Below are 57671 nucleotides of genomic sequence, written 5' to 3' on the forward strand. Positions count from 1 at the left end.
CGGGCGGCGCGAAGCGTCGCTCCTCCCTGAGGAGGTTGGCCAGGCTTTCGTTACTCACGACATCTCCTTTTGGAACGAGGGTGTGTCTTGGACGGGGCGGGCGTGGAAGGCCTCATCGCGCCCCGGTAGCAGTGAGGGGGCGGCCCCGTGCCGTCACGGCCGGGGTGGCGGCGACGAAGACCGGGAACAGGGCGCGGATCAGGGTTCTGCCCGGCGTGGCACCAAGAGCCGCGAGGGCCGGGAGGCCCGACGCGGGCCGCGGTTCAGGTGCTCCTGGTGCGCGGGGACTTCCAGGCGACGTCGACGCTCAGCGGGGGCGCGCCGCCCGGCAGCACCGGCGTGCAGGTGGGCCGCGGGCTGGTGGAGGCGCAGGCTGCCCGGCCGAACGGCACGCATCGGGAGTCGGCCGACCTGACCGCCAGCACGTACAGCAGGCTCAGGCTGAGCAGCAGCGCGCACGACAGCAGCACGATGATCACCGTGCTCGGCGGGACCGACCGGCGCGGTGCGAGCGGCGGCGGCGGCGGGGACGGTACGGCCGACGTGGCCCGGGACTGGCGGACCTCGGCCTGCGAGGGCCCATCGGTAGGCATTTCTCTCCCAACATGGAACTGCGAAGGCTCACTGCGCCCGCCCTCCTGGGCGTGCGGCGGCACCACTCGGCGCTCGACGCGATGCCCGCCGGGGACTCCCCCGTCACGGGCACACGTCCGCCGGGGCTCCGGCCGCCGCGGGGACACCTCACGTGGCCGTCGACGAGCGAAGTGCGCGCCCTCATCCGAACACCGGCGCACGCGGGCGGGACACCCCGCACCCACCGAAAGATCCACATCGTTCGGTGGGGTGCCGACAGCGCTCGACGTCCCAGGTGAGTACGGTGAATGCGCTGCAGGGCCGACGTCCGAACGGGGCGACCCCCCAACCGGACGGACGGTCGCCATCCGTCCGTCCGGCCCTGCAACGGCAGACCGGAAGAGGAGCGGCGTGGTACCCACACTTCTTGGCCGTGCGCGCGAGCGGGACACTCTGTACGAACTACTGGAGCGTCCCGGCGGGGCGAGCGTCCTGCTGCGCGGAGGGTTCGGCAGCGGCAAGTCGGGACTCCTCGCGGACCTCGGCGAACGAGCCCGCGCCGCCGGATTCGCCGTGTTCAGCGCGTGCTACGAGCCGGCCGCGAGCCACCGCCCGCAGGCCGCCCCGTCGCCCGCGGTGTGCTCACTGGTACCAGAGGGTGGCGGGGAACGGGCCGTGGCGTTCGTGCGCTGGCTGGCCTCGGGGGACGCGGCACCGCCCGCGGACGGCATGCTCAGCGGTGCCCGGTCCGCACCGATGCAACGGGTGCTGGTGCTGGCCGACGACCTGCAGTGGGCCGATGCGGTGTCCCTGCGCGGGCTGCGGAGCATCGCGCGGGCCGTGGGTGCTCATCCGGTGACGGTCGTCTGCGCGTTGGGACCGGGTGAGTCGGTCGACGAGTCTGCTCTCGGTGCCGTGCTGCGGCTCCTGGACCACCACGTCCGGCTCTCGCCGCTCGACGAGTCCGCGGTCGCCGACCGGCTGGGCGAGATCCTCGACGCGTCCGAGGACGGACAGACCCTCGCCGAAGTCCTGCACCCGCTTCTGGCGGCAGCGGCTGGGAACCAGTACCTGATCCGGACGCTGCTGGGCGCCGCGGACCCGCAGCAGCACGGTGGGAACGGACGGCGGGAGTGTCCCCCGCTCCACACCACACTGACCGGCGCGTTCAAGCCGCTGCTCGCGGACGTCGGCGTGGCGGCTCGGGCGGCGTTGCGCAGGATCGGCGCCGACGCCGAGCGGGTGGCCGCCGTGCTCGCCTCGCTGGGAAGTGCCCAGCTCCCGGAGGTGATAGCCCATGCCGGTGCGATGGACCGGCACACGGTCGAGGACGCCCTGCACGCGCTGGCTCAGGCCGAACTCGTCCAGCACGCCGAAGTACGGGCCCAGCTGCATCCGCCCCTGCTCGCCGCGGGCCTCGCCCTGGGTATCTCGCCCACCTGCCGCAAACGGCATCATGCCCGCGCCGCCGAGCTGTTGCTCGGCTGGGGAGCACCCGCCGAGCAGGTGGCGCCGCACCTGGTCCACGGGCCGGCGGGCATGGAGCAGGCCACGGCGATCCTGCGGCGCGCCGCCCAGGCCGCGCTCGACCGCGGAGCACCCGACGAGGCGGTGATCTACCTGCGGCGCACCCTGAGCGAGGATCTCGACGCGCAGGAGCGCAGTGAGGTTCTGACCCTGATCGGCGCCGCCCGGCTCGACTCCGATGTACCGGCCGCCGTACCGGAGCTGCGCAGCAGCCTGCGGCTCGGCGCCACACCGCAGGCTCTGGCCCGCTCCGCACGCAGTCTGACCGGCGCGCTGTTCGCCATGGACCGCTACGGCGAGGCCCTGACGATGCTGGAGGGGACGATCCGGCGGCTTCGTACCGAGGACGCCGCGGCCGCCCTTCGCCTGGAGCTGGACTACCTGCTCGTCAGCCTCGGTGAGGCGGCGTCGGCGGTGCGGGCGTGGCCGCGGCTGATGGAGTTGCGCCTCCGGGACGCCGATGACGACGCCGGGCGCAGGGCGCTGGCCGCGCTGCTCAGCTTCCGTGGAGCCGCGCTCGGGCAGGGCGCCGAGGACGTCATCGAGTTGGCCCGTGTCGGTCTGAGCAGGGGCATGGCGCCGGTGGGCGACGAGTCCATCGTCTACCCCTGTGCGGTGCTGGCACTGGGCGCCGCGGGCAGACCGGACCTGACGTTCGAGTACGCCGACGCGGCCGTGGCGGAGACGCGCGCGAGGGCCTCCGCGCTGAGCTACGCGCAGGCGCTCAGCACGCGCGCCAACGCCCAGTGCCGGCGCGGGGCGTTCGCGGACGCCCGGACCGATGCGCAGCACGCACTCGCCGCGTTCCGGGACATAGGTGTCGACCATCGAGAGAGCCACAGTGTCTTCGCGGTCGCGACCCTGGCGGAGGCCTTCGTCCGGCAGGGACAGACGCAGAAGGCCGAGGCCCTTTTCGGCGAGTGCGACCTGAGCGGTCCGCTCGGCTTTCACACGATCTACGACTACCCACTGCTCGTCAGGGGCTGGGTGCACGCGGCGGACAACCGCCTCGAACGGGCGCTGGCGGACTTCCTGCACCTCGGCGAGCGCCTGAACGCACGCGGTATGCCGGGTCCCGGGTTCTACCCGTGGCGGTCGGAGGCCGCACTGGTGCACCTGCTCCTCGGCGATCGGCAGTCCGCTCTCACGCTGGCGGACGAGGAACTGCGACTGGCGCGGACCTGGGGGGTCGCGGAGATGACGGCTGTGGCGCTGCGTGGCCGAGCGCTGGTGGTGGGCCACGAGGAGGGCCTGGAACTGCTCGACGAGGCGGCGCGGCTGCTGGGGGGCGACGCCGCGCGGTTCCGGTACGCGCAGATCCAGGCGGACCGGGGGACGTTGGCCGTGCGGTACGGCCGGCCGGAGGACGCGCGCGCCGCGCTCCAGGAGGCCGTCAGTGTCGCCCACGAGTGCGGGGCCCAGCCGATCGCGCAGCAGGCACGGGCCGGGCTGAGGGAGCTCGGCGACCGTCCCCGCACCCCGACGTTCCGGGGACGGGAGGCGCTGACACCCGCCCAGCGCCAGGTCGCGGAACTCGCCGCACAGGGCATGACCAACACCGAGATCGCCTCCCACCTGTTCGTGGGCCTGCGCACGGTGGAGATGCACCTGTCGAAGGTCTACGCGAAGCTGGCCGTGAGGGGACGCCACGCTCTTGAGCAGGCTCTGCGCTGACTCCCGGGACCAGGCCCCGCGAAGGTGCGACCGGGAGCACCGAGGGGTGGGCACCCCCGGTCACACGCCCTTGCGGCAGGTGAGGATCAGCCCCGTCGTGCGGCGGGACGTACGGCACCGTCCCGTGTTCGCACGGCCTCGTCCCGTCGTGCCGCGTGGCAGGACCCGAGCGCCCGCCCCACGGCCTCGGCCATGGCCTGCTCACCCCGCGTGGTCGGGTGCGCCGCGTTGGCCGGGACCGCCGGGGCCAGGTTCTCGATCCACCGTTCACCGGCCGGACGGCACATGTCGTGACCGACCGTCGGGGTGCAGGTGTCCACGTACACGGCCCCGCCCAGTCCGGCGCGACGGGCGAGCGTGGTGTCGAGCGCCTTGGTCGCGTCCCTGAGGTACCCGAAGTCCCCGGCCGCGAAGGGGGCGGCCGGGCTGGTGCAGCCCGGCCCGTCGTCGGGGAGGACCGAGGTCGGTGGCGACGGGCCGTTTCACGGCGGCGGGAGAACCGGCGGGCTCAGGGCGAGTGTCCCGGCGCTGTCGCGGCGCTCGGTCAGGACTTCCGGCGGCACGACGGCCGGCACGCGGGTGGTCGAACACCTGGTGTGAACCTCGCAGATATACGGGGGAAGACGGTGAGCGGCCTGCACCAGGTCGGACACGGTCAGCAGGGCGATCAGCCCCAGGAACAGCAGGGCCGAGCGGTCGGCGAGCGACCCCGGTCGCTCGCCGTACCGGCCCGCGGGGACGGGATACCGCGACCGAGCGGCGGCAGGACTCAACGCGAGCCCAGCTGTTCGCGCGGCTGCGCGGTCTCCGCCGCCCGTGCCGACGGTTGTCCCGGGCCCGAATGGGACGAACCGTCGTACACCCAGGACATGGCCACCGTCGCCGACGCCACGCCACAGGGTTCGGAGCACAGATCCCAGTCGCAGCCACAGACAGTGGCGTCCCAGGGCGGCACCGGGGCTTCCAGTTCGGGGAAGGGCCAGGTGAACGGTCGCGTTCGGGTCACGGGAGTCTCCAGGTGTGAACCAGGCCGACGAGTCCGGGACGACCGCACGGACGGCGGCTGTCGGCGGCTCGGGCCGTCCGCGTTCGCGGACGGCCCGAGTCAAGCCGCAACGAAAGTGATCAGAATCCTTCTGGAGAACCAGTCCTGGCGCGACGAAGGGCACGGAGGTGTCTGCGGCCGGCGGAGGCGCCGAGCGGGACGGGCAGCCGCATCCCTCCCCCCTCCGTGACCGGCCGGTCGCCTCGGCACTGCGCAGCCCGGCCCCTGCCCGGCCGGGCGGGACGGGGCCGGGCAGGGGCACGACCACCGCCGGGTACGACGGTGACGTCAGGAAGGAACAGCCGGCGGGGTGAGCCCCGCGGTGTGGGCGAGGATCGCGGCCTGGACCCGGTTGGCGCAGCCCAGGAGGCGCAGTATCCGACTGACGTGCACCTTGACCTGAGACTCGGACAGCTGCATGCGGGCGCCTATCTCGGCGTTCGAGAGCCCCTGGGCCAGCAGGGCCAGGATCGTGCGCTGCTCCTGGGGCAGCGGCTTCAGACGCTCCCGGGCGTGGACGGCCTCGTGCGGGACGGTGAACTGTTCCATCAGTGTCCGCGTCATGGACGGGGAGATGATCGCCTCCCCTCGGGCGACGACCTTGATGGCGTCGATGAGTTCGTGGGGACGGACGTCCTTGAGGAGGAAGCCGTCGACTCCGGCCTTGAGCGCGGAGTACAGGTACTCGTCCCGGGAGAACGACGTGAGGACGACGACCCGGGGCGGCCGGGGCAGACGCCGTAGGGCCAGGGCGGCCGTGAGCCCGTCCATGGCCGGCATCTGCACATCGATGAGAACCACGTCGGGCTGGTGGGTGAGCGCAGCGGCGACGGCCTGCTCGCCGTCCGCGACGGCCGCCACCACGGTGATGGTGTCGTCCGTCTGCAGGATGAGCCGCAGGCTCTCCCGGATCAGCTCCTCGTCGTCCGCGACGACTACCGTGATCATTGCAGTTCCACCCTACCGGCATGCAGGAGTACCGCCCACGGGCTCTGGTGCCGTCCGTCGCGGGCGGGCCGAGTGGGAGCGACTGAGCGCCCTGGGGCCGACGAGAGTCAGCGTTCGCACCCTTGCCGAGAACGTGACTGGCTGTCAATGTGAGCCGCCGGTGCGGGAACCTCCGCCCCGGGTACGCCCCGCCGCGTCCGCAGTCTCAGCCCTCGCGTTCCCCACCGCAGCCTCCGCTTCCGCGGCGTCGCCCGCAGAGCAGCGAGACAGCGCCCGCGATCAGCACCGCGCACAGGGAAATCCAACCGCCGATGTCCCGCGCCAGGCCCTTTCCGTGATGATCCCGCTCCGGCTCGCCGGAGCGGGGGGCGGTCATTGCCCGGCCCCCGGCACCAGGGGCTCCGTGCCCGGTGGACCCCGTGCCCAAGGTGTCGTGGCCCACGGCGACGGCCCCGCCCCTGGCCGGGACCGGGCCGTCGAAGGCAACAGGGCCCGGGCCGGGGTCGGAGCGGCCCGGGGCGACGGCGCACGAGGGGGTGACGTCGTGCGCCGACGGCCACCGGTCACCACCGGCCCCCGGCACCACGCCCACCAGTACCGTCATGACCACCGCTGCCAGTGTTCTGCACATGAGCGACGTACCTCCTCAGCGTGGTGCCCGAGTGGGTAAGGAGGTGTCCGGCTCGGTGCGCCTCAGCGCCCCCACCCGGTGAGGTCGTCGAGTCTGTCGTCTGCCCATCTCGTGGCGGTCCCTTCGGTGTTGCCTTGCGCAGCGCGCCGGCACGTGTGCGGGCGGGTGGTGCCGAGTCAAGGACGAACGCCGGTTACCGGCATCGGCCTCAAGGACGATCAGACCAACTCCCCTTCGTCACCGGTGTCAGGTGGCGCGGGCGGGCCTCGGGATCGGCGGGACCCGCCGGGGCCGGGCAACACGGTGCCGCACCAGGACACCGGCCGGCGGCAGCCCGCCGGCACACGGGAGGCGTGGAAGTTTCGGCGTCCAGGGACCGCCCGGGCAGATCGAAGGTCGAGCCCCGAGCGACGGATCCATCGCTTGAACCCGGCCGAGCCTTCCGGCCCTGGCCGCCGCCGTTCACCACACTGCTCCGCCCCATGGCCGATCTTGCAAAACGGATCGACGTTCCGTATCGTATTCGGAACAAGGTTCCGTTTAAGTCGCGGCGGAAGACCGGCAGGCCAACGGCCGACCGCCGTCGCCATGACCGTCCGCCCGGCACCTGAACGGCCACGCCTTCGTCACCGCCCGGCGTCGATGTGGCTCCGCACGAGAAGCGCTCTCCATCCGGCCCTGCCCGCGGCGCCGCCGCCCGCCGGGCCCACCGAAGTCAGGAGCGCACACCCACTGAACGGAAGGCACCTCCATGTCCGAGCCCAAGAGCGACCACATCGGCCGGGTGTCGGCACACGCACCAGAAGGGAAGCGGTCCCGATGAGCGCGTCCACCGAGAACACGCCCGCCACCGGACTCCCCGCCCCGGTCCTGTCGTACAGTCCGGTGGTGCTGTCCCCACCAGGACGGCCCGTGGACCTCCAGCTGCGCGTCACCGCACCCGTGAACGGGACCGGCCTGCCCACGATCCTGCTCTCCCACGGCCACGGCCCTTCACACAACCTCTCCTCCCTGAACGGCTACGGGCCGCTCGCCAACCTCTGGGCGGCCCTGGGCTTCGTCGTCATCCAGCCCACCCACCTCAGCTCCAGGACCCTGGCCGGCGAACTGGCCGACCTGCCGGGAGCGCCTTTCTTCTGGCGCTCGCGGGCCGGGGACATGACGTACGTCCTCGACCGGCTAGAGGCGATCGAGAAGACCGTGCCGCTGCTCGCCGGCCGGATCGACCACGGCTCGGTCGCCGTCGCCGGACACTCGCTCGGCGGCTTCACCGCGAGCCAGTTGCTGGGCGCCCGGATCACCGATCCGGACACCGGGCAGGAGGCGAACCTCATCGAGCCCCGCATCAGGACGGGCGTGCTGCTCGCCGCACCCGGCAGGGGCGGCGAGGTCCTGACCGGGCTCATGGCCGAGAAGACCCCGTTCCTCCGGACCATGGACTTCTCCACGATGACCGCGCCCACGCTGGTCGTCGCCGGCGACAACGACGACTCCCGGCACTTCACCGACATGGGTCCGGCCTGGCACACCGACCCCTACACCCTCGCCCCCGGCCCCATGACCCTGCTCACCCTGTTCGGCGCGGAACACGGACTCGGCGGGATCGCCGGATACGACGCCGCCGAGACCACCGACGAGAACCCCAGGCTGGTCGCCGCGCTCGCACACCTCACCGCGGCCTACCTCCGCACCCGGCTCCGCCCCGGCGACACCGCGTGGCAGGCGGCGTGCGACGCGCTGGCGACCAGCCCCGACCCGGTCGGACGCGTCGAATCCAAGTAGACCGTCCACCGGCAACGGCCGGCCCTGGCCTCGGAGGCGTCCAGGGCGTTGCGGAAGATCACCGCGTTCGCGGGCAGAGCATCGGGCTCACGCCACGTCCACGCCGTCGCCCCCGTCAAGGCGAACGGTCGCCGGGTGGGGCAGAGGCCGCGACCTTCACGGCCCCGCCCCACCCGGGCCGGCCCCAGCCGCACCCGGCACCCCGGCCGCCCTGCGCGCCATCGAAGCCTGGGCGGCCTGCGTCACTCGCGGTCGTCGAGGGTGGCCATGAGTGGCCCTGTACCGAAGCCCGGTTCGCAGCGGGAAGCGCCGGCGCTCCGCCGCATCGTCCGGCTGCCGGAGCACCGGGGACTCATACCGACCGCACCCCGAGTCGTTCGGCCAGGAAGGCGATGATCTCGTCCCGGGCCTGCACCGTGGGGTGACCGTCCTGGTCGACGAGGTGGGCCGTGACGACGCTGTGGGCGCAACCGACGACGTCACGGAAGAAGGGCGGAGGGTTCGTGTTCGCCGTCTCGCCTTTGAGTACGCGGCCGTCGAACGCGTTCCCGAGCAGCGCCCGGTAAGCCGCGAACCGCCGGCCCGTGCACCACCTGTCGTTGTCGAAGCGGTAGGCGAGAACCTTCAGTCCGTCTCGCGCTACGCGCTCGGCCACGGCAGTAGCGTCCTCGTCGCTGATCTCCAGACCACCGGGATCGTCGAGCGGAAGCGACGGATGGTTGACCACCGGTGCGATGACAGCGGGTTCGAGCGCCATGGTCAAGGCGAAGTTGCCGCTGAAACACAGACCGACGGCGCCGACGCCGGGCCCGCCGCACTCGGCGTGCGCCAGGCGGGCGAGGCCACGCAGCCACGCGGCGACGGGGCTGGTGCCTCCACCGGCGAACGCCCGGAACTCGGCGCTGACACACGCGCGACGCACGACGGTCTCCTGCGCCTCGGCGAGCGGATAGGCACCGTCGACGCCGAAAAGAGAAGGCATGTACACGGAGAGTCCGGCATCGCGTACCCAACGCGCGAACCGCGCGACATCAGGGCTGATACCCGGCATCTCGGGCATGAGAACGACCGCCGGTCCCGATCCGGCGACGTACACGGTCTTGTCCACCCCGTCGACGCTGACGACTCGCCGCACGAAGTCGTCCAAGGGGTCGCTCTGTCCTCGCATCATGGTCATGAACGAGATGATCGTGAGTGGCCGGCCTCCTGGGAATCGGCGGCATCGCCATGTGTCCGGGTAATATCGCCAACCGTTCACGACACGGGAGGGCCGTATGAGTCCGCTGCGAGTCGGTGTGCTGGCCTACCCCGGCTGCTTCGCCTCGGAGATATTCGGAGTCCCCGACCTCATGGCGATGGCCACTCACGTCGCCGCGGCGCGAGGGGCGGTACAGCCGTCCTACGAGGCGTCGGTCGTCTCGCCACGGCGGCGTGTGGTCGCCTCCGGCGGCTCGGCCATCGACGTCTCGGCGGTTCGCCCGGTGGACGTCCTGATCGTGCCGGGCTTCGAGCTTTCACCCGCGCTCGACCTCGACGCAACGCTCGCACACCTGGGACCGGAGGTGGAGTCGATCCGATCGCAAGCGGCCTCGGGGACCGCTGTCGTATCGATCTGCGTGGGCGCCTTCCTGGTCGCCGAAGCCGGGCTGCTCGGCGGGCGCGAAGCGACCACGTCCTGGTTGTTCGCGGACCGGTTCGCCCACCGGTATGCCGACGTGCGACTCCGCCCGGAGCGCCTGGTCGTGACCGACGGAGGGGTGACGACCACGGCGGCCTTCAGCGCCATGTACGACTTCGCACTGCAGTTGATCCGCGAGCACGACGGCCCCCGCGTCGCCCGCAGTACCGCGCGCATCGCGCTTGTCGATGACGCACGTTCCACGCAGGCTCCCTATGTCGACTCGGAGCTCCTGCCCACGGTGGGCAGGGATTTCTCGCTCAGCGTCAAAAGGTGGCTCGACCGGAACCTCAGTACTCGCTATGACCTGCCCACCCTTGCCCAGGAGTTCCACGTCAGCACGAGAACCATGCTGCGCCGCTTCGGCGACGAAGCCGGCCAGACGCCGCTCGCGTATCTTCAGACGGCCCGGGTACGGCGGGCCAGACTCCTGCTGGAGACGACCGACAGAACCGTCTCAGGCATCGCTGCCGATGTCGGGTACCACGACCCTGGGGCGTTCAGCGACATCTTCACCCGGCACACGGGCCAGCGGCCGAGGGAGTACCGCGCGCTCTTCCGCCGTCGCCGTGACCACCACGGGGCAACCCGACGGACGCAGCAGGAGACATGAGGGCCGCGTGCCCGCGACCGCCCGCCCCGCCGTTGTCCCGCCGGCATCCTGCGGCACGTCCGATCCGCCGGGCCGCCCGTCCGCAACAGTCGCCGCGAGCCGGCCGCCGGGGCACGTCAGCGAGTTCGTCCCCGGGCAGCTCGGCCCCGGGCCGAACCGGCAGCGGTCCGCGCCCGCCGAGACCGTGGATCCGGTGGCGCGTCCGTACCCGGCACCCACGGATCACGGGTCCGACCGCCCGGTGAACCGGTCCGGGGACGCTGCGGCGACGGTGAGCGGGGGGCGGGGACGACGGCGCCGTCGAGACCACGCGAGGATCTTGAGGCGCCGCCCTCAGACTGTCGTTCAGGTGGGTCTGTTGTCCGGGCCGGCGTCTCAGCTCTGCCGCGCCGGACCGAACCAGGTGGTGAGGGCGGTCCGGAGCGCGGAGGTGTCAGGCGCACGACCGGTGGCGGCCGCCCAGGCGACGTGTCCGTCGGGACGGATGAGGACGGCGGCGGGAGCGGGGATCTCGCCGCGGGACGGGACGGCCCACTGCTCGTCCTCGCTGCGTGCCTCGACGAGGTCGACGCGGTCCGCCCAGCCTTCGACGGCCGTCACCAGTTCGGGGCTGCCGTGCAGGTCGAGCAGGACGGGGCGAGCGGCGTGCAGCAGCTCGTAGACGCGCGAGGTACCGTCGGGCGCCTTGAGACCGGCGTCCGGGACCCGGCGGCCCGCCAGAGGGTGACCGTCGCCGACCGGGTACCGGATGTCCAGTGCGGTGAGCATCTCGCGCAGCCGCCGATTGACGTCGTCGAGCACCAGCAGTGAACCGAACACGTCGCGCAGCGCGTCGGTCTGGGCGCCCGGGCGGGCCAGGGCCGCCTGCGCCCGGGTGTTCTGCAGGACCCGCTCCCCGACGGGATGGCGCTCGGTGTGGTAGGTGTCCAGCAGGCTCTCCGGTGTCTGGCCGCGCACCACCGAGGCAAGTTTCCAGCCGAGGTTGACCGCGTCCTGCACTCCGGTGTTCAGGCCCTGCCCACCCGCCGGGAAGTGGATGTGCGCCGCGTCGCCCGCGAGCAGGACCCTGCCCGCGCGGTACCGGGCGGCCTGCCGTGCGGCGTCGCCGAACCGGGAGATCCACCTGGGCCGGCGCATGCCGTAGTCGGTGCCCGCGAGCCTGATCAGCGACTGGCGAAGCTGCTCGAACGTCGCGGGTTCGTCGCGGTCCACTACCTGGTCGTGATCGGATGTGATCACCCGGTACCAGCCTGGCTCGAGCGAGATCGCCGAGTAGTCGCCGGTCGCGCAGCGCCGCGCCCAGATGTAGTCCTCGGGCAGGTCGGGGAGTTCGACGTCGCCGATCAGCGCGGTCATCGTCGCCGGAGTGCCGGGGAAGGCGATGCCCGACAGCTTGCGCACGGTGCTGCGTCCGCCGTCGCACCCCACGAGGTAGCGGGCCCGCAGCGTCACGGGGGCCGCATCCGCCGTCCGCAACTCGACCGCCACGCCGTCCTCGTCCTGGCGGACTCCGACCACCTCGGACGACCAGCGCACCCGTGTGCCGAGGCCGGCGGCCCACTCCTCGAGCAGCCGCTCGATGGCGGACTGAAGGATCATCAGCGGGAGGGGGTGCCGGGTCTCCAACCCGTCGAAGTCCAGCATGAGTCCGGAGAAGTGACCGACCGGCGTCAGGTCGCCCGCCGCCAGGAAGCGGCCCAGGACTCCGCGCTGGTCCAGAACTTCGAGGGTGCGGCAGTGCATGCCTCCGGCCCGGGACTCTCCCGTCCGCTGGGCGAGCCGGTCGACCACCACCACGTCGACGCCCGCCAGGCGCAGCTCGCAGGCGAGCATCAGGCCCGTCGGCCCGGCGCCCGCGATCACCACGTCCGCGTCCATGCCGGTGTGTCCCATGCCGCTTCCCCTTCCCACCTGCGCTCCTCCAACGTCGTTGAAGAACCACCACGTTCATGGAAGCGGATCGGGCGGTCAAGACGATGCCGGTGCCCGCGCCGATCCGCTGCCGGACGTGACCTGTGTCCCGTCGGCGGGACGATGCCGCGGGACGGCGGCGGGGCATGCCGGACGGAGACCGGCTTCGGGGCGCGCGGCCCGGCCGTCGCCGGGGCGGCCGCGGGACGCGCCCGGGACCGTTGCCCGGGTGCTGATGTGTGTGTTCTCGTGGTGCCGTTCACGGGGGGACGAGAGGGGACTTCGATGGCCAGCGGCACCCCGCCTTCGCCGACCGTCGACTGCCTCCGCGTCGGCCACGCCCAGAGCCCGCCGTCTGGTCGAGCGTGTGGGGCCCGGCTCCGCCGACGCCCGGCTGCCCGTGGACCGGGGTCCTGACCGAGCACACTTCGCCTTGCGCGGCGCCGCCCGCGCACCACACCGGCCTGCGCCGCGAGGCGGACGTGCCACCCGTCCCGGACCCGGCAGTGGCCCGTGGACGCATCCGGTGATACCGAAACCGGCCAAGGTGCCCTCCCATGGCGTCCCGTGCTCCGTGCCGCTGGCAGGCAGGGGACGGATCTCCGACGAGGCGGGCACCGGGATCCACGCCTGCCTCGGTACGGCGGCGACGCGGAGCGCTCCCGAGCCGGACCAACCGGTCCCGGACGAGCTCGCTCGTCCTCCGGCCCCGCACATGAGTGACGTGCGTCCGCCAACGGACGGCACACGAGCACAGAACAGCCGAGTACAGCCGAGTAGGGACGACTCCAGGAGCACGGAATGACGACACGCAAGCGCTTCGAGGCCGGCATGGTCGGTTTGGCGGCGGCCACGGTGCTGGCGGCCACCGCCTTCACGGCTCCCGCCCAGGCGTCACAGGAAGCGGCGGCCCCGGCGACGGGCCACCGGGCCACACAGCGGGCGCTGGACGCGGCCGTGGCAGCCGGTGTCCCTGGCGTGACCGCCCAGGCGCGGGACGCCCACGGGGTGTGGTCCTCGGCATCGGGCGTGGGCAACCTGAGCACGGGTGCGCCGCGCCGAACGAACGAACGGTTCCGCGTCGGCAGCATCACCAACACGTTCGTGGCAACCGTCCTCCTCCAGATGGAAGCGGAGAAGCGGCTCAGCCTCGACGACAGCGTGGAGCGCCATCTGCCCGGCCTGGTGCGGGGCAACGGCAACGACGGCCGCGAGATCACCGTGCGGCAGCTCCTCAACCACACCAGCGGTCTGTTCGACTACCTCGCCGACGAGCAGTACGTCGCGACGTACATGGTGGGCGAGGGCTATCTCCGGCACCGGTACGACACCCTGACTCCCGGGCAGCGGGTGCAGGTTGCCCTCTCCCACCGGCCGCTGTTCAAACCCGGTGCCAGACACTGGTTCTCCCACACCAACGACATCCTGGCCGCGCTGATCGTCGAGGAGATCGGCGGCAGGTCGTACGAGGACGAGATACGCGACCGGATCCTCAGGCCGCTGCGGCTCAAGGCCACGTCCAACCCCGGTGACAGCGTCCGCCTGCCCCGGCCGAGCGGCCGCGGGTACGCCAAACTGTTCCCCTCGGCACCGGACCGGATCGACGACGTCACCGAGTTGAACGCGTCACAGAGTTGGGGCGACGGCGACATCATCTCCAGCACGCGTGATCTGAACCGGTTCTACCGGGCCTTGATGCGTGGGAAGCTGCTGCCGCCACGACAGCTGAAGGCCATGAAGACCACCGTCGACAATCCCGACTTCCCGGGCTCGTCCTACGGGCTCGGTATCGAACGGTTCACGACGAGCTGCGGCACCCCGTTCTGGTACCACGACGGCGGCATGGTGGGATGGCTCACCCTGGCCGCCACCACGGAGGACGGAAGCCACCAGATCACCCTCAACTACAACAGCAGCTGGGGAGCGGAGACCGTCCTCCCCATTCTCAACGCCGAGTACTGCGAGGCGCCTTCCCCATCGCGTTGAGACAACCCGCTCGCCTCTCCTGCCCCACTGGACCGCGACGCCCGGAACGGGTTCCGGAAAACACCGGTGCTTCCGTCGACCCCGTCCCGGACGCTTCGCCGGTCAGGTCCCGGACTCCACCGCACCGTCCCGCTGACGGGACAGCAGTCGAAGCGTCCCGGAACACCGGCACGCCGTGCGGGTGTGCGGTGGGTCTTCGAAACGTCGGACCTGTGCTTGGACCACACCGCTGACCCACGAGGAGTGTGATGTCCGGATGTTCGTTCCCCGTCACTACCGCGAACCGGACGGTTCATGGATAGCCGACCTGATACGCCAGAATCCGCTGGCACTGGCGGTAATCAACGGAAGCGCCGATGACGGCCCGTCAGCCACGCACCTTCCCGTGATCCCGGACCCTGAAACGACCGGGGATTGGCCCGACGACCTCGTGGGCGCGATCCTGCTCGGGCACATGAACCGGGCCAATCCCCAGTGGCGGGCGATGAGAACGGGAGACGCCGTACTCCTGGCCTTCACCGGGCCGCACGCGTACGTCTCACCGACGGTGTACGGGACGACGCCGGCCGCACCGACGTGGAACTTCACCTCGGCGCATGTGCGCGGTGTGGTGGAGAAGATCGATTCTCCTGAGGAGACACTGGAGGTCGTGCGGGCCACGGCACTGTCCTACGAGGCCCGATTCGGTGCAGGCTGGGACCAGTCGGAATCGATCGGCTACTTCCGGAGGATAGTCTCCGGCGTCGGCGCGTTCCGGATCTCGGTGACGGGCGCCCAGGGCATGTTCAAACTCAGCCAGGAACAACCCGCCGAGGTCCGCGAGCGGGTGCAGAAATCGTTCGGCGGACGCGAGTGCAGCCGGCATCGGGAGACGGCCGAACTCATGAGCAGGCTGCCCCGGACCGGGCCCTGAACCCGCCCCCCGGAACGTGAGGGTCACCAGGCCCACCGACGTTGACCGAACAGATGGAAACCGCCCCCACCTTGCCGCGTGGCCCGACTCCGGCCGGAGTCGGGCCACGCGGTGTGCTTCCGCTCCCCATACTGGGCCCGCAGTTCGAGCGTGCCACGGGGCGGCCGACGAACGGCGCGGCGGCGCGGCGGCGCGGCACGGATACTTCCCGCAGGAAATTCCGTATTCGTGTGCGACATTTCACTTCTGTCTTGCCTGCGGAGTCCTCTCACATATTCAAGGAGCACCGGCAGGAAATCACGGCCATGACTGTCAACCACTACAGGAGTGGCAGCAGAACGGCTCATACTGAGGTCTTCTCAACGGTGCTCACCAGCGTGGGGGTGGTGGCCTGGTGCTCGCCGGCCCACGGCACGTCGACGTACCCCCGAGTGGTCCGTCACCGCGCCGGTCAGTCCGCCGCCGTCACAGGTAGCGCCCACCGGCCGCTCTCGCCCCCGGCCTGACCGAGACGGTGCGAGCCGCGCCGGGCCCCACCTTCATCTGACCAGCTCCGGTTGAGGGTGGAAAGGGCTCACTCAGTCCAGGGACAGCTGCCGGTCCGTGTTCTCCAGCACGCGCCTGGCGGCCGCGTCGAGGGTGGCCATCACCCACTCCTCCAACTCGATGCCGGCCTGGGCCGCCGCCTTGTGCCACCAGTGGAGCCGGTTGCCAGGCACGGCGAGCCGACGCGTGGCCGCCACGACGTCCGGCTGCGGGGAGCTGCTTTCGCGCTCGCTCCGGATGGCGTTGCGCAGTTGTTTGGTGCTCCACTGCAGCCGCTCGGCTTGATCCAGCCAGGTCTCCTGCGCGTCGACCGGTAGCGATGCCAGCTCGGCGTGGTGCTGGAAGCTGAGCGCGGGCCGCCGCCGGTCCAGTTCGAACCTCCGGGAGACCCATGCGTAGTTGCGTAGCGTCTGGTACTGGAGCCCCGCCGCGCGGATGCCGCGCTCATAGCGGTCGGCGTAGTGGGCCTTGCCGTATACGAGCCAGTCCCCCAGCCACCAGGACGACGAGTTGAGCAGCCCGGAGAGTTGGCAACCCGCGTGCTCCCACTCCTCGAAAGCGAGTCCCGCGGGGATGTGCAACCCCACCTTGGTCGTGAGTACTTGATCGCGCCGCGAATCCGTTCCCCTGGCTCTGCGGTTCCTCGGCGCGGCCTCTGCCGGCCTGCCGAATATGAGGGCTCTGGGTTCGTTACGGTCATCGATCCGATTTGCCATCATACCCCCGCGTCGACGCATCGATACACCGAATGGGTTTGCGGTGGCTCCCATCGAAGGCGGAAGCGTCCGCCTCGCTTTACTGCACGCATACGAAGCACTTTGACCACCGCCCGCCGTTGAGCAGCAATGGCCTCAACGAACCGACGAATGTCCGTTTCCCAGCGCTGGCGGGATGGCCAATTGCTGGCCATGAGTAGACCCTGGCAGCGGCACCAGTTCAAGGATCTTGGCACCATCGAGCACTACTTTGCGGAGTTCGAACACGCCCTTGACGCCGCGATCCAGAGCAGTGATGGCGTGATGGGGAGCGGGCCCGTGAGGTGGCCGGGCTTCGCACCAGGCGTCGCACCACGTCACGCCCTGCCCCTGACGCCGCCTCGCCCCGCGGCCGTCCACCGCTCCGACAAGGCACAGGCGCATCGCGTTCCCGCAGGTCACGGGTTGTTGGCGCGGCCCACTCACACCGATGCCGACGAGGAGTACGCGTCGAGCGGACTCGTCGGACCGCGCTGCGCGGTGCACGGAACCCCGCGCACCCGAGGTGCCGGATTAAGCCAAGGAATGTAACGGTGGTGCAACGGTGGAGCACGTTCTACACTCACCGTCACACGGCCAGTGACCCCGGGGGAGTTGTCGCGGCATGGAAACGGCCCCACCGCAGACATCGTCGCCTTCGCAGCATGCGGCGTACACCGTCCATTCAGAATCCCTGGAACACTTCATCAGGACGATCTTCAAGTGCTTACGCCGGATCGACCAACGCAAGTGGGCCCACGCCTATCTGAGCGGGTTACTCGTCACACCGGGCAAGAAGTCGGTACGAAGAATTGCCGCCGGAATCTCCCGCGATCCGTCCGTCGTGCAGTCGCTGCGCCAGTTCGTCAGTCTCAGCCCATGGGATTTCGACGACGTCATGGAGGAAATCACCCGATGGGTGGTGCAACGGCGACCCGAGCCCGTGTGGTCCATCGGCCGGGCCGTCCTGCCCAAACGTGGTGAGAAGTCGGTGGGTGTCCACCGCCACTTCGACCTGCACTCGGGCCGTACCCTCAACTGCCAGCTGGGACTCGGTGCCTTCCTCTGTGTGGGCGCGGCTCAGGTTCCCGTCGACTGGTGCCTGCACCTGCCGACGACCTGGACGCAGGATTCCGATCGGCGCAGGGAGGCGCGCGTACCGGTCTCCGAGCACTACCGGCCGATGTGGGCGCACGCGCTCCGACTCGTCGACCGGCTGTCGGCCCGGCTGGACTCCCCGTCCTCCGTCGTCCTCGCCGACATGAGCAACGAACCCGACGTGGGGTTCCTGCTGCGCGGACTCGCCAAGCGCCGCCGTAACGTCGTCGTCGCGGTGCCACCGCACCTCGCCGTGCTGCCCGTCTGCGAAGCCGCCCCGGCACCGGTGAGCGCGAGGGCCCTGGTTCTCGCACAGAGCCCGGAGACCGACGTCGTCCCCCTGCCCGACGGACAGCAGCGCGTGGCCGGCTTCCAGACGTCGCTCGTCCACCTGCCGAGCAGCGCCCCGGGGCGCTCCCCCGGCCCTCCCTACCGGCTCTTCACGGAGACGGGCCCCACGCTCAAGTCGCGCCGGCTGTGGCTCACCAGCCTCACCCACCACACCCTCGGGGCGGTCGGAGAGATCGCCGCGCTGACCGGCGGGACCACGGCCGTGATCGATTCCCTGGAGCAGGACTTCGGGCTGCTGGACTTCGAGGGGCGTTCGTATCCCGGCTGGTACCACCACATGGCCCTCATCTCCGCCGCGTACACCTTCCGTTGCCTGCACGGGGTCACCGCACCGCCGTCCCGCGGCTCGGCCCGGCAGCCGTAGCAACGCGGCGTGCGGCGATCGCAGGAGCGTGTCATGGGAGCGGAACCGGCCCCACGGTGCGGGTTCAGCGGCCGTACTCGCGTTCGTGCACCGGTCCCGGGTCCAAGTGCCATGGTGACATCATCTGACACCAAAACCAGCGTCGATTCACGCCACTCTGGCGCGCCACAGGCGACAACGGGACCCCCGCGGCCCGCCCGCCCCCGGGGCCGCTGCCCCGAACAGCCGATACGCGCCGTCGGCGCGGTCGGCACGGTGGGCGACCACGGCTTCACACGGGCTGGAAGGCCCCGCTTCCCCGAGCACGGTCCGGGAACGGGCCGGCGACATCGTGTCGCGGCCTTCCGTCGGTGGCGCGGGGGAACCGGTCGCCGCCGGCGACCGTCCGACGCCGATCGGCCGTACACGTCCGGTCCGCGGTGACGGGCTCGCGGGGTCGAGGAAGGCGCCACGATGATGCCACCGGCCGTCGCGCACGACGCCCCACACGTGAGGTCCCCTCCACCCTCGCCAGGCGGCCGCCCCTGGCGCTGCCGTCCTGCTCCATGCCCTGCCACGCTGTCTCAGGTCAGAGCGCGCAGGGCGTGTCGCCCCGTCAGGAGTGCTCGTCCATGCGGTCCTCGACGTGCCGGAGTACCTCCGTCACGTCCGCCAGCAGCGTGCTCTCCTCGGCTCTGAGGTAGAAGTGCCCGCCGGGCAGCACCAGGAGCCGGAAGGCAGCGTTGGTCATGTCCGCCCAGCCACGCATCTGCTCCGGGGCCACTTCGGGATCGTCCTGGCCGGCGTAGGCGTAGACCGGGCAGTCGAGAGGGGGGCGGTGACCACCGGCGTATCCGTCCACCAGCCGGTAGTCCGCACAGATCGCGGGGAGCAGGAGCTCACGCAGTTCGGGTTCGGCGAACACGGCGGCACGGCTTTCGTCGAGGCGCACGATCCCCGCGATGACCTCCTCGTCGCTGCCGAGGAGCCGCCGCTGGCCGTCCAGCATGTGCGGCGGACGCCTGCCGGACACACACAGGGCGGCCGGGGGACGCCCTCGCTTCTGGAGGCGCAGCGCCACCTCATGAGCCACCGAGGCCCCCATGCTGTGGCCGAACAGCACCAGCCGGTGCCCCGTCAGCCCCTGAAGCGCTTCCGCGATGTCCTCCGCGAGGGCGTCCAACCCGGAGGGGAACGGATCGCTGAGCCGGTCCTCGCGCCCCGGATACCGGACGGCGAGCACTCCGGTGCCCAACGGCAGGCGCGGAGGCCAGCCGCCGTACGCGCTCGCCCACCCGCCGGCGTGCGGGAAGCAGACCAGCTTCGTCCCGCAGCCGCCGTCGTCGCGCAGGCGGCGTATCCACCGCTCTTCGGCCGGGCTCCTCATATGCGTTCCCCTCGTCGGGCGGGCCTTCAGTAGAGGTCGCCACCGACCTCCGCGGGCACCGAGATCGGGCACGCGGCGTTCCACTCGGCTCGCCGGGCGACGATCGAGTCGGCGATCTCCCCGCTTCGGACGGCGATGTTCGACAGCAGCGACGAGGTCAGGCCGTGGCTGTGCTCGGTTCCGCCCTGAAGGTAGATGCCGCACCGCAGTTCCGGGTCGGTGACGACGCTGTAGTCCCGCTCGACCCGGTACCGGCCCGCCGCGTCGCGTACACAGTACCGGTCGAGATCGCCGAGCAGGCCGGTGGGCTCCATCCCGCTGTAGCCGGTCGCGCAGACGACCGCGTCGCAGTCGAGTTCGCGTACCTCGGCGTCGGGACCCACCTGGAGCGAGACGCGGGTCTCGGCGCCGACGCGCTTCACCCCGGTGACCCTCGTCAGGCTGAGGAAATGAAGCCGTTCGACGCCTCGTACGTCGTCGCCGTACGCCCTGCGGTACAGGTCCCTGATCACCTCGTCGTCGACGACCGAGTAGTTCGTGTTGCGGTGGTAGCGCCAGAACGCCTCGCGGGTCCGCTCGGTGCCGAAGTAGTAGTCGTCGACGGCCCCGGGGTCGAAGACCTGGTTCGCGAAGGGGGTGTCGTCCGCGACGGAGTACCCGTAGGAGGGGATGACCGAGTACACCTCGGCGTGTGGCAGCTCGTCGTAGAGGAACCTGGTGATCTCGGCGGCGCTCTGGCCCGCCCCGACCACCGTCACCCGCCGCAGTCGTGACGGGTCCGTCCGGCGGTACTTCTCCAGGAACTCGGAGCTGTGCCATACCCGTTCGTCCCGCTCGGTTCCCTCGGGCATGCTCGGGACCAGCCCCGTGGAGACGACCACGTTCCGTGCCTCCACCCCACGCCCGGCCTGGCGGGCACCGTCCGCGACCTGCAGTCGCAGACGGTCCGTCTCCGGAGCGTCGCCGCGAACCAGCCGGATCGATGTCACCTCCGAGCCGTACACCACGTCGTCGGCCACCCGGGCCTGCGCCCACTCGAGGTACTGGTGGAACTCCTCGCGTGTGGGGAAGAAATCCTGGTTGTTGACGAACTGCGGGAGCCGCCCCGACGCGTGCAGGAAGGCGATGAAGCTGAAACTCGACGTCGGATTGCGGAAGGTGACCAGGTCCTTGAGGAAGGATATCTGCATGGTCGCCGACGGCAGGAGCATGTCGCGATGCCAGCCGAAGGAGGACTGGCGCTCCAGGAAGAGTGCGCTGACCTCCTTGTCCAGACCGCTCGTCCGGTACTCCTGCAGGGCGATGGCGAGCGACAGGTTGGACGGGCCGAACCCGATGCCGACCACGTCGTAGATCTCGTGTTCACGATGACTCATAGAGAATTCTCCCGCTGGCATGACTGCGCGATGCGCTGTCCGCATCGTCGACCGGCAAAGTTCCGCTCCCAGAAGGGCCAACGTCGGGGCGGGCTCGGATTTCCATCGGTCGCCCCGCCAAGCAGAGCGGCACGACGGGCCGTTCGGGTACGTCCGGACTCGGCCGAAGCACGCCGTTCTCCCGGTGCTCCCTGGAGGCCGTCCGTTCGTGCGGTCCGGGCAGGTGTGTCCCGTCGGCGGGACGGCGAAGTCGTTCCCTCCCATTGTCCCGGGCCCGACGGGTATGGGGAATGGCCGCCGGCTCGCGGCAGGCGCACCACCCGGCCGCGGACGCGCCGGACCGCGCCGGGATTCACAGGGGTTCGCCGTCCTTCGTCCTCCTGCGGAGTGCGGGCCTGCTCGACCGGGCCACGTCCCCCCACATGTCCGACAGACCGGCGATGGTGCGCGCCGCGAAGAGCTTGCGGATGGACACCTCCTGGTTCAGCTCCGCGCGGATCAGGCCGACCAGTCTGATCGCCCGCAGCGAGTTGCCGCCGATGTCGAAGAAGTCGTCGTCGATGCCGACCCGTTCCACCCCGAGCACGTCCGCGAACGCGTCGGCCAGGACCCGCTCGGTGTGGTTGCGCGGTGACCGGTAGGACCCGTCGTCGTGCGACGGCTCCGGCAGCGCCGCCCGGTCCACCCTTCCGCCCGCCGTCTCCGGCAGGCGTTCCAGCACCACGTACGCCGACGGAACCATGGACTCCGGCAGCCGCCCCGCGGCGAACCGGCGGAGTCCCCCGCTCGAGAAGCGGGCTCCGCCGCCCGGGACCACGTAGGCCACCAGCCTCTGCTGCCCGGAGTCGTCCCACATGGCGACGGCGGCCGACCGGGCGAGCCCGGGATACTCGGACAGAGCCTCTTCGACCTCGGCCAGTTCGACCCGGAAACCGCGGATGTCCGCTTGGGCGTCGCCCCGTCCGACGTACTCGAGAAGGCCGTCGCCGTCCCACCGCGCCCGGTCTCCGGTCCGGTACATCCGCCCGCCGGGCGGGCCGAACGGGCAGGGTACGAACCGCTCCGCCGTCCGCGCGGGTCGCCCGGCAAGACCTCGCGCCACGCCGGGTCCGGCCACGTACAGCTCGCCCGCCACGCCTACGGGGACCGGCGCCAGACCCGGTCCCAGGACGTAGAGGGCGGTGTTGTCCGTGGGGCGGCCGAGGGAGCCCGCCCGGTGCGCGGGTTCGTCCGCGGTCACACGGTGGCAGGCGGCGAACACGCCCGACTCCACCGTGCCGTGGGCGTTGACGATCGTCAGCTCGGGGCAGGCCCGGCGCACGCGTCGTACCGCGGCCGCGGAGACGCGGTCTCCACCCGTCCACACCTCGCGCAGCCCGGCGAGGCGCCCGGGGCGTTCGGCCGCGACCGCCGAGAACAGGCCCGCGGGCAGCCAGACCGTGGAGACCCCCTCGGTTTCCCGCAACTCGGGCAGGGCGTCGGCGTCCGGTTCCCCGGAAGGAGCAAGGACGACCCGCCCGCCGTTGAGCAGCGGCACCCAGACCTCGAGGGTGAGCGCGTCGGTGGTGGGCGGCGCGTGCCACAGGACGGTGCCGCGGCCGCCGTCCTGCCAGTGGCGGTCCAGCACGAACCGCTCCACGTTGCGGTGCGTCACGGCTACCCCGGTGGCCGCACCGGCCGGTTGGGAGCCGTACATCACCGCCAGCAGATCGTCCTGACGCGGCGGGGCCAGAACCGTGCCGGGCCCGTCGTCGGCTTCCGACCGGAGGTCGTCGAGCAGCAGGACCGGAACGTCCGGACCGGCCGGAAGCGCTGCGGCGGTCGCGGTATCGGTGAGCAGGACGCGTGCCGCCGGGCCGTCGCTCCCCCACGCCGCGGACACCGGGTCGAGCGGCAGGTAGGCGCCACCCGCCTTCACCACCCCCAGCAGGGCGACGACCAGGTCCACCGATCGGGGCAACGCCACCGCCACGACGACCTCGGGTCCGATGCGCCGGCGCCGCAACGCCCGGGCCAGGCGGCTCGACCGCTCATCCAGTTCTCCGTACGACACCCTGGTCTTCCCGGACATCATGGCGACGGCGTCGGGGGACCGCGCCACCTGGCGGGCGAACAGCTCCGGAACGGTCAGGCCCGGCAGCGGCGCGTGGGTCCCGTTCGGCTCCGTCAGCAGGCGGTCCCGCTCGGCGCCGTTCAGCACGTCCAGCGCACCGACGGGCGTGTGCGCAGCGGCGGCCGTCACGGCCCGGATGTGGTCGAGCAGGTCCTCGCCGATGACGCGCAGCTCCGCGCGGGAGTAGAGGCCCGCGGGGGCGTCGAGCCGGAGGAACAGGTCGCTGTCGGGGCTCCCGTCGGTGCAGAAGCCGATCGACAGTTCGTCGAAGGTGCCGGTCGTCGCGGAGAAGTAGCGCGCCGGGTGGCCGGCGAAGTGGATCTGCTCCACGAAGTCGACGACGTTCAGCACGGCACCGAAGCTGCCCCGGCCGCTCAGGACGGTGCCGCACGCGCGCTGGATGTCCGAGTAGTGGCAGGCGGTCCGCCCGAAGACCTCGTACGTCTCGTCCACCACCGCGTCGGCGACCCCGGCGAAGGTCGCGCTGAGCGGAACCCTCATGCGTACCGGCACCACGTTCACCGCGAGACCGGGTGTCCGGCCCGCCGCCCCGGCCCGGTTTCCCACGGCCAGCGAGAGGAGGAACTCGGGGCGGTCGCAGCGGTGGCGCAGGAAGACCGCCGCGGCCGCGGTCAGCAGCGAGGACATCCACACGCCCATGGACTTGGCGGTCTCGGTCCACGCGTCCGCCTCCGCACGCGGGACGGTCAGCGTTCGGCTCGCCATCCCGATGGAGCCGGCCACCTCCGACCAGCGGTCGGCGCCGCTCATCGGCTCGGAGAGCGCGGCGCGCCGCGCGTCGGACAGGGTGGGGCCCGGGACCTGGGCGGGTGCCGGCGCGTGCGCCAGATAGTCGCGCCAGAAGCCGGTGTCGTCGGCGAACTCCTCGGAGGCGGCGTACTCCTCGGACAGGGCCGCGTAGGACTCGGCGTCCCAGGGGTGCGGCGGCCGCGGCACGTCCGAGCCCCGCACCAGCGCGCTGTACACCTCGGCGATGCGGCGCGACAGCAGGCCGCCGGCGCCGTATCCGTCCGATACGAGGTGGTGGTAGGAGATCACCACGAGGGAGCGGGCCGCCGAGAGTGTGACCACGCCGAGCCGGAAGAGCAGGTCCCGCTCCAGGTCGAACGGCTGCCGCACCATGTCGGCCAGTGCTTCGCGCGCGGCCTGCTCGGGGTCGGCCTCGGCGCTCAGATCCAGACGGAACGGCCGCCAGTCCCCCAGTTCCCGGGGCACCATGCGCAGTCCGCTCCCGTCGTCCACGAACGTGACGCGCAGAACCTCCGCCTCGTCCAGCACGCGCAGCATCGCCGATTCCATGACCGCCGCGTCCAGCTCACCGTCCACCTCCCACATGGCCAGTGCATGGTTCAGCATGTCAGGGGACATCTTCTGCGCCAGCCACATCCCTTTATGCGCGGACGACGCACCGAACGAACGCACTCGGATCAACCCCTCAGCAATAAGGCCGGGAACAGATGGAATTCACAGATCTCCGTCACCCTCCCGGAGGCGAGTCAGCCGAAGACGGGCCGCGTTCGGCCATCGCGGACACGATGTGCCGGGCGATCAGTCTCGGTGACGGGTACCGCAGCACCAGGTTCGCCCTCAGCCTGAGTCCCGTCGTCGCGGCGAGACGTTTGCTCAGTTCCACCGAGAGGAGCGAGTCGAATCCGAAGTGCTTGAACTCCCCATCGGGATCCAGGGTTTCACCGGAGGCGTGTCCGAGGACGGTGGCGGCCCTTTCGAGGACGTGGTCGAGGACGATCGCCTCCGCGTCGGCATCGGGCCGGTCGGCGAGCATGTCCCGCAGGGAGAGGGGACGGTGGTCACCCGAGGACGGTCGCGCCGGGGGCACCTCCACCGCCACCGCCGTGGGCGAGGGGCTCAGCCAGTACCGCTGCCGCTCGAAGGCGTAGGTGGGGAGGTCCACCCGCTGCCGCTCTCCGAACAGGCCCCTCCAGTCCACGGCCCCACCCCGGGTGTGCAGTTGGGCGAGGGAGCCGACCACTGCGTCCACCTCTCCCCGGTCCCGCCGCGAGGAGCCCAGGACCACCGTGTCGTCCAGGTCCTCGACCATCTCCTGCACCGGGTAGGTCAGAACGGGGTGGGGACTCATCTCCACGAACACCCGGTAGCCGTCGGCGGTCAGCCGCCGGACGGAGGTCTCGAAGCGCACCCTTTCGCGCAGGTTGCCGTACCAGTAGTCACCGTTCAGCTCCACCGTGTCGATCCTCCTGCCGTGCAGGGTGGAGTAGAAGGGAAGGGCCGACGTCTTCGGCTTCACGTCGGACAGCGGCCGGATCACCTGGTCGCGGACCCGCGTCACCTGAGGCGAATGGGACGCGTAGTCCACCGGTATCCTCCGGGCCTGGCCACCCTCGGCGTTCGTCTTCTCCACGAACTCGTCGAGTGCGTCCGCTGCCCCGGACACCACCACCGCGCGGGGGCCGTTGACGACGGCCACGCTCAGCCGATCGCCCCACGGGGCGAGACGCGCCTCCACCAGGTCCACGGACTCCGCGACGGACGCCATCCCACCGTGGCCGACCAGATCGATCAGGGCCTTGCTGCGGAGCGCCACGATCCTGGCGGCGTCACGCAACGACAGCGCACCGCACACGTGGGCGGCGGCTATCTCGCCCTGGCTGTGTCCCACCACCGCGGCCGGTTCGACGCCCCAGGACCGCCACAGGGCGGCCGTGGACACCATCACCGAGAAGAGCGCCGGCTGAACCACGTCCACCCGCTCCAGTGCGGGTGCTGCACCGGCGCCGAGGACCACGTCGAGCAGCGACCAGTCGGTCCACTCGGCCAGGGCTGCGGCGCACGCGTCGAGGGTGTGTGCGAAAGCCGGGAAGGTGGCGTACAACTGCCGTCCCATGCCTGCCCATTGCGAGCCCTGACCGGGGAACATGAAGACGACGGCGCCGAGGTCCGCGGCAACACCGCGCACCAGCCCGGTTGAGTCCGCGCCGTCGCGCAGCGATGCCAGACCGTCCAGCAGCTCGTCCCGGTCCCGGCCGAGGACCACCGCGCGGTGCGGGAACCGCGACCGGCTGGACACCAGCGACCAGCCGACATCGGCGATGTCCGTGCCCGCATCGGCGGCGGCGAAGTCGCGCAGCCTGCCCGCCTGCCGCGCCAGGGCCGCCGCGTCCCTGCCCGAGACGACCCACGGCACGAGCCCACCGGCCACCGCCGGGCCCGGGCCACCGCGCTCCGCCGGCTCCTGCGCAGGCTCCTCCTCCAGGATGACGTGGGCATTGGTGCCACTGACCCCGAACGACGACACGCCGGTCCGCCGCGGACCGTTCGGCCGGGGCCACTCCCGGCCCTCCACCAGCAGCTCCACTGCCCCGGACGACCAGTCCACGTGCCGCGAGGGCGCGTCCACGTGCAGGGTCTTCGGCAGCCAGCCGTGGCGCATGGCCAGCACGGCCTTGATCACGCCGCCGACCCCGGCGGCTGCCTGGGCGTGACCGATGTTCGACTTCAGGGACCCCAGCCAGAGGGGCGTGTCCCGCGCCCGGACCTGCCCGTAGGTCGCCAGCACGGCGCCGGCCTCGATGGGGTCGCCCAGTACCGTTCCGGTGCCGTGGGCTTCGACCAGGTCCACCTCGGTGGCGGAGACCCCCGCGTTCGCCAGGGCCTTGCGGATCACCTTCTCCTGGGCACGGCCGTTGGGGGCCGTCAGCCCGTTGCTGGCCCCGTCCTGGTTCACCGCCGAGCCACGCAGGACGGCCAGCACCGGGTGCCCGTTGCGGCGGGCGTCGGACAGCCGCTCGAGGAGCAGCACGCCCACCCCCTCTGCCCAGCCGGTGCCGTCGGCCCCGTCCGCGAACGCCCGGCACCTGCCGTCGGGGGACAGGGCCCGCTGCCGGGAGAACTCCACGAAGATCGCCGGGGTCGGCATCATCGACGCCCCGCCCGCCAGCGCGAGCGAGCACTCCCCCGAACGCAGTGACTGCGCCGCCAGGTGCAGGGCCACCAGGGACGACGAGCATGCCGTGTCCAGGGACATGGCCGGGCCGGTCAGGCCCAGTTCGTACGCCACCCGGCCGGATGCGACACTCAGCGCGCTGCCGTACAACAGGTGTCCCTCCAACTCGTCGCGGTCCGCCCCCAGGAATCGCCACCCGTACTCGGAGGAGCTCACCCCGGTGAAGACGCCGACGTCGGCGCCGCGCACCTCGGCGGGAACGATGCCGGCCCGCTCGAACACCTCCCACGAGGTCTCCAGCAGCAACCGGTGGTGCGGATCGACGGCCAGCGCCTCACGGGGGCTGATGCCGAAGAAGCCCGCGTCAAAGCCCGCCACGTCGGCCAGGAACCCTCCGTGGCGCGTGTAGGAGCGGCCGACGGCATCGGGATCCGGGTCGTACACGTCCCGCCATCCTCGGTCCTGTGGGAACTCGGCCACGGCGTCGCGGCCGTCGCGCACCAGGCGCCAGAGGTCTTCGGGCGACGAGACGCCTCCCGGGTAGCGGCACGCCATGGAGAGCACGGCGATCGGCTCGGCGCGCCCGGCCCTCAGTGCGTCGTTCTCCTGCCGGAGGCGGTCGCGCTCCTCCAGCAGCGTGCGGAGCGCGCGCTGGACCCGGTCCGCGCCGTCCGCGGTGCGATCCCTGGAGTTGTACACGTCACTTCCCCCTCTCGTCCAGGGCGAGGTCGACCAGTGCGTCCAGGCCGAGGCCCGCCAGTTCCTCCGCTCCGGGGTCCGGCCGCCCGTCGGCGTCCGGCCGGTTCGGGCCGGCGCAGGCCAGCACCTGTTCCAGGAGGCCCGCACCGCGCAGGCTGTCGATCGAGACGGTCCGCAGCGCGTCCCGGATCTCCGCGTCCGCGTCCGACTCCGTCCGCGCCGCCGGGCGCAGCAGACCGGACAGGTGCTGCCCCAGTTCCCGTGGTGTCGGGTAGCTGAAGACGAGTGTGGACGGCAGGCGCAGCCCCGTTGCGGAGACCAGGCGGTTGCACAGCTCGACGGAGGTCAGCGAGTCGAATCCCATGGGGGTGAACGCCTGGTCCACGTCGACGGCCGTGCCGGAGGGGTGTCCCAGCACGATGGCGACCTGGTCGCGGACCCAGGCGAGGACGGCGGCCTCCGCCTCGTCCGCCGGCAGCGTGGCCAGCTCGGCCAGAAGGCCGTGCGCGGTCTGTTGCCCGGTCGCGGCCGCCCGGGCGCGGCGTGGACGGCCGGCGTCGACGAGATCGCGCAGCAGGACCGGTTGCTCTTCGCGGGGCCTGATCCGCAGCGCGGAGAGGTCCAACCGGGCGGGAAGGAGGACCGGTTTGTCGATCGCGCACGCCGAGTCGAACAGGGCCAGCGCCTCGGGGGTCGGCATCCCGGCGACGCCCATCCGCCGTACCCGGCAGAGGTCGGCCTGGTTCAGGTGGTCGGTCATGCCACTGCGCTGCTCCCACCAGCCCCAGCACAGCGAGGTGCCGGCGAGGCCGGATGCTCTGCGGTGCGCCGCCAGACCGTCCAGGAACCCGTTCGCCGCGGCGTAGGCGGCTTGCCCTGCGGTGCCGAGCGTCCCCGCCAGGGCGGAGAACAGGACGAACGCCGTCAGGGGGTGTCCCCTGGTCAGCTCGTGCAGGTTGACCGCGCCGCCGGCCTTGGCGCGCAGCGCCTGGTCGAGGCTTTCCGTGGTCAGCGACGCGACGGTGCCGTCCGCCAGCGTGCCCGCCGCGTGCACGACCGCCGTCAGCGGGTACCCCCGGGGCATGTCGGCGAGCAGCTCCGCCACGGCGGACCGGTCCGCGACGTCGCATTCCACGACGCGGACCCTCGCGCCCGCGCCCGTCAGGTCCGAGACCAACTCGAAGGCTCCGTCGGCCGCCATGCCCCGGCGGCTGGCCAGCACCAGGCTGCGCACGCCGTGTTCGGCCACGAGGTGCCGCGCCACCAGCGAACCCACTCCGCCGGTCCCGCCGGTGACCAGGACAGTACCGCCGCCGAACCCGTCGCCCAGCTCAAGGACGAGCTTTCCGGTGTGCCGTCCCCGGCTCATCTCGCGGAACGCCTGGCGCGCGTCGCGGATGTTCCGGACGGAGACCGGGTTCAGGTGCACCCGGCCGTCGTGGAACAGTGCCATGACGGCCTGGAACATCTCGTGGATCAGGTCCGGGCCCGCCTCGTAGAGGTCGAAGGCCTGGTAGTCGACTCCGGGGTGGTCGGCCGCCACCCGCAGGGCGTCGCGGATGTCGGTCTTGCCCATCTCGATGAAGCTCCCGCCGCCGGGAAGCAGGGTCAGCGAGGCGTCGACGAACGAGTGCGCCAGGGAGTTCAGCACGGCGTCCACACCACGGCCGCCGGTGGAGTCGAGGAACCTGCCCGCGAACTCCAGGTCCCGTGACGAGGCCAGGTGATCCTCGTCCAGTCCCATGGCCCGCAGGGCCGGCCACTTGGCGGGGCTCGCGGTGGCGTACGTCTCGGCACCGATGTGCTGCGCCAGCTGGACGGCGGCCATGCCGACGCCGCTCGCCGCGGCATGGATGAGGATCCGCTGCCCCTTCTTGAGTTTCCCCAGGTGGAAGAGCGCGTGGTAGGCGGTGAGGAAGGCGCCCGGCACGGACGCCGCCTCGGCGTTGCTCCACCCGTCGGGGACGGGCATGAGCAGGCGGTGGTCGGCGACGGCCACGCGGCCGAAGGCGCCGGTGAAGATGCCGGTCACGCGGTCGCCGGGCGACAGACGGGTCACGTCGTCCGCCACCTCGAGGACGGTTCCGGCGCCTTCGCTGCCGAGCCCTGCGTCGATGGCCGTACGGTCCACCAGGCCGAGGGCGATCGTGACGTCGCGGAAGTTGAGTCCCGCCGTGTCCACGGCGACGCGCACCTGACCGCTGGTGAGGGGCTCTTCGACCTCGGGGCAGGGGACCCACGCCAGGTTCTCCAGCGTGCCCTTGGCCGGGATGCCGAGCCGGTGGGGCCCGGCCGGGGGCGGCTCGATCTGCCGGTGCGCGGGTGAGGCCGGTGTCATACGGGGGGCGAGGTACGTGCCGTCGCGCAGCGCCAGTTGGTCCTCACCGATGGCGAGCGCGTCGGGGAGGCGTTCCCACGACGCTTCCTCGTCGTCGATGTCCACCAGCCGGAACCTCCCGGGGTGCTCGGTCTGGGCGGAGCGCATCAGGCCCCACACGGACGCGCCCGGGAGGCTTTCGACGCGCTCCCCGCCACCGGTGTCCTGGGCCAGGCGGGTGAGGAGGACCAGAGTCGTCCCGGTGAGCCGTTCCTGGGCGAGGAAACGCCGGACCCGGTCGAGGACGTCGAGGTCCGCGTCCCGGGCAGCGGCGAGCGGGGCGGAGTCGTCCGCGACGAAGTCGTCCAGGCACAGGACGATGTGGGAGAGTGACTCGCCCGGGAGGACGTCGTCCATGGAGGCGAGGTGCACGGCGGGCGCGTCGCCCACCCCGGTGAGCCGGCCGGCCAGACCGTCCTTCGAGCCGAGAACACCCCACGGCCCGCGGGGGGTTCTGCCGTCGCTCTGCCGGACCGGCCGCCACCCCACTTCGAACATCGACAGCCCGTGCCCGCCGCGCACCGCGCGCACCTGCTCGGGACCGGCAGGCCTGAACGTCAGTGCCCCGACGCGGGCGATCGCTCGGCCGTGTTCGTCGGCGATCACCACGGACACGACGCCGTCGCCGGCCGGGGAGATCCGCACCCGCACGGTCGGGCCGCAGCTGCCGGTCAGGTCCACCCCGGACCATGAGAAGGGCATCCAGCCCCGGCCGTCGTCCACCTGGATGACCCCGCCGGCCACCGCCGCGTGCAGCACGGAGTCGATCAGTGCCGGATGCAGGGCGAACCCGCCACCGGCCGAACCGTCGGTGGCCACCGGCAGCGTGGCGGTGGCGAAGAGGTCCTCGCCCCGCCGCCACACCTCGCGCAGCCCGCGGAACGCGGGGCCGTAGTCGAAGCCCGCGTCCGCGAAGGAGTCGTACAGGCCCGCGATGCCGAGCCGCTGCGACCCGACCGGTGGCCACACGGCAAGGGGGAGCGCGTCCTCGGTGACCGCGGGCGTTCGCGGTGCGCTCGGGGCCAGGCTCCCCGTGGCGTGCCGGGTCCAGCCGCCGCTCGGCCGGCCGTCGTCGCCGGAGCGCGAGAACACGTCCAGGGAGCGGCGTCCTGTCTCGTCGGCGGCACCGACGACGAGCCGCACCTGCGCACTCCCCGACGTGGGGAGAATCAGGGGGACCTCCAGGGAGAGTTCTTCGATCGCGGTGGCACCGACGAAGGCGCCCGCCGACAGCGCCAGGTCCATGTAGGCCGTCGCCGGTACGACGGCCGCGCCGAACACGGCGTGATCGGCCAGCCAGGCGTGGGTGCGCAGGGACCACAGGCCGGTGAAGACCACCTCGTCGGTGCCGGGGTGCTCCACCACGGCACTCAGCAACGGGTGGTCCGAAGCCGTGAGACCGGCGGAGGCCACGTCCGCCCTTCCCGTCCCGGCGAGGAAGTCCAGCCAGTACCGCCGCCGCTGGAACGCGTACGTCGGAAGATCCACCCGCTTGCGGGTCGGGAACAGCGGGCTCAGGTCCACGCTCGCGCCGTGGACGTGCAGTTGGGCCAGCGAGCCGACGAGTGCCTCCTCCGCCCCGCGGTCCCGTCGCGACGCCGACAGCACCACCGCGTCGGCGACGCCGTCGTGGGCGAAGGCTTCCTTGGTGATGCTCGCGAGCGTCGATCCGGGACCCACTTCGAGGAAGACGTTCGCCCCGGCCTCGCGAGCGTGCCGCACCGCGTCGTGGAAGCGGACGGGTTCGCGCACGTGGTGCACCCAGTGCGCGACGGACATCAGCTCCCGGGGGGTGGCCTCGCGGCCCAGCAGGGACGATACGACCGGGATCGCCGGCCCGCTCGCGGCGAGCTCGCCGAGGGATGCCGCGAACTCGTCCAGGACGGGGTCCATGAGCGGGGAATGGAACGCGTGCCCGACGCCGAGCAGTTTCGCGGACGTTCCGTCGGTGATCAGGCGGTCACGGAGTGCGTGGACCTGGTCGCGGACTCCCGAGACGACGACCGATTCCGGGCCGTTGACGGCGGCGACGCCGACACGGTCGTACGGAGCGAGCCAGGCGCGTACGTCGCTCTCCGGGGCGCGTACCGCCAGCATGGCGCCGCGTTCGTCGACGGTCTGCATGATCCTGCCGCGGGCGGCCACGAGCCGGGTGGCGCTGTCGAGGTCGAGGGCGCCGGACACGTGGGCGGCGGCGATCTCGCCGACCGAGTGGCCGATCAGGTGGTCCGGTGGCGGGCAGTACCGCGTGATCAGCCCGTACAGGCCGACCTGCAGGGCGAACAGAGCCGGCTGGGCGATGTCCGTGCGGTCGGCCAGGTCTTCCGCGGGCTGTTCGGAGAGGAGCAGGGGCTTCAGGGCGAAGGGGAGATGTGCGTCGAAGCGTGCGCAGACCTCGTCGAGGCTCCGCGCGAAGACGGGGAAGCTGTCGTACAGCTGTCCCGCCACACCGGTCCACCGGGAGCCCTGCCCGGGGAACATGAAGACGGTACCGCCGGGTTCCCCGGCGACTCCTCGCAGCACTGCGGCGGACTCGGTGCCCTCACTCAACGATGCGAGGCCTGTGAGCAGTTCGTCCCGGTTCCGGCCGAGCACCACCGCCCGGTGCTCGAACCGTGCACGGGTCGTCGCCAGCGACCGCCCGACGGCGGCGGCGTCCAGAACCGCGTCGGCGGCGACGAAGTCGCGCAGCCTCTCCGCCTGTGCCCGCAGTGCTCCCTCCGAGCGCGCCGACACGATCCACGGCACCACCGTCCCGGCATCGTCCGCCGGGCAGCCGGCGTCGTCGGCCGTCGTCTCCTCGGCGGGCGCCTCCTCCAGGATCAGGTGCGCGTTGGTGCCGCTGGCCCCGAAGGCGGACACGCCCGCCCGCCGGGGCCGTCCCGGGGCGCTGGGCCACTGAACGGTCCCGGTCAGGAGTTCCACCGCCCCGGCCGACCAGTCCACGTGCGTCGTGGGAGCGTCCACGTGCAAGGTCCTGGGCATCGTCCTGTGCCGCATCGCCATGATCATCTTGATGATCCCGCCGACGCCTGCGGCAGCCTGCGTGTGGCCGATGTTGGACTTCAACGACCCGAGCCACAGCGGCCGGTCGCGGTCCCGGTCCTGCCCGTAGGTCGCGAGCAGCGCCTGCGCCTCGATCGGGTCACCCAGTTTCGTACCGGTCCCGTGGGCCTCCACCACGTCCACGTCGCTCGCCCGCACCCGGGCGTTGGCCAGCGCTGCCCGGATGACCCGCTGCTGCGCCGGGCCGTTCGGTGCGGTCAACCCGTTGGACGCGCCGTCCTGGTTGGTCGCAGAGCCCCGGATCAGCGCCCAGACGCGGTGTCCGTTGCGCCGCGCGTCCGACAGCCGCTCAAGGACCAGGACCCCGGCACCCTCCGAGAATCCGGCGCCGTCGGCCGTGTCGGAGAACGCCTTGCACCGGCCGTCCAGCGCCAGGCCCCGCTGCCGGGACATCTCCCGGAAGACCTGCGTCGTCGCCATCACGGTGACTCCCCCGGCCAGGGCGAGCCCGCACTCGCCCTGCCGCAGGGACTGCACCGCCTGGTGGACCGCCACCAGGGACGAGGAGCACGCGGTGTCGGTGGACACCGCCGGGCCCTGAAGCCCCAGCACGTAGGCGACGCGGCCGGACGCCACGCTCAGCAGGGAGCCGGTCTGACCGTAGCCGGAGATGACCTCGGGGGTGAAGTGGTGGTTGCCGTATCCGAAGTAGGCCAGACCGGCGAAGACGCCGGTGGCGCTGCCGCGCAGGGTCCGCGGGTCGATACCGGCGCGTTCCAGGGACTCCCACGAGGTTTCGAGGAGCAGCCGCTGCTGCGGATCGGCGGCCAGCGCCTCGCGCGGGTTGATCCCGAAGAACTCCGCATCGAAGTCACCCGCGTCGGGCAGGAACCCGCCGGAGCGCGTGCAACACGTGTTCGACCGGTCCGGGTCGGGGTCGTACAGGCCCTCCAGGTCCCAGCCGCGGTCCCCGGGGAAGTCCCCCACCGCGTCGCGGCCCGACCGCACCAGGTCCCACAACGCCTCCGGGGACGTCGCGCCGCCCGGGAAACGGCAGGCGGCGCCCACGACCGCGATGGGTTCCGCGGCGGCCTCCGTCAGCTCGTCCAGGCGCCTACGGGTTTCGATCAGCTCGATCGATGTCCGCTTCAGATAGTCGAGAACCTCGGCGTTGTCGTCGTCAGTCATCGCTCTCCCCTAGCCGAGCTCGTGGTCCAACAGCGAGAGAAGCTCTCCAGCTGATGCCGAACTGATCCGGTCGGCGATACCGCCCGGTGGTCCCTCGCCCACCATCGAGCGGACCCGGCCGTGCACCTGGCCGAGCAGCGTGGAAACGGTGGTCCTGTCCTCGTCCGAGAGACCGGGGAGCGCCTCCTCCAGGCGGGCGCCCAGCCTTTCGATCTCCTCGGTCAGCCCGTCGGCCGGGGACTGCTGTCCGCCACCGGTGGCGGGGGCGATCCTGCCGATCAGGTACTCCGCGAGGGCACCGGGGTTCGGGTAGTCGAACGCGAGCGTGGCGGACAGCTTCAGGCCGGTCACCGCGGACAGCTTGTTCCGCAGTTCCAGCGCGGTGAGCGAGTCGATGCCCAGATCCCTGAACGCGACGGTGGGTCCGATCCGTTCTTGGTCGGCGTGGCCGAGGACGAGCGCGGTCTGCTCCCGGACGGCATCGCGCACCACCGCCACCGCGTCCGTCTGCGGCAACGACCACACCCTCTGCACGAGTCCGCTGTCGGTGGTCTGCCGGCGGCCCGGGTCGCCGGGCCCGGCGACCGTCCCGAGCAGACCGCGCAGGAGCGGCGACCCCGTTCGGCCGGGGTGCGGCGCGCTCAGCGCCGGGAGATGCAGACGTGCGGGCACCAGCACCGCCTGGTCCCGCGCGATCGCCGCGTCGAAGAGCGCGAGCCCTTCGTGTGACGACATCGGCCGCACGCCCTGCCGTTGCAGGCGCACGATGTCCGCCTCGCCGAGACCGGCGCCCAGCTCACCGCGTTCCGCCCAGTAGCCCCAGCACAGCGCGGCGGCGGGCAGTCCTGCGGCCCGGCGGGTTTCCGCGAGGCCGTTGAGGAACGCGTTCGCCGCCGCGTAGTTGGCCTGCCCCGCCGTCCCGAGCAGGCTCGCGATCGAGGAGAACAACACGAACGCGGACAGGTTCAGGTGCCTGGTGGCCTCGTGCAGGTACCAGGCGCCACGCGCCTTCGGAGCGAGCACCGCGTCCACGCGGTCGTCGGTCAGCGACTCGACGACCCCGTCGTCCAGTACGGCCGCACAGTGGATCACCGCGGTCAGCGGATGCTCGTCCGGCACGGCGGCGATCAGCTCGGCAACGGACTCCCGGTGCGTGATGTCGCAGGCCGCGACCTCGACGTACGCGCCCATCCCGGTCAGCGTCTCGCGGAGGCCGGCCGCCGCCGGGGCCGCCGCCCCTCGTCTGCTGGTCAACAGCAGGCGGCGCACCCCGTGCCGCTCCACGAGATGGCGGGCCAGTCTGGCTCCCAGGCCGCTGGTACCGCCGGTGATCAGCACCGTTCCGGGCCCGAGGGCGGGAACGTCCTGCGCTGTGCCGGGGGAACGGGTTCCGGCGGGACCGGCATGGACACGGGCGAGTTGCGGGGTGGTCGCGGCACCGGCTCTGATCTTGATCTGGTCCTCACCGGTGCCGGCCGCCACCGGGATGCGAGCCCAGGAGCCCCGCCGGCCGTCCGTGTCGAGGAGCGTGAACCGGGCCGGATTCTCCGTCTGCGCGGTGCGCACGAATCCCCAGACCGCGGCGGCCGCGGGGTCGGTGCGGGGCACGTGGCCGTCCTGGATCGCCTCCCGCGTGACGATGGCCAGGCGGGACGCGGAGAACCGGTCGTCGCAGAGCCAGTCCCGCGTCCACCGCAGCACACGGTGGAGGTTCCGTTCGGCGGCGGCGGGCGGGAAGTCACCGTCGGTGCCCTCGCGGTCGAGGACGGCGATGACCACCGGGGGCACCTCCGCCCCGGAAGCGGCGAGTTCGGCAAGGTCGGCGAAGACCGGCCCGCCCTGTCCCACGAGCGCGGTGAGCGCGGTCGGCTCCCCCACCACCGCATGGTCGGGGGCGACTTCGCGCGGCGGCACGGGGAGGGGAACCCAGTCCACCTGGAACAGCGAGTCGCGGTGGTCCCGGCGGCGCCCGCCGGCCACCGCTCCCCCACGCTCCGCGTCGTCCGGCAGATCGGTCTCGGCGTCGGGGAGCGGATGGTCCGACATGCCCCCGGTGGTGGTCTCGTGCGGTGTGTTCAGCCAGTAGCGCTGCCGCTGGAACGCGTACGTGGGCAACTCGGCCCACCGGCCGCCCGGATCCGGGAAGGCGTCCTTCCACGACACCGCGGCGCCCGCGACGAAGACCTCGGCCGCCGACCGGTACAGTCGCGTGAAGCCGCCCTGGCCGCGGCGCAGTGAGCCGGTCACCACCCGGGCGGTGCCGGGGGCCGTGTCGAACATCTCCTCGATGTTGACCGTGAGCAGCGGGTGCGGGCTGACCTCGATGAACGCTCCGTGTTCGCGTTCCAGCAGGCTTCGCATGGTGGCTTCGAACTGGACCGGTTCCCGCATGTTGCGGAACCAGTAGGCTGCGTCGAGCCGCGCGCCGTCGACCGGCCCGCCGGTCACCGTCGAGTAGAACGCCACCGGTGAGGGCACGGGCACGATCGGGGCCAGCTCTTCCAGCAGCCGGTCCTCGCACTGGTCCATCAGCGGGGAGTGCCCGGGAACGCTGGCCGGGATCCACCGTGCGCGTACGCCCTGCGCCTCGCAGGCCGCCACCAGTTCGCCGACCGCCTCTGCCGCGCCCGAGACGGTCGTGGAGTACGGCCCGTTGACCGCGGCGATGGCAACCCGCGAGGCCCATGGCGCCATCAGCTCCCGCACCCGGTCCGCGTGCGCGACGATTCCTGCCATGCCCCCGTCCTGGGTGACGGCGGCGAGGAGCCGGGACCGCACGGCCACGATCCTGGCCGCGTCCGGCAGGGTCAGGGAGCCCGCGACGCAGGCCGCGGCGATCTCGCCCTGGGAGTGACCGATCACGGCGTCCGGTGTGACGCCCAGCGAACGCCACACCCGTGCCAGCGACACCATCACCGCGAAGAGGACGGGCTGGACGACGTCGATCCGGTCCAGGTCAGCCGCCTCCGGCCCTGCGCACACGGTGTCGATCAGCGGCCAGGACACCCACGGCTCCAGCGCCTCCGCGCAGGCACGCAGCTGCTCGGCGAAGACCGGGCTCGTCTCCCACAGTTCGCGTCCCATGCCCGCCCACTGGCACCCCTGTCCCGGGAAGACGAAGACCGTCCTGCCCACCGGCTGCGCGACGCCGGAGACCACGCCCCGGGGATACCTGTCTCCCTCGGCGACGGCCGTGAGGCCGGCGAGGAGTTCGTCGCGATCCGCGCCGATCACCACCTGGCGGTGCTCGAACAGCGATCGCGTCGCCACCAGCGCGTGTCCCACCGCCGTGACCGGCGGCCCAGCGTCCGCCGCGACGCTGTCCCGCAGTCGCAGGGTCTGTCCCCGCAGGGCCTCGGCGGACCGCCCCGAGACCACCCACGGCACCGCCCCCGGGGCGTCGGTGGGCGCCGGGCCGGTGGCGGGGACCGCGGGCGGGCGGGCAGCGACGCCCTCCACCTCGGCCGCCCCTTCGAGGATGAGGTGTGCGTTCGTGCCGCTGACCCCGAAGGACGACACGCCCGCGCGCCGGGGCCGTCCCGGTGTGACGGGCCAGTCCCTGGCGTCGGTCAGCAGTTCCACCGATCCGGCCGACCAGTCGGCGTGCGGGGTGGGGCGGTCCACGTGCAGCGTCCTGGGCAGGACCCCGTGACGCATCGCCATGATCATCTTGATCATGCCGCCGACGCCCGCGGCCGCCTGCGTGTGGCCGATGTTCGACTTCAGCGAGCCCAGCCAGAGCGGGCTGCCGGGCTCCCGGTCCTGCCCGTAGGCGGCCAGCAGCGCCTCCGCCTCGATGGGGTCACCCAGCCTCGTCCCGGTCCCGTGGGCCTCCACCGCGTCCACCTCGCCGGGGGCGAGGCCGGCGTCGGCCAGGGCCGCTCGGACGACCCGCTGCTGGGCCAGTCCGTTCGGCGCGGTCAACCCGTTGGACGCGCCGTCCTGGTTGACGGCTGAGCCCCGGACCACCGCCCAGATCCGTCGCCCGTTGCGCAGCGCGTCCGACAACCGCTCCAGGACCAGCACGCCCGCGCCCTCGCCCCAGGCGGTCCCGTCGGCCGCCTCCGCGAACGACTTGCACCGGCCGTCGGCGGACAGCCCCCGCTGCCGGGAGACCTCCACGAACAGCCCCGGACTCGGCAGCACCGACACCCCGCCCGCCAGCGCCAGTCCGCACTCCCCGGAACGCAGGGACCGCACCGCCTGGTGGACGGCGACCAGCGACGACGAGCAGGCGGTGTCGATCGACACCGCCGGGCCCTCCAGACCCAGCACGTACGCCACCCGGCCCGAGGCCACACTGGTGTACGTCCCGGCGATCCCGAAACCCTCCACCTCGGCGGCCGCCCCGCCGCCCATCCGGGGACCGTAGTCGACCCCGTAGATCCCGGTGAACACACCGGTCGCCGAACCCCGCAGCGCGGCGGGGTCGATCCCGGCGCGTTCCAGCGCCTCCCACGAGATCTCCAACATCAGCCGCTGCTGCGGATCCATCGCCAGCGCCTCGCGCGGGCTGATGCCGAAGAACGGCGCGTCGAACTCCGCGACCCCGGGCAGGAATCCGCCCGACCGTGTGTACGTCTTCCCGTGCGCCTCGGGGTCCGGGTCGTACAGCGCCTCCAGGTCCCAGCCGCGGTCCGGTGGGAACTCCCCTATCGCGTCCACACCGGCGGACACCACGTCCCACAGTCCCTCGGGGGACGTCGCACCGCCCGGGAAGCGGCACCCCGCGCCCACGACCGCGACGGGCTCGCGAGCCGACTCCTCCAGCGCGCGCACCCGCTCGCGCAGTTCCTGCGCGTCGCCGACGGCACGCCGCAAGTAGGACCGGAGCTTGTCGACATCCTCCACTGGGTCTCCTTCACCGATGACGGGGCGAAACAGGCGGTGCTACACGTAGCCGCGCTCGATCAACGCGTACAGCTCGTCGTCACTGCGGTCCTCCGGGCTCGTCTCCTCCGCCGCCGGTGCCTCGGCCACCTCGGGTGCGAGGAGGGTGAGAAGGTGGCGAGCGAGCCTCCGGGGCGTGGGATGGGTGAAGGCGACGGTGGCCGGGAGCCGTAGGCCGGTCGCCGCGGTGAGCCGGTTGCGCAGCCGGACGGCCGCCGAGGACTCGAAACCCAGGTCCCTGAAGGTGCCGTCCGGCCGTGCCGCGGGGCCGGAGGGCGACGGATGCGGACCGGTCGCGCTCAGCACGGCCGCAGCCTCGGCGCACACCAGGCTGAGGACCGCTGACTCCGAGTCCAGCCCGGCCGCCCCGGTGCCCGCGGCGCCGGTCACGTCCGCGCCGGAGCCCCGGTCGACGGTGCCGGTGTCCTCGGGCGCCGTCAGCCAGTACCGCTGCCGCTGGAAGGCGTAGGTCGGCAGACCGACCCGGCGCGGCCGGTGCGGGGCGAACACCGCCTCCCAGCGCACGGGCACCCCGCGCACGTGCAGCTCGGCCAGTGACGACAGGACCTTGCCCGCGCTCCCGTCGTCCTTGTGCAGGGTGCCCACGACCACCGGCGAGGCGGTCAGCGCGTCGGCGGTCTCCGCCATCGCCACCTCGAGAACCGGATGCGGACTGACTTCCACGAACACCCCGCCGCGGTCCCGCATCAGTCGTTCGACGACCTCCCCGAACCGCACCGTCGAGCGCAGGTTGTCGTACCAGTACGAGCCGTCGAGCGCCTGCGTGCCGAGCGGTCCCCCGGTGACCGTGGACCAGAACTCCACCGCCGTCCCCTTCGGCGAGAGCCCCGAGGCGGCCGTGAGGAGCCGATCACGGATGCGTTCGACGTGGTGGGAATGCGACGCGTAGTCCACCTTGACGCGTCGCGCCCGGACGCCGTCCTCGGCCGCGCTCGCCTCGAACTCGTCCAGCGCCTCCCCGTCCCCGGAGACCACCACCGACGCCGGTCCGTTGACCGCGGCCGTCGAGAGCCGCCCCGGCCACCGCCTCACCCGCTCGCGCACCCAGCCCGGGGACGCGGACACCGCGCTCATCCCGCCCGTGCCGGCCAGCTCGGTCAGTTCGAGGCTGCGCAGGGCGACGACCCGCGCCGCGTCCTCCAGCGAGAGCGCGCCCGACACGCAGGCCGCGGCGATCTCGCCCTGCGAGTGCCCCACCACCGCGTCGGGGACCACGCCGAACGAGCGCCACACCCGGGCCAGCGACACCATCATCGCGAACAAGGCGGGCTGGATCACGTCGACCCGGTCCAGCGACGCGGCCCGCTCCGCGCCGGTCACCACATCCACCAGCGACCAGTCCACCCACGGCGCCAGAGCCCGGGCGCAGGCATCGATCCCGTGCGCGAACTCCTCCGACTCCGCGTACAACCGGCGTCCCATGCCGGGCCACTGGGAGCCCTGTCCGGGGAACACGAAGACGACCGGCCCCACCGGGCCCGACGCCGTCCCGCGCACCGCCCGCGCCGCGTCTGCGCCCGCCGCCACCAGGTTCAGACCGGCCAGCGCCTCCCCGCGGCCACCGCTCAGCACCACCGCCCGGTGCTCGAACAACGCCCGGGTCGACACCAGCGAGTGCCCCACGTCGGCGGCGGACAGCGACTCGTCCGCGACCACGAAGTCGCGCAGCCGGGCCGCCTGTTCCCGCAGGGCCGCCTCGGACCGCGCGGACAGCACCCACGGCAGCACGCCGGACCCGCTCCCGGGGATGACGTCCGCGTCCACCGGGCGCGGCGCCGTCGGCGCCTCGGGGGCCTGTTCGAGGACGACGTGGACGTTGGTCCCGCCCATGCCGAACGCCGATACCCCCGCCCTTCTCGGCCGGTCGGGCGCACCCGGCCAGGGCCGCGGGGCGCAAAGGACTTCGAAGTCCCTGCGGAAGTCGGGGATGGCGGGGTTCGGCGACGCGAAGTTCGGATTCGGGACCAGCAGGCCGCGGTCCACGCAGAGGGCCGCCTTCACGAAGCCGACGACTCCCGCGGCGGGCTCCAGGTGCCCGACGTTCGTCTTCACGGAGCCGATCGTCAGGGGGCGGCTGCGCCCGGTCGCTCGGAACACCTCGCGCAGACCGGAAGCCTCGGCCGGATCGCCGAGGCGCGTGCCGGTACCGTGAGCCTCGACGTAGTCGACGCTGTCGAAGGGGACGGCCGCGCGTTCCAGGGCGGACAGCACGGCCGCCGCCTGTGCGCCAGGACTGGGATCCGGCATCCGGGTGGACGCGCCCCCGCTGCCGACACCCCAGCCGCGCACCACCGCGTAGACGTGATCGCCGTCGGCGAGGGCGAGGTCGAGCCGCTTCAGCAGGACGAACGCCCCACCCTCCCCCCGGACGAACCCGTTGGCACGGTCGTCGAAGGCGAAGCAGCGGCCGTCGGGGGACAGCGCGCCCAGGTTCGCCAGGCCCAGCCCCGCCTCCGGATCGGCGATCAGCTCGACGCCACCCGCGATCGCCATGTCGACCGCCCCGCCCCGTATCCGGTCGCACGTCAGCGCCAGCGACACGAGGGAGGAGGACTGGCCCGAGTCCGCGCACAGACTCATGCCGCGGACGTCGAACAGGCTGGAGATCCGGTTCGCGATCAGCGCGCCGCCGGAGCCGAGGGCGGCGTAGTGGTCGTCCCGGTCGCTGCCGGACAGCCTGCGCAGCACCTCGTATCCGGAGGGTGCGCTGCCGACCACCACGTCGATCTCGCGACCCGCGAGCGCGACCGCCGGGATCCGGGCGTCCTCGACGGCCTCCCAGGCGAGTTCCAGCCCCAGTCGCTGCACGGGGTCCATGGCGGCCGCCTCCGCAGCCCCCGTTCCGAAGAACTCCGCGTCGAACCCGTCGATGGCGTCGAAGAACGAACCCGAGTTCAGGGCGGCGGCGTCCGGGTGGGCCGGGTACGGGGAGCCGGCCGTCCGCTGTTCCGGGAACGTTCCGACGGTCGACCGCCCGTCGAGCAGCAGGCGCCAGAACTCGCCCGGGTCCCGCACGCCGGGAAACCGGCACGACATCCCGATGACCGCGATGTCGGTGGCTGCGCCAGTCATACGAACCCCTTCCGGTTCCGTGGACCTGTGGCTCTCTCGGGTGGTGCCGCCCTCAGTGCCAGGAGGTCAGCAAGGTCAGCAGTCCGTCCGGCGCGTGCATGAAGTCGTAGTGGCCTCCGTCGACGACCCGGATGTCGACCGACTCCGCGTACGGACGCCATCCCTCCAGCTCGTCGAGGCTGACGTCGGGGTCGTCCCGCCAGTGCAGGACGACGACGGGGCACGGCACAACCACCGGCTCCGCGCGCCGGTAGGCACCCGCGGCGGCGTGGTCCTTGAGCAGTACGGCCAGGCCCATGTCGATCAGGTCCGGCCGCGGCTCGATCCCCCGGCCGCGGAGGAACGACTCCAGTTCGGCCCGCAGTTCGGACTCGGACATGGAGAGCATCCGGTCGCGCGAGGCGTGGTGCGGTGCCGGCTGGCCCGACACGAAGAAGCGGTCCGGCGGGGGCAGGCCCCGGTCGGCGAGCCGGAGCAGGGTCTCGAACGCGGGCAGCGCCCCCGCGCAGTGCCCGAAGAAGGCGTACGGCCGGTCGAGCAACGGCACCAGCGCCTCGGCCAGTCCGGCGGCGAGCTCCTCGTAGGTACCGTAGTGGCGTTCGCCCATCCGGTTCTCCCGGCCGGGGAACTGCACCGGGCAGACCTCGGCGCCATCGATCGCGGGCGGCCAGGCGCTGAAGGCCGAAGCCCCCGACCCGGAGAAGGGGAAGCAGAAGATCCGGGCGGGATGGTCGCCCTTGGACTGCGGTCTGACGAACCACGGTGATGCGACGGTGGTGGAGCCGGATGTCATGGCGTCTTTCGTTTCTGGGCGACGATGGGGAGGTGGGTCATCCCGGCGATGAAGTACGACCGCAAGTGCTCGGGCACACCGTTGAGTTCGATCGATCCGCACCGCTGCAGAAGTTCTTCGAAGAAGACGCGCAGAGTCATCCGGGCCAGCGGTGCGCCGACGCAGAAGTGCGGCCCGAAGCCGAACGCGACCTGGCGCTTGGCACCGCTGCGTGTGATGTCGAACGTATGGGGGTCGGCGAACTCGGAGGCGTCCCGGTTCGCCGATCCGATCCACGCGACGACGGCCCCGCCGGCCGGGACCATGCCCCCGCCGATCCGGGTGTCGTCGACCGCGTACCGCATGAAGTTGCAGGCGGCCGAGGTCCAGCGCAGCCCCTCCTCGACCAGGTTCGGGACGAGTGACGGGTCGGCCTGCGCCTTCTCGAACTGCCCGGGCCGCTCGACGAGCGCGAGCACCGTGCCCGAGACGGTGTGGGGTGTCGTCACGTTGGCGCCGAGCAGGATGCTGTAGCCGTTGAGGGCGATCTCTTCGTCGGTCAGCGGCGCGCCCCCGGCCCGGACGCTCATGAGGTGGTCGAGCAGGCTCCCGTCGTCCCCCTTGGCCTCCCTCCGCCGTTTGACCCACTCGGTGACGTACGTGACCAGTTCGTGGTGGGAGATGGCCAGCGTCGCGGCTTCGCCGCCGTGCTGGAAGTGCGGGTCCGAGGGGGCCGTCACCATCGCGGTCAGCTGCACGAGCTCGTCCCAGTCGCGCTCCGGGATTCCGAGCAGCGGGCCGGTGACGACGGCCGGGAGGCGCAGCGCCCGCTCGGCCAGGTCGAAGGCCGCACCGCCGACCGCCGGTTCGAGGAACCGCCCGATCGCCCGCCTGATCCGGTACTCCCAGGGTGCCACCGCGCGCGCGGTGAGCTTCGCGCCGATCGCCCTGCGGACCTGGGTGTGCCGAGGCGGGTCGGTGGAGGTCATCAGCTTGCCCGCAGCGACGTCGTCGACGCCGAGGTGGGTGACGACCGTGCCGCGCTCGGAGGTGAACTCCCGATGGTCGCCGAGCACGCGGCAGACGTCCTCGTAGCGCGTGACGGACCAGAACTCCCGGCCGTCCGGCAGGACCTGGTGGTGCAGGGGTGCCTTCACCCGCATGGCATCCCAGATGGAGTGCGGGTCGCCGGACGTGTAGAGGTCCAGGTCGAACAGGTCGACGCGGTCGAGGTCGACGTCGCGTGCGGGACCCGGCGTCAGCCTCACGTCCCCGTCCTCCCCTGCTCGATCAGTTCGGCCACCCGGGCCGGGGTCTGTGCCAGGTAGAAGTCGCGTACGGACAGTTCGACGCCGTAGTCGTGCATCACCCGGTCGACGATCCTGATCCCGATCAGCGAATTGCCGCCGAGTGCGAAGAAGTCGTCGTCCACCCCGACCTCGCGGCCGCCGAGGTGTTCACCCCACAGCGCGGCGACCTCCCGCACGAGAGACTCCGGCGCACCCTCTGGTGCCGCTCGCGAGTCTGACGCCGCATTCTGTTCACCTTGCCGGTGGGCCCGCAGCCGCGATTCCATCGCTTCTCTTTCCTCTCTCTGACGGACGCGAAGGCCCACTACTCGGGACATGCACGGCGCCTCGCCGGCAGGAGACATCTTTTGAATGGGAGTACGAGACGAGGCTAAAGCCCGGAAATGAATTACGGAAGCACGTCTTCATCGACTGCCAACCTCAAGGTAAAAGGCCGGAGAAACTCCGTGCAAGAGAGTGCGCTGTGGACGCCCGGCCGGACACCGGCTGTCCCGCCGACAGGACACCCACGGGACGTCCGGTCCCGCCCGGACCGGACCGGACCGGACCGCGGGACAGTGGCGGCCCTCCCGGCGGACAGTGTCAACGCACGCCCTCCTGGCGGGGTTTCACGTCGCCGCATCGCGCCGTCCTCGACGCGCCGGCCGCAGCGGCGCGCCGACCGCGGGCTCGGCACCCAGCCCGCGGCGCCCCACCGCGAACGGCGGTCGCTCAAGGATGCGGTGGACACCTCCGCAAAGGAGCATCTCGCGCTCCGGCTATTCGATGCACGACCGGGACAGCGTACTTCCGGCCAGCCCCGCCGCAGGGCCTGCGTGAGCAGCCGCGTCATTGCCATCGCATTTCGGAAGAATTACTGTGACGCCTGGAGGGCGCAAGAAAACCTCCGCCTATGCCAAACAATCATCTACGGGAGGGGAATTCCTTGCTCAAGTCAAAACGCCTTGCGGTGCTGCCCATCGACTCGTACGACCTGGAATCCGAATTGTCAATCGTGGACCGGCACGAGTACGGCGGCGACTATGACACCTTCACCTTCGGATCATGGTCGTCCCATGTACTGGCGAACGGCACCGGCTCCGACACCGACACCGCCTTCCGCCCGCACGACGGCCGGCTGACCCTGACCGAACTGGGCAAGCAGCTGCCGGGCGTCATGTCGCTGGTGACCGACAGCTTCCCGCTGGACCGGTTGCAGTGGGTGCGGGTCTTCAGTCTCCGCGACGGACTCATCTCACCGCACGTGGACTTCCTCGAGTTCTCCGAGCCGGGCACCAGGCTGCAGGTTCCGCTGCGCACCAGCGAGGAATCCCTCCATTCCGAGAACGACTCCGTCTACCACATCCGCCGCGGTGAGGTCTGGAAGATCCACTCGACCGACCCGCACTCCGCACGGAGCACCGCCAGGACCGCCCGGCTCTCCCTCTGCCTCGACTTCGCGGACTCCGAGGAGCCCCTCGCGATCCGCAACGACGTGCCCGCGACCGAGCCGGTCCGCATCGTCGAGCGGCCCGAGCCGACCGACGCGGAACTCCGGGAACTCATCGGTTCCGGGCGGTACTTCACTCCGACGACCATGCGGCCGGCCTTCCGCCGGTTCGCCGAGCTGCACTTCGAGCGGCGCGCACACGCCGCCGCGGCGTTCGACTGGTACGTGGAGGCCGCGCGGCTCACCGGGGACGCCAGCATGGTGGCGAAGGCGCGGGCGTTCCGCACGTACTGCATCGAGAAGCGGGGCGACGGGGAGACGTTCGACTGGTGAGGGGCCGCGGCCGTCCTCCGGGTCCGGGCGGACGGCCGCGTCCGGCCTGCTCCGCCGACGTACGGTCCCCGGCCCCCGCAACGTGTCCTCCTCCTGAGGGTGGTCATCGTCAGGTGAGCCCGAGATCAGCTCTTCACGGTGCCTTCGCGCAGCCGGTCGATCATGTGCCGGGTCGTCTCGATCGGGCTCTCCTGCGAGAGGTTCCAGGAGGATGCCGGCAGCGCCCCGTTGAGGACGGCCACCTTGTCGTCCCACTGGTCCCGGCCGGCGAAGGGGATCGTCTCACCCTCCTGGTAGGCGGGGAACGGACGGTACTTGTTGCGGCCGGTGGCGTCGGTTCCGCGGACGAGCAGTGGATCGAGGTAGATCCCCTCGCTGTGGATCCGCGTGGTCGTCGAGATGTAGCCGATGTCGAGACCGCATCGCCGCTTGGCGGAGGTGTTCGCCTCCGAGTAGTGCAGCAGATGGGGATGGTGGATCGAGACGTCGCCCGGCTCGAGTTCGATGTCCACGACCCCGCGCTTCTCCACCCACTCCCGCACCAGGTTCTCGTCGGCGGTGGAGAACAGCATGTTGGGTTCGTCCGTGCGGACAAGCGGCTTGTGCAGCGGCAGTTCGTGGCTCCCGGGGATCATCCGCAGGCAGCCGTTCTCCGTGGTGCTCTCGTCGACGGCCAGCCACACCGTCAGTGCCTCCATGGGACTCAGCGTCCAGTACGCGCCGTCCTGGTGCCACAGCACGGGCTGTCCGTCGTACGGAGGCTTGCATATGTAGTGGGCGGTGAAGCACGCGAGGTCCGGTCCGAGGAAGAACTCCCCGATGTCCACCAGACGAGGGTCCGAGACCAGACGGGCCCAGAAGGCGTCATTGCGGATCAGCGGGTGGTGGAGGTGCTCGGGGCGCAGATCCGGGTACTTGTGGGTGAGCCATTCGACGTGGGCACGCACCTCGTCCAGGAGATCCCGTGGCACGACGTTACGGATGATGGAGAAGCCCTGCTCGGCGTACTCCGCCTTGGCCTTCTCCAGTGCGCCCTCGCCCATTGTGTTCATGCGTCACTTCCTTCTCAGGTGTGCGGTACTGCCTGCCCTGCGCAACACGTTCGCGAAAGCCGCCCCGGACTCCCGCCCAACGGGCCTCCCGGGGTACGGCTCCGGACGTGGAACGGTGGTCAGGCCAGGGTGTCGGCACGGCATCGGCCGGCTGATCAGACGCTGTTGACCGGTCGATCCACCAGGCGAAACGGTTCTCGCCCCGGCAGACGCGTTTTCGCGGCCCGTCCGCTCACACGAGAACGACCCTCACGCCCGACGGGGATCCGTCGGGCCGGCTTTCGCCGGCCGGTCGCGGCAGCACCCCGCGCCCCCTCGCCGGTTCTCCAGCAGTTCAACACTCTGTCCGCCGCCCAGGAGAGTGTCAACGCTGTGAGGGCCGTTCACGGTCCCCGCCAAAGACACCGGGAAGAGCGCCGCGCCTCGTTCTTCTCGGCGCCGCGGATCCGGTGGCTCACCCTGTTCTCCGGATGCGTCGACGTGGTCGGCGAAAAGCCGGTTGTCCCGCTGACGGGACAGTCACGGGCTCTCCCGGGCGCGCCCGGTGTATCTGTCGCGGATCACAACACCGCGGAAGTATCCCCCGTCGCCCCGGTGCGGGCTCGAACGCACTGCGGCGCGTTGGATCACGCGTCTATCATGAGGTCCTTCTACGAGGCGGCATTTGAGCACCAGTACCGCGTGCCGTCCGCCGCGGCCGCCCACGCCGCCCGGATCTCTCTCCCCCGTGCGGAAACACGGCACCACGCGTGTCCGCACGGAGCACCGCCCTCCATGGCCGGCTCCAGTTCCGGCCCGACGTGTCCAACGTGTCCAACGTGTCCAACGTGTCCAACGTGTCCAACGGATGAGGATGATCATGGCCGCAGAACCCGCGCCGGCATTCCTGAGCGTCTCGGACCTGCACGAGTCGGTGGACGACCCCGCGCTGACCTCCATGACGTTGCTCAACGAACTCGCGGGGCGCTACCCGAGTGCCGTCTCCTTCTCGGCCGGCCGCCCGTTCGAGGGCTTCTACGACATCGACGACCTGTCCCGTCATCTCGCGACGTTCAGGCGTCATCTCGAGGACGAGATCGGCCTTCCCGCGGATCAGGTACGGCGCACCTTCTTCCAGTACGGCCGCACCAAGGGCTTCATCCACGGACTCATCGCCCGCCAACTGGAGGTCGACGAGGGGCTGACGGTGGACCCGGAGAGCATCGTGGTGACCACCGGCTGCCAGGAAGCCATGGTGATCCTGCTGCGCGCCCTCGTCCGGGACACCAGCGACGTCATCCTGGCCGCGGAGCCCAACTATGTGGGGTTCATCGGCGCCGCCCGGGTGGCCGGCGCACCCCTGCGTACCGTCCGGGAAGGCACGGGCGGCATCGATCTCGAGGATCTCGAGCGGCAGATAGCCGCGGCACGGCGCGAGGGACTGCGCCCACGCGCCTGCTACGTCGTTCCGGACTTCGCCAACCCCAGTGGCGCGAGCATGTCGTTGGCGGACCGGGTCGCCCTGATCGAGCTGGCGAGACGGGAACAGGTCCTGCTCGTGGAGGACAACCCCTACTCCTTCTTCTCCCGCGAGGATTCCCGGCTGCCCATGCTCAAGACCCTCGACGAGCACCGTCAGGTGATCCACCTCGGGTCCTTCGCCAAGTCCGCCTTCGCCGGTGCCCGCGTGGGGTACATCATCGCGGACCAGCCCGTGTCGTCCGGTGGGACCTCCTCCGGCGAGGTGGTGCTCCTAGCCGACCACCTCGCCAGGCTGAAGAGCATGGTGACACTCAACACCTCGACCGTCGCCCAGGCGGTGATCGGCGGATACATCATCGAGAACGGGTACAGCATGAAGCGCGCCACCGCGCGCGAGGCCGGCGTCTACCGCCGGAACCTGGCCGTCGTGCTCGACCGGCTGACGGCGGTGTTCGCGCCGGTGCCGGGCGTACCGCGGGACGTCTCGTGGAACGCGCCCCAGGGCGGGATGTTCGTCGTCGTCACTCTGCCGTTCGTCGCGGACGAGGACATGCTGGAGTACTCGGCCTCCAAGTTCGGCGTGCTGTGGACTCCGATGCACCACTTCTACGCGGGCACGTCGGGATTCCACCAGGCCCGGCTCTCCTTCAGCGTGCTCACGCCCGAGCAGATCGCCCTGGGCGTGGACCGGCTGGGTGAACTCGTTCAGGATCAGCGCGGACGGTGACGCGTCGACGCCACCCGTGCGGGAGACCCCCGGACATGTCGCGTTCGGCGGCCTTCCCGCACGGGTCGGCGGTCCGGTCCTCACGGACCGGTCGGCAGTGCGTCCAGCGGCCAGGTCACGGGCCGCGCCGGCGGCCCTCGGCGGATTGCGCTTCGATGAGGTCCAGTACCTCGCGGCCGTGATCGACCAGGTACATGTGGTCGCCGGGGAACTCCGCGTAACTGAAGGCTCCCGTGGTCGCCTTCTCCCACTCGTGTGCCTCGCCCGCACTGACCAGTCCGTCGACGGCACCCCGTATCGAGCAGATCGGCACCGCGAGGGGTTCGTCGGTGCTCGGCACGTAGTTCTCGTGCATCTCGCAGTCGGCCTGGAGCACGGGGAGAATCAGCTCACGCATCTCCGGATGGTCGAGTGCCTCATGCCTGAATCCCGCGAACTCCTCGACACGGGCGAGGAACTCCTCGTCCGGAAGCCCGGTCGCCCGCCTCTCCCGCTGGGTCCACGGCCCCGGCGACCCGCTGACGACCAGCCGCTCGACGCGCACGTCACGCGCGCTCAGCAGATGCGTCAGCTCGTACGCGAGCACCGCGCCCAGGCTGTGCCCGAACAGCACGGTCCGCGCCCCTTCCCCGAGCTCCGCGACAAGGTCGTCGACCGAGTTCCTGGCCGCCTCGACGACGTTCCGGTACGGCGTCTCCAGGATGCGCCGCTCCCGGCCGGGCAGTTCCACCGGGACCACGCGCCACCGGCCGGCGGACAGCGTCCGCCACGGGTGGAAGAACGAGGGCCCCGCTCCGGCGAACGGCGCGCACAGCAGCACGGTCCGGTCCGGTTCCGGCGCGGACCTGTCGGTTCCTGTCACCGCGGCCAACCCCCATCAGCCCCTTTCTGGATCGTCGTACCGGTCACTGCGCCAGCTTGCGGGCGATGACGCGCATGATCTGGCCCGCCGGCTTGGGCATGTGCAGGTCGTGGTGCGTGGCGTCCACCTCGTACTCCTCGATGGAGCCGAGGACGTGCGGCCGCCAGTCGGGCCCCCAGGACGAGACCCCCTCGGTCTTGTCGAGCCTGGCGTTGAAGTACAGCAGGTCGCCGCGGTAGACGGGTGATGCGAAGTCGCCCATCTTGTTGAGGTTGTTGGCGCCCACCTTCGACATGGTGTCCAGGAAGCTGTCCATGTCGGCGGTGTTCATGAACTGGCCGAAGACTTCCTCCACGTCCGCCCGGTAGAGCTTCGGGGTCCTGCCGGACACCTGCTTGAACCCGCTCTCCGGGTCGGAGGTCGCGGGCTGTGCGTCCAGGACGGCCACGAGGTCGACCTGGTGCCCCCGCCGGTCCAGCGCGTCCGCGACGGCATGCGCGAGCGGGCCCCCGTAGGACCAGCCGACCAGGTTGTAGGGACCTTCCGGCTGGATCTCCAGGATCCGGGCGAGGTAGTCGTCGACCATCTCCTCCACCGAACCCGCCAGCGGTTCCTCGCCGTCGGAGCCGCGGGACTGCAGGGCGTAGGCCGGCCGGTCCTGCACGTACGGCGCGAAGGTGAAGTACGCCCAGCCGAGGCCGCCGCCTCCATGGATGAACCACACCGGCGGCTTGCCCGTACCGGGGTCGCGGTTCAGCGGCAGCACGACCTCGAACGAGTGGGCGTGGTCGTCGGGAATGCCGCCGATGAGCACCACCGCGGCCAGCTCGGCCACCGTGGGGTACTTGATGATCGTCCTGAGGGGCATGTCGACGCCGAACTGCTTGCGGATGCGGGCGCTGAGCCGGGTGGCCAGGAGCGAGTGCCCGCCGAGCGCGAAGAAGTCGTCGTCGATACCGACCCGCTCCACGCCGAGCAGCTCACTGAAGAAGGAGCACAGCTTCTCCTCGTGGGAGTTGCGCGGTGCTCCGTTGCTCACGGTGGTCGTGTGCTCCGCCGGCAGCGCCCCCCGGTCGATCTTGCCGGCCGGGTTCAGCGGAAGCTCCGACAGCGGCACCACCGCGGCCGGGACCATGTAGTCGGGAAGACGCCGACGCAGGTACTCGGGCAGCTCGGCCACCAGCGGGCCGATCGCCTTGGCCAGAGCGGGGGCGTTCGCCCGGATCCCCCCGGCCACACCGCTGGGGACGAACCCTCCGGTGACGGCCAGACGCTCGGGAAGCAGCACCGCGTCGAACCGGTGCACGGCCTCGCCCGACCAGGTGAGGACCGCGTCCAGACCCTCTTCCCGTGCCCATGCGGCGAGGTCCTCCGGATCGACCGGCCTGCCGGAGGGGGTGTCCGCGCGCACCACACCGGCGGCGGCCGCCGCAGCGGCCTCGGCCGCCAGTCGCGCGTTGGGTATCCCGGTCACCCGCACCGGGCCACCCGCCCTGTCCACGCAGCCGCTCAGGCCGGCCGGGCCGGACATCTCCTTGTCCCACGGCACCGCGGGCACACCGGACAGGTCGAGGGCGCCGGCCGGCTCCTTGTGCAGGACGACCTCGTAGCGGTGCCGGGTCAGCGCGTTGTGCGTCCGCCCCGGTTTCAGCCGGATGTCGACCCCGACGGAGTGATCCGCCGCCCACTCGGTGAACCATTCCGGGGCGACCGCCAGCTCCCGCTCGGCCAGCAGGGCCCGCTCCACCAGCACCCGGATCTCCTCGTGCGAGGCGTAGGGCTGCGCCGCACGCTTCTCCGCAGTCGTCAGAATCCGCAGTGTCGCGGCGTTGCGGACGTCACCGACGATGACGCGGCCGCCCGGCGCGAGGAGTTCCACCAGCTCGCCGAGCACGTGGTCCAGGTACTCCACGCCCGGGAAGCGCTGCGCCACCGAGTTGAGCACCACGACGTCGAACCCGCCCCGGGGCAGACCGGACACGTCGTCGGCGGCCTGGACGCCGAGCCGGACCCGGTCACCGTGGCCTGCCCGCTCCGCCTGTGCCCGGACCCGGTCCACGACCGGGTCCGAGATATCCGTACCCCAGTACTCGTCGACGCCGCCGACGATCTTCGCCAGCAGCAGACCGGAACCCACACCGATCTCCAGCACCCGCCGCGGCGCGAACCGCAGCACCTGTGCCACCGCCGCGTCCCGCCATTCCTCCATCTGCTCACGCGGAATCGGCTCGCCGCCGTACATCGACGTCCACAGCTGGAAGTCCTCGCCCCACTCCTCCCCGGCCGAGTCGGCGCAGGCCGCGTCGTAGGCCCGGCGCCACTCGTCCACCCGCGCGTCGACGTCGGCCACCACGGCGTCCGGGTCGGGCTCCACGTACGCGACGAGGCGCTGGTCGCCCTTGTGGTCCTCGCGTACCACGACCGCCGCCTGCGCCACCCCCGGGTGCCCGGACAGGACGTGCTCGATCTCACCCAGTTCGATGCGGAATCCGCGGACCTTGACCTGGGAGTCGGTCCGGCCGAGGTATTCGACCTGGCCGTCCTTGTTCCACCGCACCAGGTCGCCGGTGCGGTACATCCGGGTTCCCGGCTCGCCGAAGGGACAGGCCACGAACCGCTCCGCGGTCAGCCCGGTCTGCCCCAGGTAGCCCCGCGCCAGACAGACGCCCGCCAGATACAGCTCGCCGGCGACCCCGGGCGCGACCGGGCGCAGCGCCGGGTCCAGCACATACACCTGGTTGTTCCAGATCGGCGTGCCGATCGGCACCCGGTCCGCACCCGGCACGTGCTGCCATCCCGTGACCTCGACGGTCGCCTCGGTGGGGCCGTAGAGGTTGTTCGCCGAGCAGCCCGGCAGCAGTTCGACGAAGCGGTTGGCCAGCGCGGCCGGGAACGCCTCGGCGGCGACCTCGATCCAGCGCAGGCTGGTGCACCCCTGGGAGGAGGGCTCGGTGACGAACGCCGTCAGCAGGGACGGCACGAAGAACGCGCCGGTCACCCGTTCGCGCTGGATCAGCTCCGCCAGATAGGCCGGATCCCGCCGCCCCTCCGCGCTGGCGACGACGACGGACGCACCCATCTGCAGGTTGGAGAACATCTCCGGTACCGACGCGTCGAAACTCGCCGAGGTGCTCACCAGCATCCGGTCCTCGACCGTGACGTCGAAGTGCTCCAGACCCCACTTGACCCGGTTCATGATCGACCGGTGCGTCACCGGCACACCCTTGGGACCACCGGTGGAGCCGGAGGTGAAGATGACGTACGCGGCGTTGTCCGGAGACAGCTCCCGCTCCGGGTTGGTCTCCGGATACCCGGACACGTCCGGAAGCGCCTCCTGCAGCACCAGCAATGGTTTGGCGCCGGCAAGCACGTGCCGCACCCGCTCCTCGGGCAGTTCGGTGTCCAACGGCACGTAGGCCGCACCCGCCTTGACCACCGCGTAGACCGCCACCAGCAGATCCACCGAACGGGGGATGCGCACCGCGACCAGTTGCTCGGGACCCGCTCCCTGCCCGATCAGCCAGTGCGCCAGCCGGTTGGCACGCCGGTTGAGGTCCGAGTAGGTCAGCGTCTCCCGCTCGCCGATCACCGCAACACGGTCCGGGTCCCGTGCCACCTGCGCCTCGAACGCCTCCGGCAAGGTGTCCGCGGCCACCGGACGTGCCGTGTCGTTGATCCGGCGCACCAGCCAGTCGCGCTCGTCCTGCGCCAGCACCTCGATCCTGCTGATCGGCGCCTGCGGGTCGGCGACCAGTTGCTCCAGAACACGGACGAACCGGGCGGCGATGGACTCGGCCGTGTCCCGGTCGAACAGCTGGGTCGCGTACATGAGGTCGCCCCGCAGCGTCCCCGAGCCGTCCAGTGCCAGGCTGAAGAAGAGGTCGGCCAGGGAGGTCCGGGTGAGATACTGCTCGAACTCCACCTTGAGCCCGGGCAGTTCGAAGTCCGCCTTCTCGAAGCTCTGCCATGCGAACATCACCTGGAACAGCGGCTGGTACGACGTGGAGCGGTCGGGGTTGATCAGTTCGACCAGCGTCTCGAACGGCACGTCCTGGTGCTCGTAGGCCGCCAGCGCCTTGTCCCGCACCTGCGGGAGCAGGTCGGCGAACGACGGGTCGCCGGAGAGGTTCACCCGCAGCACCTGGGTGTTGACGAAGAGCCCGACCAGATCGGCCAGCGCCGAGTCGGTCCGCCCGGCGATCGGGTTACCGATGGTCACGTCCTCCCCGCCGCCCAGCTTGCCGAGCAGCACCCCCAGCGCGGCCTGCACGACCATCGACATGGTCATCCCGCGCTCTGCGGCCAGCTTCTGCAGCCCGGCCGCCACCTGAGGGGCCACCTCAAGGCCGATCGAGTCACCCTGCGCGTTCCTTTCCGCGGGCCGCGGGCGGTCCAGCGGAAGGCCCAGCGGCTGCGGTACCCCGGCCAGTTCCCGGCGCCAGTACTCCGCCTGCGCCGCGGCCAGGCTGTCCGGGTCCGACACGTCGCCGAGCAGCTCACGCTGCCACAGCGCGTAGTCCTTGTACTGCACGGGCAGCGGTTCCCACTCCGGTTCCCGGCCGTCCAGGCGCATGGTGTAGGCGGTGGTCAGGTCCCGTGCCAGCGGCCCGCCCGAGACGCCGTCCGAGGCGATGTGGTGGATGAGCAGGACCAGCAGGTGCTCCTCGGGTGAGCAGCGGAACAGGCTTACCCGGAACGGGATTTCGTCCGCCAGGTCGAACCGGTGGGCGATGAACCCGTCGACCGCGTCGTCCAGGGCGTCAGGCGCCACCTCGACCACCGGTACCTCCACCCGCGTCTGAGCCGCCGGCAGGATCCGCTGGTGGAGCTCGTCGCCGTCCGTCACGTACACGGTGCGCAGGGTCTCGTGCCGGCCGACCACGTCACGGATCGCCGCGACGAGGGCGTCCTGGTCCAGTGGCCCGATCAGCCGGAACGCCGGGGAGATGTTGTAGGTCTCCGCCCCTCCCTCCATCTGGTGCGTGAGCCACATACGGCGCTGTGCGAACGAAAGCGGAATCAACGGTCTTACTCCTCTACGATCATCCTGCGGAGAGCGGGGCGAAGGGGAACAGCCGATTCCTCCGACCACGCGGCGAGCGCGGCCACCGTCGGCAGGTCGAAGATCTTGCGGATGGGTATCTCCATCCCGATCTCGGCTCGGGCCCGGGTGATCAGACGGGTGGCGAGCAGCGAGTGCCCGCCGAGTTCGAAGAAGCCGTCGTCGACACCGACCCTCTCCAGGCCGAGCACCTCGGCGAACAGCTTGGCCAGTACCTCCTCGCGGGCGGTGCGGGGCGCCCGGAAGGGGGTGCCGGATGTGGGGCCGGGGGCGGGCAGCGCCTTGAGGTCGAGCTTGCCGTTGGGGGACAGGGGCAGCCGGTCGAGCGGCATGCAGGTGGCAGGGATCATGTACTCGGGCAGCCGCTCGGCCAGGTGGTCGCGCAGTTCGTCCGCGGCCGGGACGCTCTCGCCGTCGGCGGGCACGAGATAGGCGGCCAGGTAGGGCGCGGTGTCGCCGGGTCGCTGGGTGACGACGGCGACCTGGGCGATGTGGGGATGGGACGTCAGGGCGGCCTCGATCTCGGCGGGTTCGACGCGGTAGCCACGGATCTTGACCTGGGTGTCGATGCGGCCCAGGTGCTGCAGCTCACCGTCGGGGGTGAGGCTGGCGAGGTCACCGGTGCGGTACATGCGGGAGCCGGGCGGCCCGAAGGGGTCGGGGACGAAGCGGTCGGCGGTCAGGCCGGGCTGACGGTGGTAGCCCCGGCCGGCCCCGGCCAGGTAGAGCTCGCCCGGTGTGTCCGGGGGCAGCAGGGCCAGCCCGGGGCTGAGGACGTAGGCACGCACGCCGGGGAAGGGGCGGCCGATGGGCACACCGGTGGTGTACGCCTCGTCGGGGTCCAGCAGGTGGCCGGTGGCGTAGAAGGTCTCGCTCGGCCCGTAGCTGTTGATGACCCGCGCCTCGGGCCAGCGCGTGCGCACCCGCTCCGCCAGGACCGGGGTCAGCACCTCCCCGGAGATGTTCAGTGCCGTGGGCCTGATGCGGTCGGCGAGCTGGTCGACGAGCTCGGCGAAGGCCGAAGGCACCGAGCAGACGACGTCGACGTCCCAGGAGTCGCGTTCGGCCAGCTCCAGCACGTCGCGCACGATCTCGGCCGTGCCGCCCGTGGTGAGCGCGGCGAACGTCTCGAAGGTGGCGACGTCGAAGCCGAACGAGGCGGCGACCAGCACCCGCCGCCCGGGCTCCCCTCCGGCCTGCGCGACCAGCGCGTCCACGGCGTTGACGACGGTGGTGTGGGTGACGCCGACGCCCTTGGGCACGCCGGTGGAGCCGGACGTGTAGATGACGTAGGCGAGGTTCTCGGGACCGGCCTTCGGCCGTGCCGCGGCCCGTGCGGTGTCCGCGGTCGTGACCAGCAGATCGACGTCGTCGAGGAGAAGGACCGGGATGTCCGTGCCGGGGACGAGTCCGCGTGTGCCCGCGTCGGCCAGGACCAGGTGGGGCCGGGCGGTGGTGAGGACGTGCGGGAGGCGGACCGCGGCGTAGGCGGGGTCGACCGGCAGATAGGCGCCGCCCGCCTTGAGCACGGCCAGGAGAGCCACCACCGCGTTCGCGGTGCGTGGCAGGACCATGCTCACCACGGTCTCCGGACCCACCCCGCGTTCCGCCAGCGCGACCGCCAGCCGCTCGGCGCGGGCGTCCAGCTCGGCATACGTGAGCGACTCGCCCTCGGCGACCACGGCGACCGCGTCCGGTGTCCGTGCCACCTGTGACTCGACGAGCTCGGTGAGCGTGACGTGGCGGGCCCGAACGGCCGCCTCGTCGAACCGGGCCAGCATCCGTTCACGTAGGCCCGGCTCCAGGGAGTCGATCTGCGCGATCCTCATCCCGGGATCGGCCACCGTCTGCCGCAGGAAGCGGACGAGTCGGGCCGCGTACGTCGCCACCGTGTCCCGGTCGAAGACACCCGGCGCGTACTGGATGACCAGTTGCAGGTGCGGGTCGGCCGCTGCCGTCAGGCACAGGGCGTAGTGGTTGCCCGCGGACGGGCGCAGGCCGGTGAAGGCGATCCCGTCCGCGGCGTCGCCGGCGGCACCGAGGCCCTCCCGGTCGACCGGGTACGACTCGAAGACGACCAGTGTGTCGAAGAGGGACCGCACACCGGCGGACTTCTGGATCTCCGCCAGCCCGTAGTAGTGGTGCTCCGCCAGGTCGGCCTGCCGGCTCTGCAGCCGGCCCAGGACCTCGGCGACGGTGTCGCCGGGCGCGTACGTGACGCGCACGGGAACAGTGTTG

Annotated in this window: 27 protein-coding genes and 2 pseudogenes (1 of these 29 running past the window's edge); 8 read left to right on the top strand and 21 right to left on the bottom strand. The window is 71.6% G+C overall.

Features of this window, described 5'->3' with window-relative positions; genetic code table 11:
- Nucleotides 1–263: 263 nt before the first annotated feature.
- The gene (locus tag I3F54_RS15705; RefSeq protein WP_240119381.1) at nt 264–593 is read right to left on the bottom strand and encodes a hypothetical protein; all 330 of its coding nucleotides are present in this window, start codon (nt 591–593) and stop codon (nt 264–266) included.
- A gap of 391 nt (nt 594–984) precedes the next feature.
- Here I3F54_RS15705 and I3F54_RS15710 point away from each other — a divergent pair, with 391 nt between their 5' ends.
- Nucleotides 985–3774, top strand: a complete 2790-nt coding sequence (locus I3F54_RS15710) for a LuxR C-terminal-related transcriptional regulator (RefSeq protein ID WP_240119382.1) — start codon at nt 985–987, stop codon at nt 3772–3774.
- A 482-nt stretch (nt 3775–4256) separates the two neighbouring features.
- Here the strand turns inward: I3F54_RS15710 and I3F54_RS15715 are convergent, their stop codons facing one another.
- From I3F54_RS15715 to I3F54_RS15725, 3 genes are all read right to left on the bottom strand, one after another.
- Nucleotides 4257–4547, bottom strand: coding sequence for a hypothetical protein (locus I3F54_RS15715; RefSeq protein ID WP_240119383.1), 291 nt, complete (start codon nt 4545–4547; stop codon nt 4257–4259).
- On the bottom strand, nt 4544–4780 hold the full coding sequence (locus I3F54_RS15720) for a hypothetical protein (RefSeq protein ID WP_240119384.1): 237 nt from the start codon (nt 4778–4780) through the stop codon (nt 4544–4546). The genes I3F54_RS15715 and I3F54_RS15720 overlap by 4 nt, the downstream gene beginning before the upstream one ends.
- Nucleotides 4781–5107: 327 nt before the next feature.
- Nucleotides 5108–5767, bottom strand: a complete 660-nt coding sequence (locus tag I3F54_RS15725) for a response regulator transcription factor (RefSeq protein WP_240119385.1) — start codon at nt 5765–5767, stop codon at nt 5108–5110.
- Nucleotides 5768–7217: 1450 nt separating this feature from the next.
- On the opposite strand from I3F54_RS15725, the gene I3F54_RS15730 reads away from it, so the two are divergent.
- Nucleotides 7218–8180: a chlorophyllase gene (locus I3F54_RS15730; protein WP_240119386.1), complete on the top strand. Its 963-nt coding sequence runs from the start codon at nt 7218–7220 to the stop codon at nt 8178–8180.
- A gap of 352 nt (nt 8181–8532) precedes the next feature.
- Here the strand turns inward: I3F54_RS15730 and I3F54_RS15735 are convergent, their stop codons facing one another.
- Nucleotides 8533–9357, bottom strand: coding sequence for a dienelactone hydrolase family protein (locus I3F54_RS15735; RefSeq protein ID WP_240119387.1), 825 nt, complete (start codon nt 9355–9357; stop codon nt 8533–8535).
- Between the two features lie 97 nt (nt 9358–9454).
- Between I3F54_RS15735 and I3F54_RS15740 the strand changes: the two genes are divergently transcribed.
- Entirely contained in the window at nt 9455–10471 is a 1017-nt protein-coding gene (locus I3F54_RS15740; protein WP_240119388.1) for a GlxA family transcriptional regulator, read from the top strand.
- Nucleotides 10472–10846: 375 nt separating this feature from the next.
- On the opposite strand, the gene I3F54_RS15745 is transcribed toward I3F54_RS15740, so the two are convergent.
- Complete coding sequence (locus tag I3F54_RS15745; RefSeq protein ID WP_240119389.1) at nt 10847–12364, bottom strand: FAD-dependent monooxygenase; 1518 nt, start codon at nt 12362–12364, stop codon at nt 10847–10849.
- 819 nt (nt 12365–13183) lie between these two features.
- Between I3F54_RS15745 and I3F54_RS15750 the strand changes: the two genes are divergently transcribed.
- Both I3F54_RS15750 and I3F54_RS15755 read left to right on the top strand, forming a co-directional pair.
- On the top strand, nt 13184–14368 hold the full coding sequence (locus I3F54_RS15750) for a serine hydrolase (protein WP_240119391.1): 1185 nt from the start codon (nt 13184–13186) through the stop codon (nt 14366–14368).
- A gap of 256 nt (nt 14369–14624) precedes the next feature.
- Nucleotides 14625–15281 carry an FMN-binding negative transcriptional regulator gene (locus tag I3F54_RS15755; RefSeq protein ID WP_240119392.1) on the top strand — a complete coding sequence of 219 codons (657 nt, stop codon included), beginning with the start codon at nt 14625–14627 and terminating at the stop codon, nt 15279–15281.
- A 578-nt stretch (nt 15282–15859) separates the two neighbouring features.
- Here the strand turns inward: I3F54_RS15755 and I3F54_RS15760 are convergent.
- Nucleotides 15860–16414 (bottom strand): LmbU family transcriptional regulator, encoded by a 555-nt coding sequence (locus tag I3F54_RS15760; RefSeq protein ID WP_240119394.1) that lies wholly within the window; start codon nt 16412–16414, stop codon nt 15860–15862.
- A 772-nt stretch (nt 16415–17186) separates the two neighbouring features.
- Between I3F54_RS15760 and I3F54_RS15765 the strand changes: the two genes are divergently transcribed.
- Nucleotides 17187–18374, top strand: a complete 1188-nt coding sequence (locus tag I3F54_RS15765; RefSeq protein WP_240119395.1) for a transposase — start codon at nt 17187–17189, stop codon at nt 18372–18374.
- Between the two features lie 595 nt (nt 18375–18969).
- On the opposite strand, the gene I3F54_RS15770 is transcribed toward I3F54_RS15765, so the two are convergent.
- From I3F54_RS15770 to I3F54_RS15820, 10 genes and pseudogenes are all read right to left on the bottom strand, one after another.
- A complete protein-coding gene (locus tag I3F54_RS15770) occupies nt 18970–19740 on the bottom strand; it encodes a thioesterase II family protein (protein ID WP_240119396.1) in 771 nt (256 codons plus the stop codon).
- Between the two features lie 26 nt (nt 19741–19766).
- Entirely contained in the window at nt 19767–21116 is a 1350-nt protein-coding gene (locus I3F54_RS15775) for a lysine N(6)-hydroxylase/L-ornithine N(5)-oxygenase family protein (protein WP_240119397.1), read from the bottom strand.
- 352 nt (nt 21117–21468) lie between these two features.
- Nucleotides 21469–24672: an AMP-binding protein gene (locus I3F54_RS15780; RefSeq protein WP_308373547.1), complete on the bottom strand. Its 3204-nt coding sequence runs from the start codon at nt 24670–24672 to the stop codon at nt 21469–21471.
- A gap of 55 nt (nt 24673–24727) precedes the next feature.
- Nucleotides 24728–27748, bottom strand: a pseudogene (locus tag I3F54_RS15785) (type I polyketide synthase); the annotation flags it as partial.
- Between the two features lie 124 nt (nt 27749–27872).
- Complete coding sequence (locus I3F54_RS15790) at nt 27873–34442, bottom strand: type I polyketide synthase (RefSeq protein ID WP_240119400.1); 6570 nt, start codon at nt 34440–34442, stop codon at nt 27873–27875.
- Between the two features lie 9 nt (nt 34443–34451).
- Nucleotides 34452–39254, bottom strand: a pseudogene (locus I3F54_RS15795) (SDR family NAD(P)-dependent oxidoreductase); the annotation flags it as partial.
- Between the two features lie 78 nt (nt 39255–39332).
- Entirely contained in the window at nt 39333–42425 is a 3093-nt protein-coding gene (locus I3F54_RS32105; protein ID WP_275676242.1) for a type I polyketide synthase, read from the bottom strand.
- Nucleotides 42426–42477: 52 nt separating this feature from the next.
- The gene (locus I3F54_RS15810) at nt 42478–43218 is read right to left on the bottom strand and encodes a thioesterase II family protein (RefSeq protein WP_240119402.1); all 741 of its coding nucleotides are present in this window, start codon (nt 43216–43218) and stop codon (nt 42478–42480) included.
- On the bottom strand, nt 43215–44465 hold the full coding sequence (locus I3F54_RS15815; RefSeq protein ID WP_240119403.1) for a cytochrome P450: 1251 nt from the start codon (nt 44463–44465) through the stop codon (nt 43215–43217). Before I3F54_RS15815 ends, I3F54_RS15810 begins: the two co-directional genes overlap by 4 nt.
- On the bottom strand, nt 44462–44683 hold the full coding sequence (locus I3F54_RS15820; protein ID WP_240119404.1) for a phosphopantetheine-binding protein: 222 nt from the start codon (nt 44681–44683) through the stop codon (nt 44462–44464). Before I3F54_RS15820 ends, I3F54_RS15815 begins: the two co-directional genes overlap by 4 nt.
- Before the next feature lie 749 nt (nt 44684–45432).
- Between I3F54_RS15820 and I3F54_RS15825 the strand changes: the two genes are divergently transcribed.
- Nucleotides 45433–46269, top strand: a complete 837-nt coding sequence (locus tag I3F54_RS15825; RefSeq protein WP_240119405.1) for a putative nonproteinogenic amino acid hydroxylase — start codon at nt 45433–45435, stop codon at nt 46267–46269.
- 125 nt (nt 46270–46394) lie between these two features.
- Here the strand turns inward: I3F54_RS15825 and I3F54_RS15830 are convergent, their stop codons facing one another.
- Entirely contained in the window at nt 46395–47321 is a 927-nt protein-coding gene (locus I3F54_RS15830; RefSeq protein ID WP_240119406.1) for a phytanoyl-CoA dioxygenase family protein, read from the bottom strand.
- A gap of 859 nt (nt 47322–48180) precedes the next feature.
- Here I3F54_RS15830 and I3F54_RS15835 point away from each other — a divergent pair.
- Nucleotides 48181–49509 carry a PLP-dependent aminotransferase family protein gene (locus I3F54_RS15835; RefSeq protein WP_240119407.1) on the top strand — a complete coding sequence of 443 codons (1329 nt, stop codon included), beginning with the start codon at nt 48181–48183 and terminating at the stop codon, nt 49507–49509.
- Nucleotides 49510–49624: 115 nt separating this feature from the next.
- On the opposite strand, the gene I3F54_RS15840 is transcribed toward I3F54_RS15835, so the two are convergent.
- The 3 genes in view from I3F54_RS15840 to I3F54_RS32110 are tightly spaced (at most 43 nt apart) and all read right to left on the bottom strand, a layout consistent with a single transcriptional unit that may run on beyond the window.
- Nucleotides 49625–50371, bottom strand: a complete 747-nt coding sequence (locus I3F54_RS15840) for a thioesterase II family protein (RefSeq protein WP_240119408.1) — start codon at nt 50369–50371, stop codon at nt 49625–49627.
- Between the two features lie 43 nt (nt 50372–50414).
- Entirely contained in the window at nt 50415–55394 is a 4980-nt protein-coding gene (locus tag I3F54_RS15845) for a non-ribosomal peptide synthetase (protein ID WP_240119409.1), read from the bottom strand.
- A 5-nt stretch (nt 55395–55399) separates the two neighbouring features.
- On the bottom strand, nt 55400–57671 hold the final stretch of the coding sequence (locus I3F54_RS32110) for a non-ribosomal peptide synthetase (protein WP_275676243.1). The gene runs 5513 nt beyond the window's last position; 2272 of the gene's 7785 nt are visible here — the last part of the coding sequence; the start codon falls outside the window, past its right edge; the stop codon is at nt 55400–55402.

The sequence above is a fragment of the Streptomyces sp. MUM 2J genome, assembly GCF_022414535.1.
In the GTDB taxonomy this organism is placed as follows: Bacteria; Actinomycetota; Actinomycetes; order Streptomycetales; family Streptomycetaceae; genus Streptomyces.

Bases quoted from the DNA above. Each gene is read 5' to 3' on its own strand.
- I3F54_RS15705 (WP_240119381.1), bottom strand. From the start codon at position 593: ATGCCTACCGATGGGCCCTCGCAGGCCGAGGTCCGCCAGTCCCGGGCC.
- I3F54_RS15740 (WP_240119388.1), top strand. From the start codon at position 9,455: ATGAGTCCGCTGCGAGTCGGTGTGCTGGCCTACCCCGGCTGCTTCGCC.
- I3F54_RS15745 (WP_240119389.1), bottom strand. From the start codon at position 12,364: ATGGGACACACCGGCATGGACGCGGACGTGGTGATCGCGGGCGCCGGG.
- I3F54_RS15775 (WP_240119397.1), bottom strand. From the start codon at position 21,116: ATGAGTCATCGTGAACACGAGATCTACGACGTGGTCGGCATCGGGTTC.
- I3F54_RS15830 (WP_240119406.1), bottom strand. From the start codon at position 47,321: ATGAACACAATGGGCGAGGGCGCACTGGAGAAGGCCAAGGCGGAGTAC.
- I3F54_RS15755 (WP_240119392.1), top strand. From the start codon at position 14,625: ATGTTCGTTCCCCGTCACTACCGCGAACCGGACGGTTCATGGATAGCC.
- I3F54_RS32105 (WP_275676242.1), bottom strand. From the start codon at position 42,425: ATGACTGGCGCAGCCACCGACATCGCGGTCATCGGGATGTCGTGCCGG.
- I3F54_RS15835 (WP_240119407.1), top strand. From the start codon at position 48,181: ATGGCCGCAGAACCCGCGCCGGCATTCCTGAGCGTCTCGGACCTGCAC.
- I3F54_RS15790 (WP_240119400.1), bottom strand. From the start codon at position 34,442: ATGACTGACGACGACAACGCCGAGGTTCTCGACTATCTGAAGCGGACA.
- I3F54_RS15770 (WP_240119396.1), bottom strand. From the start codon at position 19,740: ATGAGGAGCCCGGCCGAAGAGCGGTGGATACGCCGCCTGCGCGACGAC.
- I3F54_RS15725 (WP_240119385.1), bottom strand. From the start codon at position 5,767: ATGATCACGGTAGTCGTCGCGGACGACGAGGAGCTGATCCGGGAGAGC.
- I3F54_RS15810 (WP_240119402.1), bottom strand. From the start codon at position 43,218: ATGACATCCGGCTCCACCACCGTCGCATCACCGTGGTTCGTCAGACCG.
- I3F54_RS15730 (WP_240119386.1), top strand. From the start codon at position 7,218: ATGAGCGCGTCCACCGAGAACACGCCCGCCACCGGACTCCCCGCCCCG.
- I3F54_RS15750 (WP_240119391.1), top strand. From the start codon at position 13,184: ATGACGACACGCAAGCGCTTCGAGGCCGGCATGGTCGGTTTGGCGGCG.
- I3F54_RS15735 (WP_240119387.1), bottom strand. From the start codon at position 9,357: ATGACCATGATGCGAGGACAGAGCGACCCCTTGGACGACTTCGTGCGG.
- I3F54_RS15765 (WP_240119395.1), top strand. From the start codon at position 17,187: ATGGAAACGGCCCCACCGCAGACATCGTCGCCTTCGCAGCATGCGGCG.